At 65.6% G+C, this 55,075-nt stretch carries 54 protein-coding genes (2 of these 54 cut by a window edge); 26 read left to right on the top strand and 28 right to left on the bottom strand.

Features of this window, described 5'->3' with window-relative positions:
- Positions 1-417: the 3' portion of a hypothetical protein gene (locus LNV23_RS06025; protein WP_263562147.1), read on the top strand. 57 nt of this gene lie to the left of the window's left edge; the window shows 417 of its 474 coding nt (coding positions 58-474); its start codon lies off the left edge, out of view; it ends in the stop codon at positions 415-417.
- Here LNV23_RS06025 and LNV23_RS06030 read toward each other — a convergent pair.
- The gene (locus tag LNV23_RS06030) at positions 414-1,109 is read right to left on the bottom strand and encodes a general secretion pathway protein GspB (RefSeq protein WP_263562148.1); all 696 of its coding nucleotides are present in this window, start codon (positions 1,107-1,109) and stop codon (positions 414-416) included. The genes LNV23_RS06025 and LNV23_RS06030 overlap by 4 nt on opposite strands.
- 71 nt (positions 1,110-1,180) lie before the next feature.
- Positions 1,181-2,869, bottom strand: coding sequence for an ExeA family protein (locus LNV23_RS06035; RefSeq protein WP_263562149.1), 1,689 nt, complete (start codon positions 2,867-2,869; stop codon positions 1,181-1,183).
- Between the two features lie 219 nt (positions 2,870-3,088).
- Here LNV23_RS06035 and LNV23_RS06040 point away from each other — a divergent pair, with 219 nt between their 5' ends.
- Positions 3,089-4,711, top strand: a complete 1,623-nt coding sequence (locus tag LNV23_RS06040; protein WP_263562150.1) for a thioredoxin family protein — start codon at positions 3,089-3,091, stop codon at positions 4,709-4,711.
- A 96-nt stretch (positions 4,712-4,807) separates the two neighbouring features.
- On the opposite strand, the gene LNV23_RS06045 is transcribed toward LNV23_RS06040, so the two are convergent.
- The 8 genes from LNV23_RS06045 to LNV23_RS06080 all read right to left on the bottom strand — a co-directional run bounded on the left by LNV23_RS06045 (position 4,808) and on the right by LNV23_RS06080 (position 13,055).
- On the bottom strand, positions 4,808-5,347 hold the full coding sequence (locus LNV23_RS06045; RefSeq protein ID WP_263562151.1) for a hypothetical protein: 540 nt from the start codon (positions 5,345-5,347) through the stop codon (positions 4,808-4,810).
- Positions 5,344-7,587 (bottom strand): serine/threonine-protein kinase, encoded by a 2,244-nt coding sequence (locus LNV23_RS06050; protein WP_263562152.1) that lies wholly within the window; start codon positions 7,585-7,587, stop codon positions 5,344-5,346. The genes LNV23_RS06045 and LNV23_RS06050 overlap by 4 nt, the downstream gene beginning before the upstream one ends.
- Before the next feature lie 217 nt (positions 7,588-7,804).
- The gene (locus tag LNV23_RS06055) at positions 7,805-8,359 is read right to left on the bottom strand and encodes a hypothetical protein (protein ID WP_263562153.1); all 555 of its coding nucleotides are present in this window, start codon (positions 8,357-8,359) and stop codon (positions 7,805-7,807) included.
- Positions 8,356-9,171: a DUF6502 family protein gene (locus LNV23_RS06060; protein WP_263562154.1), complete on the bottom strand. Its 816-nt coding sequence runs from the start codon at positions 9,169-9,171 to the stop codon at positions 8,356-8,358. Before LNV23_RS06060 ends, LNV23_RS06055 begins: the two co-directional genes overlap by 4 nt.
- 55 nt (positions 9,172-9,226) lie before the next feature.
- Positions 9,227-11,182 (bottom strand): TonB-dependent siderophore receptor, encoded by a 1,956-nt coding sequence (locus LNV23_RS06065; RefSeq protein WP_263562155.1) that lies wholly within the window; start codon positions 11,180-11,182, stop codon positions 9,227-9,229.
- 82 nt (positions 11,183-11,264) lie between these two features.
- Positions 11,265-11,879, bottom strand: a complete 615-nt coding sequence (locus tag LNV23_RS06070; RefSeq protein WP_263562156.1) for an NUDIX hydrolase — start codon at positions 11,877-11,879, stop codon at positions 11,265-11,267.
- 127 nt (positions 11,880-12,006) lie between these two features.
- On the bottom strand, positions 12,007-12,615 hold the full coding sequence (gene gstA, locus LNV23_RS06075; protein ID WP_263562157.1) for a glutathione transferase GstA: 609 nt from the start codon (positions 12,613-12,615) through the stop codon (positions 12,007-12,009).
- A gap of 104 nt (positions 12,616-12,719) precedes the next feature.
- A complete protein-coding gene (locus LNV23_RS06080) occupies positions 12,720-13,055 on the bottom strand; it encodes a PspC domain-containing protein (protein ID WP_263562158.1) in 336 nt (111 codons plus the stop codon).
- A 238-nt stretch (positions 13,056-13,293) separates the two neighbouring features.
- On the opposite strand from LNV23_RS06080, the gene LNV23_RS06085 reads away from it, so the two are divergent.
- The 3 genes from LNV23_RS06085 to LNV23_RS06095 are packed head-to-tail and all read left to right on the top strand — an operon-like array spanning position 13,294 to position 16,810.
- Complete coding sequence (locus LNV23_RS06085) at positions 13,294-14,799, top strand: alpha/beta hydrolase (RefSeq protein ID WP_263562159.1); 1,506 nt, start codon at positions 13,294-13,296, stop codon at positions 14,797-14,799.
- On the top strand, positions 14,796-15,605 hold the full coding sequence (locus tag LNV23_RS06090) for an ABC transporter ATP-binding protein (RefSeq protein ID WP_263562160.1): 810 nt from the start codon (positions 14,796-14,798) through the stop codon (positions 15,603-15,605). The genes LNV23_RS06085 and LNV23_RS06090 overlap by 4 nt, the downstream gene beginning before the upstream one ends.
- Positions 15,602-16,810 carry an ABC transporter permease gene (locus tag LNV23_RS06095; RefSeq protein ID WP_263562161.1) on the top strand — a complete coding sequence of 403 codons (1,209 nt, stop codon included), beginning with the start codon at positions 15,602-15,604 and terminating at the stop codon, positions 16,808-16,810. Before LNV23_RS06090 ends, LNV23_RS06095 begins: the two co-directional genes overlap by 4 nt.
- Positions 16,811-17,084: 274 nt before the next feature.
- Here the strand turns inward: LNV23_RS06095 and LNV23_RS06100 are convergent, their stop codons facing one another.
- Complete coding sequence (locus LNV23_RS06100) at positions 17,085-17,387, bottom strand: DUF4902 domain-containing protein (RefSeq protein WP_263562162.1); 303 nt, start codon at positions 17,385-17,387, stop codon at positions 17,085-17,087.
- Between the two features lie 214 nt (positions 17,388-17,601).
- Here LNV23_RS06100 and LNV23_RS06105 point away from each other — a divergent pair, with 214 nt between their 5' ends.
- The 5 genes from LNV23_RS06105 to LNV23_RS06125 all read left to right on the top strand — a co-directional run bounded on the left by LNV23_RS06105 (position 17,602) and on the right by LNV23_RS06125 (position 22,520).
- Positions 17,602-18,339, top strand: a complete 738-nt coding sequence (locus LNV23_RS06105) for a helix-turn-helix transcriptional regulator (RefSeq protein WP_263562163.1) — start codon at positions 17,602-17,604, stop codon at positions 18,337-18,339.
- Between the two features lie 148 nt (positions 18,340-18,487).
- A complete protein-coding gene (locus LNV23_RS06110; RefSeq protein WP_263562164.1) occupies positions 18,488-18,682 on the top strand; it encodes a CCRG-2 family RiPP in 195 nt (64 codons plus the stop codon).
- A 76-nt stretch (positions 18,683-18,758) separates the two neighbouring features.
- Positions 18,759-20,009, top strand: a complete 1,251-nt coding sequence (locus LNV23_RS06115; RefSeq protein ID WP_263562165.1) for an HlyD family secretion protein — start codon at positions 18,759-18,761, stop codon at positions 20,007-20,009.
- Complete coding sequence (locus tag LNV23_RS06120; protein WP_263562166.1) at positions 20,002-22,182, top strand: peptidase domain-containing ABC transporter; 2,181 nt, start codon at positions 20,002-20,004, stop codon at positions 22,180-22,182. The genes LNV23_RS06115 and LNV23_RS06120 overlap by 8 nt, the downstream gene beginning before the upstream one ends.
- Before the next feature lie 101 nt (positions 22,183-22,283).
- Entirely contained in the window at positions 22,284-22,520 is a 237-nt protein-coding gene (locus LNV23_RS06125) for a DUF2061 domain-containing protein (protein WP_263515903.1), read from the top strand.
- Here the strand turns inward: LNV23_RS06125 and LNV23_RS06130 are convergent.
- Positions 22,507-23,526, bottom strand: a complete 1,020-nt coding sequence (locus LNV23_RS06130; RefSeq protein ID WP_263562167.1) for a Bug family tripartite tricarboxylate transporter substrate binding protein — start codon at positions 23,524-23,526, stop codon at positions 22,507-22,509. The two genes, LNV23_RS06125 and LNV23_RS06130, sit on opposite strands and share 14 nt — an antisense overlap.
- A 67-nt stretch (positions 23,527-23,593) precedes the next feature.
- The gene (locus LNV23_RS06135; protein ID WP_171828501.1) at positions 23,594-23,860 is read right to left on the bottom strand and encodes a YkgJ family cysteine cluster protein; all 267 of its coding nucleotides are present in this window, start codon (positions 23,858-23,860) and stop codon (positions 23,594-23,596) included.
- Positions 23,861-24,021: 161 nt separating this feature from the next.
- Here LNV23_RS06135 and mnmG point away from each other — a divergent pair, with 161 nt between their 5' ends.
- The 5 genes from mnmG (at position 24,022) to LNV23_RS06160 (ending at position 28,888) form a co-directional block, all read left to right on the top strand.
- Entirely contained in the window at positions 24,022-25,992 is a 1,971-nt protein-coding gene (gene mnmG, locus LNV23_RS06140; RefSeq protein WP_263562168.1) for a tRNA uridine-5-carboxymethylaminomethyl(34) synthesis enzyme MnmG, read from the top strand.
- On the top strand, positions 25,989-26,543 hold the full coding sequence (locus LNV23_RS06145; RefSeq protein WP_263562169.1) for a cysteine hydrolase family protein: 555 nt from the start codon (positions 25,989-25,991) through the stop codon (positions 26,541-26,543). The genes mnmG and LNV23_RS06145 overlap by 4 nt, the downstream gene beginning before the upstream one ends.
- Positions 26,540-27,220: a 16S rRNA (guanine(527)-N(7))-methyltransferase RsmG gene (gene rsmG / locus LNV23_RS06150; RefSeq protein ID WP_263562170.1), complete on the top strand. Its 681-nt coding sequence runs from the start codon at positions 26,540-26,542 to the stop codon at positions 27,218-27,220. The genes LNV23_RS06145 and rsmG overlap by 4 nt, the downstream gene beginning before the upstream one ends.
- Positions 27,221-27,312: 92 nt before the next feature.
- Positions 27,313-28,083: a ParA family protein gene (locus LNV23_RS06155; RefSeq protein WP_263562171.1), complete on the top strand. Its 771-nt coding sequence runs from the start codon at positions 27,313-27,315 to the stop codon at positions 28,081-28,083.
- 16 nt (positions 28,084-28,099) lie between these two features.
- Complete coding sequence (locus LNV23_RS06160; RefSeq protein WP_263562172.1) at positions 28,100-28,888, top strand: GNAT family N-acetyltransferase; 789 nt, start codon at positions 28,100-28,102, stop codon at positions 28,886-28,888.
- Positions 28,889-28,904: 16 nt separating this feature from the next.
- On the opposite strand, the gene LNV23_RS06165 is transcribed toward LNV23_RS06160, so the two are convergent.
- Both LNV23_RS06165 and argC read right to left on the bottom strand, forming a co-directional pair.
- The gene (locus tag LNV23_RS06165) at positions 28,905-29,357 is read right to left on the bottom strand and encodes a GNAT family N-acetyltransferase (protein ID WP_263562173.1); all 453 of its coding nucleotides are present in this window, start codon (positions 29,355-29,357) and stop codon (positions 28,905-28,907) included.
- Positions 29,354-30,298 carry an N-acetyl-gamma-glutamyl-phosphate reductase gene (gene argC / locus LNV23_RS06170; RefSeq protein WP_263562174.1) on the bottom strand — a complete coding sequence of 315 codons (945 nt, stop codon included), beginning with the start codon at positions 30,296-30,298 and terminating at the stop codon, positions 29,354-29,356. The genes LNV23_RS06165 and argC overlap by 4 nt, the downstream gene beginning before the upstream one ends.
- A gap of 51 nt (positions 30,299-30,349) precedes the next feature.
- Between argC and LNV23_RS06175 the strand changes: the two genes are divergently transcribed.
- Both LNV23_RS06175 and LNV23_RS06180 read left to right on the top strand, forming a co-directional pair.
- The gene (locus LNV23_RS06175) at positions 30,350-30,895 is read left to right on the top strand and encodes an RBBP9/YdeN family alpha/beta hydrolase (RefSeq protein WP_263562175.1); all 546 of its coding nucleotides are present in this window, start codon (positions 30,350-30,352) and stop codon (positions 30,893-30,895) included.
- A gap of 15 nt (positions 30,896-30,910) precedes the next feature.
- Complete coding sequence (locus tag LNV23_RS06180; protein ID WP_263515913.1) at positions 30,911-31,822, top strand: ParB/RepB/Spo0J family partition protein; 912 nt, start codon at positions 30,911-30,913, stop codon at positions 31,820-31,822.
- Positions 31,823-31,842: 20 nt separating this feature from the next.
- On the opposite strand, the gene LNV23_RS06185 is transcribed toward LNV23_RS06180, so the two are convergent.
- A complete protein-coding gene (locus LNV23_RS06185) occupies positions 31,843-32,040 on the bottom strand; it encodes a hypothetical protein (protein ID WP_263562176.1) in 198 nt (65 codons plus the stop codon).
- 69 nt (positions 32,041-32,109) lie between these two features.
- Between LNV23_RS06185 and LNV23_RS06190 the strand changes: the two genes are divergently transcribed.
- The 4 genes from LNV23_RS06190 to LNV23_RS06205 all read left to right on the top strand — a co-directional run bounded on the left by LNV23_RS06190 (position 32,110) and on the right by LNV23_RS06205 (position 38,137).
- The gene (locus LNV23_RS06190; protein WP_263562177.1) at positions 32,110-34,032 is read left to right on the top strand and encodes a PrkA family serine protein kinase; all 1,923 of its coding nucleotides are present in this window, start codon (positions 32,110-32,112) and stop codon (positions 34,030-34,032) included.
- 34 nt (positions 34,033-34,066) lie between these two features.
- On the top strand, positions 34,067-35,347 hold the full coding sequence (locus LNV23_RS06195; RefSeq protein ID WP_263562178.1) for a YeaH/YhbH family protein: 1,281 nt from the start codon (positions 34,067-34,069) through the stop codon (positions 35,345-35,347).
- A complete protein-coding gene (locus tag LNV23_RS06200) occupies positions 35,344-36,942 on the top strand; it encodes a SpoVR family protein (protein ID WP_411910542.1) in 1,599 nt (532 codons plus the stop codon). The genes LNV23_RS06195 and LNV23_RS06200 overlap by 4 nt, the downstream gene beginning before the upstream one ends.
- 112 nt (positions 36,943-37,054) lie before the next feature.
- Complete coding sequence (locus LNV23_RS06205) at positions 37,055-38,137, top strand: hypothetical protein (protein WP_263562179.1); 1,083 nt, start codon at positions 37,055-37,057, stop codon at positions 38,135-38,137.
- Positions 38,138-38,167: 30 nt separating this feature from the next.
- Here LNV23_RS06205 and LNV23_RS06210 read toward each other — a convergent pair whose 3' ends face one another.
- Positions 38,168-39,571 (bottom strand): FAD-binding oxidoreductase, encoded by a 1,404-nt coding sequence (locus LNV23_RS06210; protein ID WP_411910543.1) that lies wholly within the window; start codon positions 39,569-39,571, stop codon positions 38,168-38,170.
- A gap of 288 nt (positions 39,572-39,859) precedes the next feature.
- Between LNV23_RS06210 and LNV23_RS06215 the strand changes: the two genes are divergently transcribed.
- From LNV23_RS06215 to LNV23_RS06225, 3 genes are all read left to right on the top strand, one after another.
- Complete coding sequence (locus tag LNV23_RS06215; RefSeq protein ID WP_263562180.1) at positions 39,860-41,374, top strand: OmpP1/FadL family transporter; 1,515 nt, start codon at positions 39,860-39,862, stop codon at positions 41,372-41,374.
- A 155-nt stretch (positions 41,375-41,529) separates the two neighbouring features.
- The gene (locus LNV23_RS06220; RefSeq protein WP_263562181.1) at positions 41,530-41,766 is read left to right on the top strand and encodes a hypothetical protein; all 237 of its coding nucleotides are present in this window, start codon (positions 41,530-41,532) and stop codon (positions 41,764-41,766) included.
- 71 nt (positions 41,767-41,837) lie between these two features.
- Positions 41,838-42,419 carry a cob(I)yrinic acid a,c-diamide adenosyltransferase gene (locus LNV23_RS06225; RefSeq protein WP_263562182.1) on the top strand — a complete coding sequence of 194 codons (582 nt, stop codon included), beginning with the start codon at positions 41,838-41,840 and terminating at the stop codon, positions 42,417-42,419.
- Between the two features lie 13 nt (positions 42,420-42,432).
- Here the strand turns inward: LNV23_RS06225 and LNV23_RS06230 are convergent, their stop codons facing one another.
- Positions 42,433-43,473, bottom strand: a complete 1,041-nt coding sequence (locus tag LNV23_RS06230) for a helix-turn-helix transcriptional regulator (protein WP_263562183.1) — start codon at positions 43,471-43,473, stop codon at positions 42,433-42,435.
- Positions 43,474-43,517: 44 nt separating this feature from the next.
- On the opposite strand from LNV23_RS06230, the gene LNV23_RS06235 reads away from it, so the two are divergent.
- Positions 43,518-44,636, top strand: coding sequence for a hypothetical protein (locus LNV23_RS06235; RefSeq protein WP_263562184.1), 1,119 nt, complete (start codon positions 43,518-43,520; stop codon positions 44,634-44,636).
- A 9-nt stretch (positions 44,637-44,645) separates the two neighbouring features.
- On the opposite strand, the gene LNV23_RS06240 is transcribed toward LNV23_RS06235, so the two are convergent.
- From LNV23_RS06240 to LNV23_RS06265, 6 genes are all read right to left on the bottom strand, one after another.
- Positions 44,646-44,867, bottom strand: coding sequence for a hypothetical protein (locus LNV23_RS06240; RefSeq protein ID WP_263562185.1), 222 nt, complete (start codon positions 44,865-44,867; stop codon positions 44,646-44,648).
- Positions 44,868-44,890: 23 nt separating this feature from the next.
- Positions 44,891-45,346 (bottom strand): hypothetical protein, encoded by a 456-nt coding sequence (locus LNV23_RS06245; RefSeq protein WP_263562186.1) that lies wholly within the window; start codon positions 45,344-45,346, stop codon positions 44,891-44,893.
- Positions 45,347-45,357: 11 nt separating this feature from the next.
- Complete coding sequence (locus LNV23_RS06250; RefSeq protein ID WP_263562187.1) at positions 45,358-45,879, bottom strand: AbrB/MazE/SpoVT family DNA-binding domain-containing protein; 522 nt, start codon at positions 45,877-45,879, stop codon at positions 45,358-45,360.
- 219 nt (positions 45,880-46,098) lie between these two features.
- Positions 46,099-46,617, bottom strand: coding sequence for a GNAT family N-acetyltransferase (locus LNV23_RS06255; RefSeq protein WP_263515927.1), 519 nt, complete (start codon positions 46,615-46,617; stop codon positions 46,099-46,101).
- Positions 46,618-46,793: 176 nt separating this feature from the next.
- The gene (locus LNV23_RS06260) at positions 46,794-47,453 is read right to left on the bottom strand and encodes a 3'-5' exonuclease (RefSeq protein ID WP_263515928.1); all 660 of its coding nucleotides are present in this window, start codon (positions 47,451-47,453) and stop codon (positions 46,794-46,796) included.
- A gap of 57 nt (positions 47,454-47,510) precedes the next feature.
- Positions 47,511-47,825: a nucleotide pyrophosphohydrolase gene (locus LNV23_RS06265; RefSeq protein ID WP_263515929.1), complete on the bottom strand. Its 315-nt coding sequence runs from the start codon at positions 47,823-47,825 to the stop codon at positions 47,511-47,513.
- Positions 47,826-48,358: 533 nt separating this feature from the next.
- Here LNV23_RS06265 and LNV23_RS06270 point away from each other — a divergent pair.
- Positions 48,359-49,507 (top strand): SGNH/GDSL hydrolase family protein, encoded by a 1,149-nt coding sequence (locus tag LNV23_RS06270; RefSeq protein WP_263562188.1) that lies wholly within the window; start codon positions 48,359-48,361, stop codon positions 49,505-49,507.
- Positions 49,508-49,610: 103 nt separating this feature from the next.
- Here the strand turns inward: LNV23_RS06270 and queE are convergent, their stop codons facing one another.
- The 4 genes from queE to LNV23_RS06290 form a co-directional block, all read right to left on the bottom strand.
- Complete coding sequence (gene queE / locus LNV23_RS06275) at positions 49,611-50,246, bottom strand: 7-carboxy-7-deazaguanine synthase (RefSeq protein WP_263562189.1); 636 nt, start codon at positions 50,244-50,246, stop codon at positions 49,611-49,613.
- A gap of 34 nt (positions 50,247-50,280) precedes the next feature.
- A complete protein-coding gene (locus LNV23_RS06280) occupies positions 50,281-51,387 on the bottom strand; it encodes a 6-carboxytetrahydropterin synthase (RefSeq protein WP_263515932.1) in 1,107 nt (368 codons plus the stop codon).
- A gap of 252 nt (positions 51,388-51,639) precedes the next feature.
- The gene (locus tag LNV23_RS06285) at positions 51,640-53,319 is read right to left on the bottom strand and encodes a SulP family inorganic anion transporter (RefSeq protein WP_263562190.1); all 1,680 of its coding nucleotides are present in this window, start codon (positions 53,317-53,319) and stop codon (positions 51,640-51,642) included.
- Between the two features lie 36 nt (positions 53,320-53,355).
- Positions 53,356-55,075, bottom strand: partial view of a GGDEF domain-containing protein gene (locus LNV23_RS06290; protein WP_263562191.1) — the 3' portion only. The gene runs 371 nt beyond the window's last position; only the last 1,720 of its 2,091 coding nucleotides appear in the window; its start codon lies beyond the right edge, outside the window — the gene reads right to left on this strand; the stop codon is at positions 53,356-53,358.

Below are 55,075 nucleotides of genomic sequence, written 5' to 3' on the forward strand. Positions count from 1 at the left end.
CCTGCCGCCATCGCCCTCGCCAAATCAGGCCCGTGGTGCCAGCTGCTTCTGCACTCGGGAACCGCCTGGATCCACGAGGAATGCGAAGCGGGCTTCATCTCGATCGAAGCGCTCTTGGCCGACAAGCCGCTCTACCTGCTGGAGGGCGCCATCGATCAGGCCCGCAGCCAGCCAGGCGGCTCAGGTGCCATGCCTTCGGGCCTGCAAGCCACCGCTCGCAAGCACGGCCAGCAGCCTCTGTCGGCCCGCTTGCTGGGCCACCGCAGCGTGGGTGGGCACACCTGGCTGCACTTGGCCGCGAGCTGGGTCAATGACTGCGAACGCAGTCCGTCACCGCAGGAGGTGTTCGAGCTTTGGTTGCCTTTGCGTGATGCCAGCGGGCGGCCGCAGGTCTGGTTCCATGCGCGTGGCTGCTAAAGCGCCTGCCGGTAACGCTGCCCTCTGAAGCGCAGCACCAGCTCGCGCGGGTGGATGTGTTCGAGCACATGGTCAGGGCCGAGCTTGGCGCCTTCGCGCAGGACCTCGCCGTTGGCGATCACAAACCGGCTGGCCGGGTCTTCGGAGTAGACGGAACCGCTGATCGCCAGTTTGGGCAGTTCGCGGCGAATGCTTTCGGGCAGCTCGGCCAGGCGCGGGATGGGCGCCGCCTCCACTGCGGCCGTGCCCGCGGGAGCAGCAGCAGCGGCCGGCGGCTTGGCCGGAACGATAGGCGGCGGGGCGATGAGCGGCACTGTAGAAACCGCCGCTGGAGCGGGCGACGACGCCAACGCTGCGGGTGCGGCAGAGATCGCAGCTTGAGGCGGCACTTGAGGCAGCGGCCTTGGTATCGCTTCGGCACGGCCCTGCGGCGCCGCGGACTCGACTTGCCGCAACGGTGGCATAAGGGGCGGCTCCGCCGGGCTTCTGGCCCACCAGCTGCCCGCGCCCACGCCAGCCAACACCAACAAGACGCCGCCACCGGCCCAGGGCCACCAGCGGTGTGGGCTGACAGCAGCACCAGCCGCTGCAGCACCGCCCGCGGATGACTGGGCGTGCAAGCCCGGCACGTGGCCGCGCTCACGTTCGCGGTCGGCTTCGGCACGGCGCAAGGCGTCGAGGATGTAGGACATGGCGGCTCGGTTGATCGGTCTGTTTTTCGGTCGGTCGGTCTGTCTGTCTGTCGGGCTGTCGCCAGCTTCGTTCAGCGCGCCGGGTCCAGGCGCGGTTCGCTCACGCCGGCGGCCCGGTTGAGCTGCATCAGCGTGATCGGGCCAATGCGGCCGTCCGGCTGCAGGCCTTGGCTGGCCTGGAAGGCCTGGATGCGTGGGCTCAGCTCGGCCCAGCTGGGCGACGCTGCAGAGCTGGCCGGGACGGCGCTACCGGCCAAAGGGTCCAGATGGCCGGCCAGCCACTCGCGCAGCGGCCCGGCATTGACGGCGCGTTCGGCATAGCCCGGCGGTGCACGCCAGAAGGTGCTGAACTCACCGCGCCAGACGGTGGCCAACTCCGCCAGCGCCAGCCGACGCGGCCGGCCTTCCACCCACAGCGTCAGCTCCTGCCCGTCCAGCCCCACCAGCGCAGCCAGGGCCGGTGGCTGGCCACGGCGTTGCAGGGTCAAGAGCACGGGCCGGTCCATCAAGCGGATCAGGGACAGGCTGCCGCTCACGCTGCGGTAGCACTGCAGGCCTTGCAGCAAGGCCGCGTCGCAAGGTTTCGCCTCAGTCGGCGCCAGCTGCAGGCCCCAGCGCTGGGCCAGCGCGACCCAAGCGGCGGCGTCCGAGGCGGTCCAGTCGGCCAGCTGCAGCGGCTCGGCAGCGGGTGTCGCGGGCGGCTGCACGCTGCTGGCGACTGAGGCTGGCGGCACAGCAGGCACAGCCGCTGAACTCGCTGCCGTTGCGGCGCTGGAGGCAGCAGGTGTCGCCGTGGCCACCGCAGCGGCGGCGGCGCCGGGCTTTCCGCGGCTTGCCTGCGATTGCATCTGCAGCGCCCAGCTCAGTCCTGCGCCGACCACCGCCACCGCTGTCAGCACGGCCAAGCCGCTACCCACCCGGCGCAGCCCGCGCCCTGGGGCCGCCGGTGGCGCGTCGAACACCTCGGCCGCGGCCTGACGCACGATGGCCGGCGTGACCATGGCCTGGCTGCCCGCATAAGCACCCAGCAGCGCGCGATCGCAGAGCAGGTTGATGCGCCTCGGCACACCGCGGGTCAGGCGGTGGACCCAGCGCAGGGCGGCGCGGTTCAGGGGCAGCGGGCCGCTGAGGCCGGCCACCTTCATGCGGTGCTGGATGTATTGCGCCGTTTCGGCCTCGGACAGGGCGCCCAGATGGAAGCGCGCAATCACGCGCTGCGCCAGTTGCTCCAGCTCCGGCCGGGCCAGCATGCCGCGCAGCTCGGGCTGGCCGATCAGGACCACCTGCAGCAGCTTGCGCGTGGCGGTCTCGAGATTGGTCAGCAGGCGCAGCTGCTCCAGCACATCGGCCGAGAGGTTCTGCGCCTCGTCGATGATCAAGACATTGTTGCGGCCGGCCGCATGCTGGGCCAGCAAAAAGGCATTGAGCGGGTCGAGGTAGTCCTTGACCGTCTGCGCGCCCGCAGGCACCGGCACATGAAACTCGTCGCAAATGGCCTGCAGCAGCTCGCTGACGGTGAGCTTGGGGTTGAAGATGTAAGCGACGTTGCAATTCTTGGGAATCTGCTCCAGAAAGCAGCGGCAGACCGTGGTCTTGCCGGCGCCGATTTCTCCGGTGAGCAGCACGAAGCCGCCGCCGCCGTCCAAGCCATAGAGCAAATGGGCCAGGGCCTCGCGGTGGCGCTCGCTCATGAACAGGTAATGCGGATCCGGCGCGATCGAAAACGGTGCTTGCTTCAAGCCGAAATAGGACGCGTACATGGGGCGGCAGGATAACCGCTGGCCCGGCTGGCGCTGCGGGTCGCCAGCAAACCCGGCTTGGCGGCTTGCGGTGCGATAGGCGCATGGCATCCACCACAAAGCGCCTAAGCTCAGGAGCGCCCCGCATAGGCAAGACTTGGCCAGTCGCCCCACAATCCCCCATCTTCATTTCCGCTGCCTTGGACCCCGCCGGTCCGAGGCGGCGCACCGAGCGAGACCATGAACCAGCCTTTTTCCGCCCGCCACGCCGCCCTGCTGCGCCCGACCACCCTGGCCCGCGCCGCGGCGCTGAGCCTGGCCCTGATGAGCGCCGGTGGCGCGAGCACCTGGCTGCCCACGGCCCAGGCAGCCGCCAGCGCCACGGCCAGCGTGGCCTGGCAGCCGGCGGCCGGCGATGCCGACATCGAGCGCGCCTTTGCCCAGGCCCGCGCCGAGAAGAAGCCGGTGCTGCTGTACTGGGGCGCCAAATGGTGCCCGCCTTGCAACCAGCTGAAGGCCACCCTGTTCAACCGCGTGGATTTCATCGAGCAGACGCGCGCCATCGTGCCGGTGCACATCGACGGCGACCTGCCTGGCGCGCAAAAGCTGGGCACGCGCTTCAAGGTGCGCGGCTACCCGACCATGATTCTGTTCAACCCCGAGGGCCAGGAGCTGACCCGCCTGCCGGGCGAGATCGATGCGCCCCAGGTCATCAAAGTGCTGCAGCTGGGCCTGGCCGGTGGACGCCCGGTCAAGAGCGTGCTGGCCGATGCGAAGGCTGGCAAGAAGCTGAACGCCAACGAATGGCGCCTGCTGAGCTTCTACTCCTGGGAAACCGACGAGCAACAGCTGGTGCCGCCGGCCGAGCTGCCGGGCCTGCTGGCCCAGCTGGCCGGTGCCGCGCAAGGCGTGGACGGCGAGGCCGGCACGCGCCTGTGGCTGAAGGCCGTCTCGGCCAATGACAGCGGCAAGGCGCTGAAGGTGGACGCCGCCCTGCGCGAGCGCGTGAGCAAGGTGCTGGAGAGCCCCGAGCAAAGCCGCGCCCTGATGGACGTGATCACCAACGGCGCGCCCGACATCGTCAAGACCCTGGCGCCGACCGCTGGCCCGGAACGCAGCGCCCTGCTGGCCCAGCTCGATACCGTGCTCAAGCGCCTGGAGGGCGACGCCAGCCTGTCGCGCGGCGACCGCCTGCAGTCCCTGCTGGCGCGCGTGCAGCTGGCCCGCCTCGATGTGGCGCCGACCGAGCTGCACCCCAAGCTCAGCCCGGCTCTGCTCAAGGAAGTGAAGGACCACGCCGCCCGCGCCGACCGCGAAATCACCGATGGCTACGAGCGCCAGGCCGTGATCACCTCGGCCGCCTACCTGCTGGGCCAGGCCGGCCAGTGGAAGGACAGCGACGATCTGCTCAAGGCCAGCCTGAGCAAGAGCCACTCGCCCTACTACCTGATGAGCTCGCTGGGCGGCAATGCCAAGAAGCAGGGCCGCAAGGACGAAGCGCTGAAGTGGTTTGAGGAGGCCTTCAACAAGAGCGAAGGCCCGGCCACCCGCTTGCAGTGGGGCTCCGGCTATTTCGCCGCCCTGACCGAGCTGGCGCCGCAGGACGCCGCCCGTATCGAGAAGACCGCCGCCCAGCTCTTCAGCGAAGCGGCCCAGGACAAGGGCAGCTTCTACGAGCGCAGCGCCCGCTCGCTGCAGAAGGTGGGCAGCTCGCTGGCCAAGTGGAACGACAAGGGCCAGCATGACGCCGTGCTGGGCCGCCTGAAAACCCAGCTGGACGGCATCTGCGCCAAGGTCGACACGGCCGACAAGCAGCGCGAGACCTGCGAAGCCTTGGTGAAGGCGCCGGGCAAGAAGGCCTGAGAGAAGGCGAGCCCGCCTGTGGCTGGGCTCGGGCAGGACGGAGCTGCGATGCGCGGGTGCAGTCAGGCGCCCCGGCCACGGGCCGGGGCCTGTCGATCAACGCGGTTGCTCGACGATGACTTCCGGGTCCAACGTGAAGGTGGCCTGGCGTGCGCCGATCTTGACCGTCAGCAACACGCTGACTTCGTATGCGCACTCGGTGTTTGACACCGAGGTGAGCAGGGGCTGGCTGCTCAGAAACTGGATCGCTCCGTCTTCATTGGAGGTCAGGAACTGCGTGCCGGCGAAGACGATAGGCGTGACGCTGTTCTCGCCGTCTTTCACCGTGGAGGTGGTGAAGGGAAAAACGGCAGGCGGCGTGCCGCGCAGCAGCGCGGCCTGGACCACGGCCGAGATCAGCTCGACTTGGTATTCGGCGGAGCTGCCATTGCTATTGGCCAGGACCTGAACGTTCAAGTTCTGAGCGGACTGCATGACATAGGCACCCGCACGCGCGCCTGAATTGCAGAACAGGCTTTGCAGGCTGCTCTCGTTACTCAAGTCAAACCACAGCTCGCGCCCTTGCTGTTCGACATGGAAGTTCAACTTCAGGCGTGCTGCGGCTTGGGCTGCGGGGATGTTCTCGATCGGGCTCATGATGATTGCTTCTCCTTGGGGCTCCACTGGTGGTAGCGCGAATCACGTCGCAGCGCGGCCAGATCGGCCTCCTGCTCGATGAAATGCGCCGGGTAACCCTGGGTTCGCGCCTGCAGCAGGCGGATCAGGGCCTGCTCACGGTCGCCGCTGAGTTCGGCCGCGACGGCTGTGCGGAACAAGACATCTGGCGCGTTCGGCGCCAGAGCCAGGGCTTTCTGCGACCAGAGGCGCGCGCGCCCCGGGTCATTGATGCGGGCGGCATACAAGGCAGCCCGGCTGAATTGGGCGCTGTCCTGGGCATGGCGGTCCAGCAAGGGCAGCAACTGCTCCAAAGCATGGCGGTAGGCGCGTTTGGCGTCCTCGCCGCGCCCCGGCAGCACACGCAAGGTGTCGGCCAGATTGGCCCACATGCGGTAGTCGTTGGGCCGGCCCTTCTCGGCCGACAGGGCCCGCTCAAAGGCCACGGCCGCTTCCGCATAGCGCGCGCGGCCAAAGAGCACATTGCCCAGATTGGTGTAGAGCTGGCTGCTGGGCCGTAGACCCAAGCCTTGCTGCAAGACCGTCTGAGCCTCTTCCAGACGGTTGGAGCGGACCAAGACGGCACTCAGATTGGCATAGCCGGACACGGCATGGGGCACGGCCGCGATCACACGCCGGAACACCGCCTCGGCCTCGGCCAAGGCATTCTGTTCATAGAGCAGCTGACCCATGCCGTTCAAGAGCAGGGCCTGGTCGGGATGGAAAGACAAGCCGCGTTCGAGCAAGGCCCGCGCAGGCCCCGCCCGCCCGCGCGCCAACTCCAGCATGGCGTAGCCATGCAGGGCCAGGTCGGACTGCCCGTCCAGCTGCAAGGCCTGCTCGAAAGCCGCGGCGGAAGCGTCCGCCCGCCCTTGCAGGCGCAAGACCTGGGCTTGTGCGATGTGCGACAGCGCCAGCTGGTCTTCAAAAGCCAGCGCTTGCTGGGCGCTGGCATCGGCTCGCTGCAGCCAGGCTTCGTCACGCGATTCCTGGCTGTACTTGCTGGCGTAGACCAGGGCCAGCAAGGCCTGGGTGCGGGCGTTCTTGGGCTGATCGCTCGCCACCGATTCGAGCTGGGCGGCGATGCGGTCGAGCGCCACGCCCTCTTCTTCGAGATTGCGGTACAGCTGCTCGGCCTGCGCCAGACGCACCGGCCAGGGCGCTTGGCTCAGCGCTTCGCCCTGCCAGCGCCAAGCCGCCAGGCCAAACAAGCTCAGCAAGAGGCCGGTGGCGAGCAGCATGCGCAGGCGGGTGGCTCGCGCAGGTCGCATGGAGCCTGGCAGGCTCAGCCAAGGCCTGGCCGCAGCGCGCGGTACCGGCAACAAGGCCCTGCCCTGACTCTGGGCCAGAAGCGCCCCCAGGGCCTGGCTGACCTCGACCATGCTGGCCGGCCGCAGCGCGGGATGGCGGCTGACCATGCGCTGCACCAGGGCAGCCAGTGGCGCCAGTCCGGCCGGCAGCTTGGGCAGGGCAAGTATCAGTTCGCTGCCGTGCAGCTTGTGGTGGGCCAGGGCCAGGGGGTCGGGCTGCTGGAAGGCACGCTGGCCGCTGAGCATCTCGCCCAACACCAGGCCCAGGGCATAGATGTCGCTCGCCACACTGGCCGGCCGGCCCAGCATTTGCTCGGGCGCCATATACGCCAGGGTGCCGGACACCTGGGGCTTGCCTGTAGGGTTGTTGGCGATGCTGCCCGGGCCCAGGGTGGCCATGCGGTCGATCAGGCGGGCGACGCCGAAGTCGAGGATGCGCAGCTGGCCGCTTTCATCCACCATCAGATTGCCGGGTTTGATGTCGCCGTGGGCGATGTTCAGCTGGTGGGCCTCGGCCAGGGCCTCGCTGGCCTGCAGCGCCCATTGCACGGCCTGCTCGACCGGCAGCGGGCCGGCGGCCAGCACCCGGCTCAGGCTGCGGCCCTGGACCCGCTCCATGACGATATGGCCAGCGCCCTGGTCGACGAAGACGTCGTAGACGGTGACAAAGGCGCGGTGGCTGACGCGGGCGGCCAAGCGCGCTTCCTGCACCCAGGCTTCGGCATCACCGCCCGCGCCGACCTGCAGGTTCAGGCGCTTGAGGGCAACGCTGCGTTGCAGGCGGCTGTCCCAGGCCGCAAAAACGGAGCCGTAGCCGCCCTCGCCGAGCAGCTCGCCCAATTCGTAACGGGCAAAGTCCACGCGCCCGCTGCTGGGCACGCGAACGACCGGCCGCAGCGCATTGGGCGTCATAGGCGCCGTGGCTGCATCCGCCAAATTGTCAGCCCCATCGACCATGCGCTGCGCGTCCTCAAAGCTTCGAGTGATGTTTCAGATTGAAACAGGTCGCCCCGAACTAACGCGACAGTTGCGGGGTGTCCGCGTCATTCTCAGCGGCGGCAGGCCGCCAGCCGCTCAGGGTTTGCACCGGACGCCCCCAGTTTGAAACAAGGCGCCGGCCGGGCCGGCCTCAGCAGGGCGCGAGGGGCAGATCGCCCGAGCCGACTTTTTGCAGCGTCAGTGGGCCCAGCAAGACGCGTTTGTCTACATCGAGCAGCAGCAAACGAAGCTGCGGCTGGCCGTCACTGCCCTGGCTCGTCACCTCGGCCAGCGCCGTGCCGGCCTGGGTTTGCGTGCCTTGCAAAAAGCCGCCGACAAAAGCGCTGCCACCGGACTTGAGCTGACTCCACTCGCCCTCGAAGCTGCGTCGCGGGCAACCGCCGCTGACACGCACCTGGTTGCCCTCGAAGACCACCAGGTAGTCCGGTGCTGTCGCCGCGCTCGCGTACTGCACGCGCAAGGTGCCGGGGTGGTTCTCGCCGATGGCCACGCTGTTGCCACAGTCGAGCCGACCCTTGGTCCAGCTGGCGGCGCAGACCGGCTGGGTCTGTGCCTGGGCGAGCTTGAGATAGTCTTCCTGGGCGCCGGTGCCGACCGTGCCGGGACCGCAGGCGGCCAGGCTCGCCAACGCCATGGCCGCCAAAGCACGCTTGAGGAAGCATGAAGGATCGATGGGCTGGTTCACGAGGATTCTTCCTTTTCCGAATAGAAGTACACGCCGAAGCGCACCCGGTGCTGGCGCGCCGCAGGCGCGGCTTCGACGGCATCAAGGTCAAAACGTGTTTGGGTTTCGCGCATCACTTGATCAAAGGCCAGCTTCCAGGCCTGAGCCGCCACCGCCTGCAAGTGCTGCACCGAGGCTTCGCTGAGTTCGTCGGAGTAGACCGAGCGCTCGAGGAAGCTCTGCTCGCCGAGCAGGTTGGCGCTGCCGGCGGCCAGGTGGTCGCGCAGATTGAGCGCAAAGGCCTCGGCCATCTCCTCGAAGCCGAGGCGGGGCGCGAAGCCGTCGACCACCAGATGCACGCCCTCGGCGTCTTCGCGGGCCACGCCCAGGCGCTGCATCTCGTCGAGCACGGCGCGGGGGCGCACGTCCCGGCTGACCTCGGCCACCAACTGGTCAAAGCCGCCACCCTCGGCCTGGCGAGGCAAGGCGCGGGCCTGGCCGTCCGGGCCACGAAACGGAGCGGCGCTCATCCAGCGCGCCACGATCTGGCCGACCAGATTGAGCGGCTCCGACATCCCGGCCCCCTCCTCGGCGGCCCGCCCCAAGGTGCGCACATCACGCCGGTGCACACCCGAGAGCAGGCTGACGGCACTGTCGGTCTGCGGCATGGCCTGCGCCGCCAGCTCGGTCTTGGCGACCGACAGGAACACCGGCTTCAGTGCCTGAGCGAACTCCGGATAGCCCACGCCCTGCTTGACCAGCAGGCGCGCCAGCGGCTGCATGACTCGCAGCACGCAGCGCAGGGCAAGAGAGGCTTTGGTGTTTTGGCTCATGGCTCGGGAAATCGCGTGGGACATTGTTCCACACGCCCGCAGCCCCAAACGCAAATTACCAGCGGCTGCTGAGGTTCACGGCCAGCAATCGCCCTTGTCGCTCGGCATAGCTGCCGCTGCCGCGCAGCTCCAGGCTGCGGTGATTCAGGGCATTGCTGAGCAAGAGGCGCAGGGTGCTGGGCTGACCGCCCAGCTGCAGGGGCCAGCGCAAACCCAGGTCCAGCTCGCTGAGGGCGGGCAGCTCGACCTGGTTGTCACGCGTGGCCGGCATGCGGCCGGTGTGGGAGAAGCCGGCGTCCAAGCTCAAACCGCCCAGCTCGGCAGGGCGGTAGACCGCGTTGAGCTTGAGGATGCGCTCGGCTTGGCCGACCGGGCGCGAGCCCACCCGGCCCAGGGCCACGCCCTCGCCGCGCACGCGCGGCTGCATCAGCACCGCGCCAGCCACCAGCTGCCACTCGGGCGCCGGCCGGCCGTTCAGCGAGAGCTCGATGCCGCGGTGGCGCACATCGCCCAGCTCGGTGTAGAGCTGCTGGGCGTCGAGGTTGTAGTAGGGCTTGCGCACATCGAACACGCCGGCCACCAGCTTCAGCCGCGGGCTCATCTGCCAGCGCAAGCCGGCGTCCATCTGCGTGGTCAGGATGGCCGGCAGGGCCTGGTTGCGGTTGCTGGCGTTGCCGGGCGCGACACCGCTTTCCTCCAGGCCGCGGGTCAGGCCGGCGTAGGCCGCCAGCTCGGGGCTGAAGTGCCAGGCTGCGCTGAGGTTGTAGAGCCAGGGCGTGGCTTCGGTTTCGGTCAGCGGCAGGCCGGGGCGGTCGACACGCTTGCGGTAGTCGCTGTGCTGCAGGCCGGCATTGAACTCCAGTTGCTGATTCCAGCGCAGCTCATAGGACAGGCCCAGCCAGTGCTGCTTGACCTCGTCCAGGCTTTGCGCGCCGAAGGCAAAGGTGGGCTGCGGCGGCTGGAAGGGCTGGAGCTGGCTCATGCTGCCGTAGTCCAGGCTTTGCGAACCGCCGGTGCGGCGGTCGCGGGCGCGGCCGGCCAGCTGCAGATGCAGGCGCTGCGCCCAAGGCGCCGGGGCAAAGGCCCAGCTCAGGCGCAGCTCGCCGCTGTTGGAAGCCACGCGGCTGGCTGGGTCGGCAATCACCAGGCGCTGGGCCTGGCCTTGGGCGTCCATGCCCAGCAGCAGATTGCTGAAGCTGGCGCGGTCGTCGTTTTCGGAGTGGAAGAGGCCCGCGCGCAGCTGCCAGGCCGGGTCAAAGGCATGGCGCAGAGTGGCGCCGTAGTTGCGGCCGACGCCGCTGTAAGCCGCCCAGTCCGGGCCCTTGAAGACCCGCGCCTCGCCCAGCGGCGGCAGGCTGGGGGTGGCGCTGGAGACCTGCGGGCCCATGCGGTCATAGGGCGTGTCGATGGCCGAGGCGAAGACCATGGCCTCGGTGTGCACATCAGGCCGCCACCAGAGCGCCAGGCTGCCGGTGGTGAACTCGCCATCGGTGCCGTTGCCGTATTCGACATGGGCTTTGGAGAAGCCACCGGTCACGGCCCAGCGGCCGTCAGCGCTCAGCGGGTGGCTGAAGTCCAGGTCGATATAACGGCCGCGCCACTGGTCCAGGCCCAACACCAGCTGCGCGCTGGGCTCGGCGTCCGGGCGGCGCAGGCTGAGGTCGACGATGCCGGTGGGCGCGGGGAAGACAAAGCCCTGGGCCGAGAGGCCGACGCGCACATTGCTGGACTGGCGCAGGCGCGCGCTCAAGCCCCAGACTTGGTCGAAGTAGAGGCCGTCGATGCGCACATTGCCGGCCGCCGTGGGCGAGAAACCGCGCACGCTGCTGCTGGTGTAGAGGCCGATGGTCTCGCGACCGATGCTGGTGCCGAAGGCATCGCTGGCGGCTTGCACCGCGGCGTCATTGGCCCGCGCGGACAAGGGGACCAGAGACAAAGCCGCCATCATCATCAGGCTGGCGGCCAGCGGGGTCAGAGGCAGGGCGGGAGCGGCAAAAGAGCGATCGGTCATGGGGCGCAGCGGAGTAGCAGGAAAAGCTGCGCAGTGTAGGTGGCAGGTCTGCCGCAGGCGAAAGCCATGGCGGCCCGCCCGCTCAGGCCAGGCCCAGCGCCGCCAGCTTGCGCGCCACCATTTGAAAACGCAGATCGGGCGCCTCGGCCCAGGCGCGCACCGGCTGCCAGACGGCGGCATGAACCTCGGCCAGCTGCGGGCTCAGCGGCGCGCGGCTGTCGGCCAGCAGCAGGTAGGCGTAATCGTGGTGCCAGTGCGCGCCTTCCTGCTTTCGCGGGTTGGCGGGGATGGCATGGCTGTCGATGTCCAAAGGAAGGGCCAGGCCGCTCGCGGCATCGAGGTACTCGGGGTGCGGCTGCAGGGCCTCGACGCCGGTTTCCTCGCGAGCTTCGCGCAGAGCCGAAGTCAGCAGCGGGTCGGCGGCCTCGCTGGCTTCGAAATGTCCGCCCGGCTGAAGCCAACGCTGCAGCGCCTTGTGATGGATCAGCAGGAGCTGGCGGCAGGCGGGGTCCAGCACGATGGCGCTGGTGGTGATATGGCCGCGCATCTGAGCGCGGTTGAAGGCATCGCCGTCGGGATCTTGCAGCTGGTCCTGCAAGGCTTGCAGCCGCGCGCTTTCTTCCGGAAAGCGCTGGCTCAGATAGGCCTGCAGGATCTGGCAGGCCTGAGCGTGAACGTTGGAGCGGGAGGTCGACATAAGGCCATTGTCTGATCCCTGACTTGAAAGAGTGAATAAGTGAACGGGTGAATAAGTGAAGGGGCTGCGCCCCCATTCACCATTCACCATTCACCATTCACCATTCACCATTCACCTGTTCACCTGTTTACTTCAGCAAGCCTTCGGCCTTCATCGCTTCCTGCACGGCCGGGCGGGCCGCCACGCGGGCACGGAAAGCCACCAGGTGTTCGAAGCCGCTGACGTCCACACCGACGTACTGGCCCCAGTTGCTGACCACGAACAGGTAGGCATCAGCCACCGTGAACTGATCGCCCATCAGGTATTGCTTGCCTTCCAGCTGGGCGTTGACCCAGGTGAAGCGCGCCATCAGCGCAGCGCGGGCGAGCGGCTTGTAGTCTTCCGGGGTGGCCGGGTTGAACAGGGGCGAGAAGCCCTTGTGCAGCTCGGAGGTGATGTAGTTCAGCCATTCCTGCAGGCGGTAGCGCGCCATGCTGCCGGCAGCCGGGGCAAGATGGGAGGCGGGCGCCAGATCGGCGATGTACTGGACGATGGCCGGGCCTTCGGTCAGGCGCTCGCCGTTGTCCAGCTCCAGCACGGGCACCGAGCCCTTGGAGTTGATGGCGTAGAAATCGCTGCCGTCCTGGAGCTTCTTGGTCTTGGTGCTGGCCAGCATCAAGTCAAAACTCAGGCCCGCCTCGCGCAGGGCGATGTGGGGGGACAGGGAGCAGGCGCCGGGGCTGTAATAGAGCTTCATGGTTCAGGGTTCCTTGCAAGAACTCGCCGGTCGACATGCCGGCAAAGCCCGAACCATACGCCGCTTTGCCGAGTCTTGCAGGAGGGCCCTGAACTGTGCCGGGCTCAGTCCTGTGGCACGAAAATCCAGAGCAGCAGGTAGACGAACAATCCAGTACCCACGCACAGCACCAGCAGGGTGAAGAGCAGGCGCCAGACCCAGGAATCCAGGCCGGTGATCCGGGCCAGGCCACCGCAGACGCCACCCAGCCAGCGGTCGTCACGGCTGCGGCGCAGCTCGTTCAGGCCGTTGGCGGCCGGCGCAAAGCCCGCGCTGGTAGAGGCGCCTGGCGCTGCCTCTCCGCTCAGCAGCCGGGCCTTGGCCTGGGCGAACTCAGCATCACTGAGCACACCGCGCTGGTGCAGCTCGGCCAGTTTGTGGAGTTCTTCGGCGACGGACATCTGGGTTCCTCCTTCTGAGTGGCGGGGCTGTCATTGCCCCAGGCCTCAATCTAACGCCATTGGCGGGCTGAGTCCGTGCGCTGCGACAAACTGCAGGCGCGGGTGCCTGAACGGCCGACCCGCATTCCCCGCAGCTTGTCGCCGCGTTCCGCCATTCGCCGCAGGCAGGGGGCTGAGCATTGCAGGCGCTGCCCATAATCCGCCCCCATACAAGCACCCAAGTCTGGAGACGACGCTTATGTGGAAACGATCTGGAAGCGCCCTGCTGCTGGGCGGCCTGGCCCTGCTGCTGGGCACGGGCCTGGCGGCGGCCGCGAGCGAAGGCGGCACAAGCAAGCCGGGCAGCGGCCCCACCCACGCTTGCCGCATCGAAGGCATGCCCAATGAGATGCAATGCGGCAGCGTCATGCGGCCGCTGGACCCGACCAAGCCGCAGGGAACGCAGATCGAGATCCACTACTTGTTGGTGCCCGCCATGGCCCGCAACAAGCAGCCCGACCCGGTGCTGCTGCTGGCCGGCGGCCCCGGCCAAAGCGCCATCTCGCTGGCGCCGCGCATGCTGAGCGTGCTCAAGCGTCTGAACAACCGCCGCGACCTGGTCTTCATCGACCAGCGCGGCACCGGCAAATCGGCACCGCTGCAATGCGCCGACGACAGCAAGCTGCCGATCGCCGAAGGCCTGGACCCGCAAGCCCAGGAGCGCCGCCTGCGCGACTGCCAGGAGGCCCTGAGCCGCCTGCCCCACGGCGATCTGTGCCTGTACACCACGACCATCGCCATGCAGGACTTCGAGGCCGTGCGTGAGCAGCTGGGCGCGCCGCAGTGGAACCTCTACGGCGCCTCTTACGGCACGCGTGCGGCGCTGGAATACATGCGCCAGTTCCCGAGCAAGGTGCGCCGATCCCTGATCGACGGCGTGGCCCCGCCGGACATGGTGCTGCCCGCCAGCTTCTCGACCGACAACCAGGCCGCACTGGATGCCGCCTTCAGCGCCTGCGAGAAAGAGCCGGCCTGCCAGGCCCGCCACCCGCAGCTGCGCGCCCAGTGGCAAGCGCTGCTGGCCAGCGTGCCGCGCCAGATCTCGGTGCGCCAGCCCATGACCGGCAAGCCGGAGCAGTTCACGCTGACCCGCAGCCAGCTGCTGCGCGCCGTGCGTGGCCCGCTCTACATGCCGGCCCTGGCCGCCGCCCTGCCCTCCGCCATCGGTGACGCGGCCGAGGGCCGCTTCGACGGCCTGATGGGCCTGACCAGCACCATGACCTCCAACAAGAGCACCCGCCTGGCCATGGGCATGCATTTCTCGGTGGTCTGCGCCGAAGACCTGCCCCGCCTGCCGCAAGCGAGCGACAAGCCGGGCGCCGACTACGGCAACAGCGACGCCCTGCTCTACAGCGCCGCCTGCAAGACCTGGCCCCGCGGCGAGGTGCCCGAGGCCTTCTACCAAGTGCCCAAGGCAGCCATGCCCGTGCTGGTGCTCAGCGGTGGCGCCGACCCCGTAACCCCGCCCCGCCACGGCGAGCGGGTGACAAAAGCCCTGGGCGACAAGGCCCAGCACATCGTCGTGCCCGAGGCCGGCCACGGCGTGGCCACCATCGGCTGCATGCGCGATGTGATGTTCCGCTTCTTCGACGCCAAGACCGACGCCGCCGCCCTGCCCCAGGACGCCGCCTGCGCCACCCGCATCCCGCGCCCGCTGGCCTTTGTGCCGGTGCAAGACGCTTCTGCCACCAAGGTGCAGCCATGATCGAAATCAAGAACGTCAGCAAGAGCTTCGTCAGCGCCAGCGGCGGCTCCATCTTCACGAAGGGCAAGAAGCAGACCGTGCAAGCGGTGCGCGATGTCAGCCTGCACGCGCCGAACGGCCGCATCACCGGCCTGCTGGGCGCCAACGGTGCCGGCAAGACCACCACCTTGCGCATGCTGGGCGGCTTGTTCGAGCCCGACCACGGCCAGATCAGCGTGGACGGCATCCAGGTCAGCCAGGCGCCGCGCCAGGCCCTGGCGCGCATGGGCATCCTGGGCGATGCACATGGCCTCTACCCGCGCCTGAGCGCCCGCGAGAACATCATCTACTTCGGCCGCCTGCAAGGCATGGAAGCCGATGCGGCCAATGCCCGCGCCGAGGAGCTGGCGCGCCTGCTGGACATGCGCCACATCCTGGACCGCCGCAGCGATGGCTTCAGCCAGGGCGAGCGCATGAAGACCGCCCTGGCCCGCGCCCTGGTGCATGACCCGGCCAATATCGTGCTGGACGAACCAACCAACGGCCTCGATGTGCTGGCCACCCGGGCGCTGCGCGAGGCCCTGCGCCATCTGCGCTCGCCCGAGGGCGGCGGCAAGTGCATCGTCTTTTCCACCCACATCATGCCGGAGGTGGAACAGCTCTGTGAGCATGTGGTGGTGGTGGCGCAAGGCCGCAGCGTGGCCGAAGGCTCGGTGCCCGAGCTGCTGGCCCTGGCCGGCGAGAAACACTTCGAGGACGCCTTTGTGAAGCTGGCCTTCACTCAGCAGCAGCAACAGCAGCAACAACAACAAGAGGTGGCGGCATGAGCGCGAGCATCACCAACAACAACAGCGGCAGCTCCAGTCTGCTGAGGAACTTCTGGATCGTCTTGCGCAAGGAGGTGGTCGACGCCTTGCGCGACCGCCGCACTTTGCTGCGCCTGTCCATCCCCGCCGTGCTGATGGGTCCTCTGCTGCTGCTGGCGCTCTCGGGCCTGATCTCCTCGCTGGAAGGCCAGGCCGACAAGCGCGAGGTGCAGGTGGTGGGCATCGAGCATGCGCCCAGCCTGCGCAACTACCTCGAGCGCCAGACCTACGCCCTCAAAACGGCCCCGGCCGACTATGAGGTGCGACTGCGTGCTGGCACTTTGCTTGAGCCGGTGCTGGTGATCGGCAAGAACTTCGAGGCCGAACTGCAGGCCGGCGACAAGCCGACGGTGGAGCTGGTCAGCGACAGCGCCAACCAACGCGCCAGCGCCGGCGTCGGCCGGCTGGAACGCCTGGTCAACGGCTTTGGCCAGGAACGCGCCGCCATCAGCCTGGCCCTGCGCGGCGTCTCGGGCGAATTGCTGCAGCCCGTGGCCATCGAGGAGCGCGACTTGGCCAGCGTGCAGGCCCGCGCCGCCCGCATCACCGGCATCATCCCCATGTTCATCATCATGGCCGTGCTCTACGGCGCCCTGACGGCCGCCCTGGACAGCACGGCCGGCGAGCGTGAACGCGGATCGCTGGAGCCCCTGCTGATGAACCCGGTGCAGCACATCGCCCTGGTCTTGGGCAAATGGGGTGCGGTGGCACTGCTGGGCATGGCCGTGGCCCTGATCGCCAGCCTGAGCTTCGTCCCGGCGCAATGGCTGCTGCAGAGCGACAGCCTGCAAGCCATGTTCCAGTTCGGCAGCTACGAGGTGATGGCCTTCCTGCTGCTGCAGTTGCCACTGGCCGTGGGCATCAGCGCCGTGCTGATGGCGCTGGCGATCCGCTCCAAGACCTTCAAGGAAGCGCAGGCAGGCAGCACCATGGTGATGACGGCCGTGAGCCTGATGCCCATGGTCACCCTGCTCAACCCGGGCGGCGAAGCGCCCTGGTACCTGTGGGTGCCCGGCCTGGCGCAGAACACCTTGATGATGCTGGTACTCAAGGGTGAGACCTTGAGCCTGGCCCAGGTCTTGCCCAGTGTGCTGGTAGGCTTGATCCTGATGGCCGGCGGTCTGCTCTTCGTCGCCCGCTCGATGCGCGGCGCCGTCTCCAAGTAAATCAGCGCGGCTTGCCCTACCGCAACATCAAGCCCAGGCTCGCCTGGGCTTTTTCTTGGGCGCTACGGGCTTGGGTCGGCAATCGGCACGGAGCCGTCGTTCGCGAAGAAGTTTCAGCACGCAGAGCTCGCGGAGGACCGCAGAGGACGCTGAGACCAAAAATCTTGCTCCTCTCTCTGCGGCCTCTGCGGTGCTCCGCGCACTCTGCGTTCGAACTGAAACCTCAGCCAACGACGGCTCAGTGCCGAATCCTGTCCTTACTAGGCTTGGTCGCTCAGTGGTAGCCAAGGGCCCGCTGAACCTCATACTGCCAGGGCAAGGTATGCACGATCTCGTTGAGGCGGCGAGCGGACTCCAATGGCGCCAACACCTCGCCACGTGCATTGAGGAATTGCAGGTTGGTGACCAGGGCCATGGGGTCCACCATGGCGACCACCCCGGCCGACATGCTGACCCAGTCCCAGGCCACGCCGGCCAAGGCCTCACCGTCGTCCCCTTGCCACAGGGTTTGCCCCATGGCGGGTAGCCCGCCTTCACCGTTGATCAGAACCTGGGTGCTGAGATGCGCAAACTGCAATCGCGGCGCCTCGTGGGCATCACAAAGTACACGGGGCCATGCATACACAATCCAGGCTGGGGTCATAGATGGGGAGGTCTTGAAACCGTCGAAAGCGGGAATTCAGTAACTGTTTGTGCAGTGTGCAGATGAGGCCCGCAAACGAACAGCTGTAAACCTTGTCAGGGGTATAACCGAGTTGACCGCAAGCTCGCGGTTTATTGCAATGCGCGCCATGGATGTAAGCAATTCAATGCTGCAAGGGGGGTACCAGGCCGTGCTGGAGGCACGCAGCCGCGAGGAATTTCGCCATGAGGTGATCCGCTTCGCGCAGGGCCTGGGTTTCTCCACGGTGTCTGCCACCGTGGTGCTGGACCACACCGTCGGCGAGTCAGAGTTCGAGACGGTGGATAACACGCCGGAGTCCTTTGCCTCGACCTATTCGGACCGCAGCAGCTGGCGCCATGACCCTGTGGTTCAACACTGCAAGCGCCAGAGCGTGCCCATCGTCTGGAACCAGAACACCTATCTGGCCAGCGGCCAAGCCAGCATGTGGGAAGAGCAGGCCCGCTTTGGCTACCGCACCGGCATCGCCCTGGCCCTGCATCTGCCTGAGGGCCGGCACTTCATGCTGGGCATGGACCGCGCCGAGCCCCTGCCCAAGCATCCGGGCGAACTGACGCGCCTGGTGGCGGATTTGCAGCTGTTTGCCGTCTATGCCCAAGACGCGGCCTGGCGCGTGGTGATGCCGCGCGAACCTGAACCGAACAGCAACCCGACACGTTTGACCCCGCGCGAGCTGGAATGCCTGCGCTGGACCATGGACGGCAAGACCGCCTGGGAGGTCGGCGGCATCCTGAGCATCACCGAACGCACGGCAGTGCTGCATCTGAACAACGCTATGCACAAGCTCGGCTGCACCACCAAACACCAGGCGGTGTTGAAGGCGCTGCGCATGGGCTTGATTCGCTAACGGAAAACCCGCAGGCCTGGCGCCGCGAGCCTGACATACGCTCTGGGCTTGGCGCAACTGTAAGAGTTGACACTGTCCGAGCCATATCCAACTTGCTCAAATCCGGAACAAGCACTCGTTGGAGTGTGTTCAACGAACGGATTCCATCATGAAACTGCAAAACACCTCCTCTTCTTCTGAACTGAACACCACTGTCCCGGCGCCGGTGGAGCTGAGCTTGGAGCAGCTGCAATCGGTGTCCGGCGGCGGCACGCCCAAGGGCGGCTGGGGCCCGGTCCCTGACGCCACCGAGGCACCATCATCGGAACCCCCAGTCCCAGGCACCCCCAAAGGCGGCTGGTAATCCTCTGCTCCCAGTCATCACCCGCTCCCTGAGCGGGCTCTGACGGAGAAGGCAAGCACCGGTCTTCACCCAACACATGCTGTTTCGCCGCGAGGCCTTGCAAGGCCAGCAGCACAGCGGTTTGGGCAGGGTGCAAGTCCTGCCACCGCTGTCTCTCACACTGCTCACGGCCGTTGCCGTGGGCAGTGTTGCTTTGGTCGTTTCCTTTCTGTGCACAGCGGAATACACCCGCAAGGCGCGGGTCAGCGGCTATCTGGTGCCGGACCGTGGCGTGCTGCGCATCCAGGCGCCGCAATCGGCCACGGTGCTGAGCCGCGAGGTCGGCGAAGGCCAGGCGGTCAAGGCCGGCGATGTGCTGTTCGTGCTGGCCCTGGACAGCGCCAGCCAGACCATCGAAGGCATCGCCCAGACCCTGCAAAGCCGTCAGCTGAGCTTGCAAGGCACGGCCAGCCAGCAGCTGGCCCTGGTGCGCACCCAGCTGCAAACCCTGACGCAAAAGCGCGCCGGTCTGCTGCGCGAACAAGCCCAGCTGCAGGTCGAGCGCCAGCTGCACGGCGAACGCCTGGCCCTGGCGCGCGAATCGCTGGAGCGACAGGAAAACCTGGCCCGCAACAACTTCATCTCGCCCGCCCAGCTGCAGAGCAAGCGCGAGGAATTGCTCGGCCTGCAGTCGCAAGCCCAAGCCCTGGCCCGCCAAGGCGAGGCCCTGCAGCGCGATCTGCAGGCGGCCGAGGCGCAGATGCGCGAGCTGCCCCTGCGCAGCGAGGTGCTGCAGGCCGAAATCGCGCGTGACCTGGCCGAGCTGAAGGAAAAAGGCCTGGAGACCGAAGGCCGGCGCCGCCTGGTGCTGCGCGCGCCTAGCGACGGTGTCGTCTCCACCTTGCTGGCCGAAGCCGGCCAAAGCATTCAGGGCGGCGCGGCCTTGGCCCAGCTGCTGCCGGCACGAACCCAGATGCAGGCCCAGCTGTTCGCGCCTTCGAGCGCAGTCGGTTTCTTGCAGGCACAGCAGGCCGTGCAGCTGCGCTACCAGGCCTTTCCGTATCAAAAATTCGGCCAGCAAAGTGGGCGCGTGCTTCAGGTCTCGCGCACGCCCCTGGCCACGGCCGAGTTGGCCACCCTCAACCTGCCGGCCGCGCTCAGCCAGGGCGCAGGCAGCGAGCCGCTCTACCGCATCACCGTCAGCCTGGACCACCAAACCGTCAGCGCCTACGGACAGCCCCAAGCCCTGGCCGCCGGCATGCAGCTCGATGCCGATGTCATGCTGGAGCGGCGCCGCCTGATCGAGTGGATTTTCGAACCCCTGCTGAGCCTGGCCCAACGTGTCTGATTCCGCGCCCGCCCCCGACGCCGCCCCCGGCCTGCTGTCGCGCCTGCATCTGAGCTGGCGGCGCCGTGGCCGCGTGCCGGTGATTCTGCAGACGGAAGCGGCCGAATGTGGCCTGGCCTGCCTGGCCATGGTGGCCAGCGCGCACGGCCTGCATCTGGACTTGCCGGAGCTGCGTCGCCGTTTTTCGCTCTCGCTCAAGGGCGCGACCATGGCCGACCTGCTGCGCATGGCCGCGCCCCTGGGCCTGGCCGGGCGCGGCCTGCGCGCCGAGCCCGAACATCTGGCGCGGCTGGAGCTGCCGGCCATCCTGCACTGGGATTTCAACCATTTCGTGGTCCTGGTCGAGGTGCGCGGCCAGCAGGCCCTGATCCACGACCCGGGCCATGGCCGGCGGCAGATCCCCCTAGCCGAGCTGTCGCGCCACTTCACCGGCGTGGCCCTGGAACTGCGCCCCGGGCCGGACTTCACACCCCAGGCCCCGGCGCCGCGACTGCGCTGGCGCCAGCTGTTTGGTCGCATCAGCGGGCTCAAACGCTCGCTGGGCCAGATCCTGCTGCTGGCCCTGGCGCTGGAGCTGCTGGCCCTGCTCTCGCCTTTTTTGCTGCAATGGGTGGTGGACGGGGTGCTGGTCAGCGCCGATCGCGACCTGCTGGTCACCCTGGGCCTGGGCTTTGGCCTGCTGGTGCTGCTGCAAACGGCCATCAGTGCCCTGCGCTCCTGGGCGGTGCTGGTGCTCTCGGCCTCGCTCAATCTGCAGTGGCTGACCCAGGTCTTCGGCCACCTGCTGCGCCTGCCTCTGGCCTGGTTCGAGAAGCGCCATCTGGGCGACATCTGGTCGCGCTTTTCCAGCGTGCAGCAGATCCAGCGCACCCTCTCCACCCGCTTCGCCGAAGCCCTGCTGGACGGGGCCATGGTGCTGCTGACTCTGGCCATGATGGCCGTTTACTCACCGCGGCTGAGCGCCGTGGCGCTGACGGCCGTGCTGGGCTATGGCCTGCTGCGCTGGGCTTTCTTCGGGCAGCTGCGCGAGGCCAGCGAAGAGGCGCTGGTGTTCGAGGCCAAACAGAACAGCCATTTCCTCGAATCGCTGCGTGGCGCCCAGGCCATCAAGCTCTACAACGCCGAGGCCGAACGCAGCGCCGCCTTTGCCAATCTGGTGGTCGAGCAGATGAACGCCAGCATCGCCACCCGCCGTTTGGACCTGGGCATGGCCGTGGGCCAGCGCCTGCTGTTCGGCCTGGAGCGCGTGGCCATCGTCTGGTTGGGCGCCTTGCTAGTGCTGGACCGTGAGCTGTCGGTCGGCATGCTGTTCGCCTTTCTGGCCTACAAGGAGCAGTTCAGCACCCGCGTGGCCGGCCTGATCGACAAGGGCGTGGAGCTGAGCATGCTGCGCCTGCAGGGCGAGCGCCTGGCCGACATCGTGCTGAGCGCGGCCGAGCCGGCCGACCTGAGCGCAGGGCCCAAAGTGAGTGCCGGCTCTCCGGAAGCGCTCGAACTGGTGGACCTGAGCTTTGCCTACGCGGAAGGCGAAGCACCGGTGATCCAGGGCTGCAGCCTGCGCATCGAGCCCGGTGAGGCCGTGGCCATCGTCGGCCCCTCGGGCTGTGGCAAGACCACCTTGCTGAAGCTGATGCTGGGCATCCACAGCCCGCAGCAGGGCGAGATCCGCGTCGGAGACCGGCCGCTGGCCCAGCTGGGTCTGGCTGCCTGGCGCGCCCGCATCGGCACGGTCATGCAGGACGACCAGCTGTTCGCCGGCAGCATTGCCGACAACATCAGCTTCTTTGACCCCGAGGCCGACGCGGCCTGGGTGCAGGAATGCGCGCGCATCGCCTGCGTGCACGAGGACATCAGCGCCCTGCCCATGGGTTATCAAAGTCTGGTCGGCGACATGGGCAGCAGCCTCTCGGGCGGGCAGCGGCAGCGCGTGCTGCTGGCGCGCGCGCTCTACAAACGGCCGCAATACCTGTTCCTGGACGAGGCCACCAGCGCGCTTGATGTCGAGAAAGAGCGCCAGCTCAACGCCTCGCTGCGTGCGCTCAACCTGAGCCGCATCGTCATCGCCCACCGGCCGGAGACCATCGCCTCGGCCCAGCGCATCATCGCCTTGCAAGACGGGCGCGTGGCGCAGGATCTGCGCAGCGTGCCGCCGACCAGCAACCAAGCCGGTTGAGCACGGGCTATTGCCGCCATCTAGATTGCCAAATGGACGGCGAGCGGCCGCGCTTTTAGCATTCGCCTATTGAAATCAAAGCATCAATAGGCGAGCACATCATGGCCAAAACCGCGAGCTTCGGCGTCCTCCATCTGGGCACCTCCTTCGGCGTCACCTACGCCCTGACCGGCAATGTGGCCGTGGCCGGCGCGGTGACCTTTGTAGAACCAGCCGTCAACACGGTGATGCATCACTTCTTCGAGAAGTACTGGGGCCACCCGCGATTGAAAGCCTGGCTCGCCCAGCGCCGCAGCACTGGCGCTGCGGCGACGCCGGCCCACATCAATCCGGCTTGACCTTGGCCCGGTTCAGCACCGGCTTCCAGCGCTGCTGCTCCTGGGCAATGAAGGCGGCGAACTGAGCCGGCGTGTTGCCCACTGCCTCGGCCGAATCGGCGCTCAAGCGCTCGGCAGAAGCGCTGCTTCGGATGGCCTTGGCCGATTCTGTGGCCAGGCGGTCGAGATGGGCCGGGGCCAGATTGGCCGGCGCGAGCAGGCCATACCACTGCGTCATCTCGAAGCCCGGAAAGCCCTGCTCCGCCACGGTCGGCACATCGGGCAGCTGCGGCAAGCGGGCCTTGGAGCCGGTGGCCAGGCAGCGCAGCTTGCCGGCCTTGATGAACTGCAGCACGGCCGGTGCGCCGACCGAAGCCGCATCGAGGCGGCCGGCCAGCAAATCGGTCAGCTGCGGGCCGGTACCTCGGTAGGGCACATGGACGATGAAGAGCTCGGCCGCCATCTTCAAATACTCCATGGCCAGATGGCCTGCGCTGCCATTGCCGGCCGAGCCGTAGTTGAGCTGACCGGGCTTGCTGCGTGCCAAGGCCACAAACTCCTTGAGGTTGCGCGCCGGCACATCGGGGTGGACCACGTAGAGGCTGGGCACCTTGGCCAGCAGCGTCACGGGCTTGAAGTCCTTGACCGGGTCGTAGGGCAGTTTGTCGTAGATGAAGGGGTTGACGGCCAAGGTGCCGATATGGCCCAGCACCAGGGTGTGCTGGTCATCGGCGCGGGCCACCTCGGCCATGGCGATATTGCCGCTGCCGCCGGGCTTGTTTTCCACGTAGACGGTCTGGCCCAGGGTCTTGCCCAGCTCGAAGGCGGTGGCGCGAGCGACGATCTCCGAGCTGCCACCGGGCGCAAAGGGCACGACCAGGCGCACGGAACGGCTGGGCCAAGCCGCCTCGGCCCAGGCCGGCAAGCCCAAGCCGGCGGCTGCGCCAGCCAGGCCGGTCTGCAACAGAAACTGGCGGCGGGCCCGCGAGTCGGGGGCGGCGTGAAGATCGTTCAGGTCCTGGCTCATGGCTCTTGTCTCCGGTGGATGTTTTTTGGGGAACCGTGTCATCGAGCCAGTCTAGGTCGTGGGCCTGTCAAGGCGCTGTCGCCTGCTCCATCCAGCCCAGCCAACGCATGGCCTGCTCGCGCGATTCGCCGCACATCTGCTCGCTGGGCTGCAGCGAGCCACAGACCGCGGGGCGATCCGGGTGACCGAAGATCTGGCAACGGTCTTGCGCATCGAGCTGGATGCAGCGCACGCCCGCCGGCTTGCTGACCCCGTTGATGACGGGCATGCCCGGGATGGGCGAGCTGATCGAAGGCGCAATGCAGCAGGCAGCGCAATGGGGACGGCAATTCATCGCGATATTGTCGGCGCAGGGATGACCGGCGGCCGTGACTTATCCACAGCCGATCCGTAAAATCACGGGTTTGCCCGCGCCAGCTTTGGCGACGTGGGAACTGGCCCAAAGCGAGCGCTTGCGGGGGCCGCCTAGACAGCAGCGAGAGAGCAGCAAACCCCATGCAATACCCCAAGGAATTCGATGTCATCGTGGTCGGTGGCGGACATGCCGGCACCGAAGCGGCGCTGGCCGCCGCCCGCATGGGCTGCGCCACCCTGCTGCTCACCCACAATATCGAGACCCTGGGGCAGATGAGCTGCAACCCCTCGATCGGCGGCATCGGCAAAGGCCATCTGGTCAAAGAGGTGGACGCGTTGGGCGGCGCCATGGCCGCGGCCACCGACGAATCCGGCATCCAATTCCGCATCCTCAATGGCTCCAAGGGTCCGGCCGTGCGCGCCACACGCGCCCAAGCCGACCGGGTGCTCTACAAAGCCGCCATCCGCCACCGCCTGGAGAACCAGCCGAAGCTCTGGCTGTTCCAGCAAGCCGTGGATGACCTGCTGGTCGAGTCCGACGGCCAGGGCGAGCGCGTGGTGGGCGCCGTCACGCAGATGGGTTTGCAGTTCCGCGCCCGTGCCGTGGTGCTGACGGCCGGCACCTTCCTCGATGGCCGCATCCATGTCGGCCTGCAAAACTACAGCGCCGGCCGCGCCGGTGACCCGCCGGCCATCAGCCTCTCGGCCCGGCTGAAAGAGCTGAAGCTGCCGCAAGGCCGGCTGAAGACCGGCACGCCGCCGCGCATCGACGGCCGCAGCATTGATTTTTCCAAGTGCGAAGAGCAAGGCGGCGACCTCGATCCCGTGCCCGTGTTCAGCTTCCTCGGCGACGCCGCGCAGCACCCGCGCCAGCTGCCCTGCTGGATCACCCACACCTCGGAGGCGACGCACGCCATCATCCGCTCCGGCTTCGACCGCAGCCCCATGTTCACCGGCGTGATCGAAGGCGTGGGCCCGCGCTACTGCCCCAGCATCGAGGACAAGGTCAACCGCTTCGCCGACAAGGACAGCCACCAGATCTTTCTGGAACCCGAGGGCCTGACGACCCACGAGTACTACCCCAACGGCATCTCGACCTCCCTGCCCTTCGACATCCAGCTGGCAGCCGTGCGCTCGATCCCAGGCCTGGAGAACGCCCACATCATGCGGCCGGGCTATGCCATCGAGTACGACTACTTCGACCCGCGCGGCCTGAAGTCCAGCTTTGAAACCCGGGACATCGGCGGCCTGTTCTTCGCCGGCCAGATCAACGGCACCACCGGCTACGAGGAAGCCGCGGCCCAAGGCCTGTTCGCCGGCCTGAACGCCGCCCTGCAGGTGCGCGGCCAAGGCCCCTGGTTGCCGGGCCGCGACCAGGCTTATCTGGGGGTGCTGGTCGACGATCTGATCACCAAGGGCGTGACCGAGCCTTACCGCATGTTCACCAGCCGCGCCGAGTTCCGCCTGCAGCTGCGCGAAGACAACGCCGACATGCGCCTGACCGAAATCGGCCGCCAGCTGGGTCTGGTGGACGACCATCGCTGGGCGGCTTTCAACCGCAAGCGGGACGCCGTTTCACGTGAAACAGAGAAGCTGAAAGCGACCTGGGTGCACCCAGGCATCCTGCCGGCCGCCGATGCTGAGCGTCTGGTCGGCAAAGCGCTGGAGCGCGAATACAACTTCATCGACCTGCTGCGGCGCCCTGGCGTGGTCTACGACACCCTGGCCGAAGTGGCCGCCATCGCCCGCCCGGAAGCCGCTGTTTCACGTGAAACACTGACCGCCGACCTGGGCAAGACCATGGCCGATGCCGTCATCGAGCAGATCGAAACCAGCGTCAAGTATGCCGGCTACATCAACAAGCAAGTCGAAGATGTGGCCCGCGCGGCCAATCTGGAGAACCTGCGCCTGCCCGACGAGCTGGACTACAACGAGATCCAGGCCCTGTCCTTCGAGGTCCGCCAGAAGCTCAACACCCACCGGCCCGAGACCCTGGGCCAGGCTTCGCGCGTTTCGGGCGTCACGCCCGCCGCCATCTCCCTGCTGCTGGTGCACCTGAAAAAGAAACGCTTCAAGGGCTTCAGCGAGGCCCACGACAAGGTCGGCGCATGAGTCACAGCGAACCGGCGCTCGATCTGAAGCAAGCCGCCCTGCTGGTGATCGATGTGCAGTGCGGCGCCTTCGATGGCCGGCTCTGCCCGCCCATGCCGGACGGCGACGCCCTGCTGAGCGCCTGCCGCAGCGCCCTGGACTGGGCCCGCCAGCAGCGCGTGCCGGTGTTCTGGATCCAGCATTCCGAGCCCGGCGGACCGATGGACGGCCCCGGCTTCGACATCGACCCGCGACTGAACCCGGCCGCCGAAGAACCCCGCTTCACCAAGACCGTGCCCAATGCCTTCGAGGAAACGAGCCTGGCCCACGCCCTGCAGCAGGCCGGGCGCACCCAGCCCATCCTGATCGGCTTGCAATCCGATTGCTGCATTGAGGCGAGCGCCCGCGGCGCCGTGGCCCTGGGTCTGCAAGCCTGGCTGGTTCCCGACGCTCACCACACCTGGCCGGACCGCGGCTTGAGCGCCGAGGCCTTGCGCGACCAGGTCTCGCAAGCGCTGGCGCAAGCTGGCGTCCCCTTGATTCCCCTCACCCAGCTGACCCACCTCGCATGAGTTCCGACGCACCCGACACCTTGTTCGCCCCTTTGCGCGATGCCGCCCAGACCCTGGGCCTGAACCTCAGCGAGGCCCAGCTGCAGCAGCTGCTGGCCTACCTGGCCATGATCAGCAAGTGGAACAAGGTCTACAACCTGACCGCCGTACGCGAACCCCAGGCCATGCTGACCCAGCATTTGGTCGACAGCCTCAGCCTTCTGCCGGCCCTGCGACGCCACAGCCAGAGCAGTGGGCAGAGCAGCTTGCGCCTGATGGATGTGGGCAGCGGCGGTGGCCTGCCAGGCGTGGTGGTGGCCATCTGCGAACCGAACATCGATGTCACTTGCGTGGATGCCGTGGCCAAAAAAGCCAGCTTCATCAAGCAGGTGGCGGCCGAGCTGCGTCTGCCCAATCTGCATGGTGAGCATTCGCGCGTCGAGGCGCTGAACACCTCGCACTTCGACCTGATCACTTCGCGCGCCTTTGCCTCTCTGCTGGACTTCACGACCTTGACCCGCCAGCACCTCAAGCCCGGCGCCGATTCCGGGGCGATTTGGCTGGCCATGAAGGGCCAACATCCGAGCGATGAGCTGGCCGCCCTGCCCGCCGACTTGGATGTGTTTCACGTGGAACAACTGCAAGTGCCCGGCCTCAATGCGCAGCGATGCCTGATCTGGATTCGCCCCAAGGCCTGAAAATTTGTGCCGAGCGTGGCCACTTAGACGCCTCGCCACAAATGCACGCCCCATCTGCCGCTACCATCACGCCTGCTTAGAAAAACGAGACCATGGCCAAGATCTTCTGCGTTGCCAACCAAAAGGGCGGGGTCGGCAAGACCACCACCACCGTCAACCTCGCCGCCGGCCTGGCCAAGGTCGGCCAGCGCGTGTTGGTGGTGGACCTGGACCCGCAGGGCAATGCCACCATGGGCTCGGGCATCGACAAGCGCGCGCTGGAGCTCAGCGTCTACGACGTGCTGCTGGAATCGGCCTCGGTCAAGGAAGCCAAGCAGACCAGCGAAAAGGTCGGCTACGACGTGCTGGGCGCCAACCGTGAGTTGGCCGGCGCCGAAGTCGAGCTGGTTGATCTGGAGCGCCGCGAACGCCGCCTCAAGGGCGCACTCGCCGCCGCCAACGACGACTACGACTTCGTCTTGATCGACTGCCCACCTTCACTGTCGATGCTGACGCTGAACGGCCTGTGCTGCGCCCACGGCGTGGTCGTGCCCATGCAGTGCGAGTACTTCGCGCTGGAAGGCCTCTCGGACCTGGTCAACACCATCAAGCAAGTGCATGCCAATCTCAATGCCGACCTGCAGATCATTGGCCTGCTGCGCGTGATGTTCGACCCGCGCATCACCCTGCAGAACCAGGTCAGCGACCAGCTCAAGACACACTTCGGAGACAAGGTGTTCGACACCGTGATCCCGCGCAATGTGCGCCTGGCCGAAGCGCCCAGCTATGGCCTGCCCGGCGTGGTGTTTGACCCCGCCTCCAAGGGCGCCCAGGCTTTCATCGAGTTCGCACGTGAAATGGTGCGCCGCGTCGACAGCATGTGAAGTGAATGGGACGGCGATGAGCGAAGAGGCTGCGTTGCTGACTGGCGACTGGAACCTGGCTTGGCGGGCCGAGCAGGCCGGACTCAATGCCAGCGCCCCACCCCAGCAGCAACGCGTCGAGGGTTGGCTGATCCGCCTCTCACCCGGCAAGGCCAAACGCTCGCGCTGCATCAATGCGCTGGAAGCCGGCAGCCTGCCGCTCGATGACTTGCTGTCGCGCTGCCAGCACGCTTTCCAGGCCGCCGGCCTGCCTTTGATCGTCCGCCTCACGCCCTTCACCCAGCCGGCCGATCTGGATGCCACGCTGAGCGCCAAAGGCTGGGCCTGTTTCGATGCGGCCGATGTGATGGTCCGCGCCCATCTGGACGAACTGCCCGCCGCCCTGCCCTCAGGCCAAAGTCTGGAGCTATTGGATGCATCCTCGTACGCAAACTTGGTCGGGGCCTTGCGCGGATCCAGCGCCGTCGAGATCGAGGCCCATGCCCAACGCCTGCTCGCCTCGCCGGTGGTCTACCAAGGCCATACCTTGCGCGATGAGCAGGGTGAACTGCTGGCCTGTGGACAGCTGGCCTGCGAAGGGTCCATGGCGGGGCTGTATGACGTCTTCACGCCGCCTGCCAAGCGCGGACAGGGGCATGCCAGGGTCTTGTGCGCGGCCCTGCTGGAGCGATCCAGATCCCAGGGCGCGACCCAAGCCTATCTGCAGGTCGGCAGCGACAACGAAAGCGCTCAGCGCGCCTATCGGCACCTGGGCTTTACTGTCGCCTACCGCTACCACTACCGCTCGCCCGAACCGTCTGTTTGAGCGGTGTCAGCGAGATTCAATCGCGCGGCTTCCAGACCTTGAGCAAGGTGTGGCGCGTGAAGCCCGGCACGAAATCGTGCACATGGCTGATGCAGACATAACCGAGATGCTCGTAGAGCGCGGCCGTCTCGTCGGACAGGGTTTCGATCAAGGCGTCGACGCAGCCGCGACGCAAAGCCTGGGCCTCGATCTGGCGCAGGCAAGCACTGCCCAAGCCCTGCCCGCGTAAGTCCTCCCGGACCCACAGATAGTCGACGTAGAGCCTTTGGAACTCGGTGCGGCCGCTGGCGCCCACCAGCAGCTCGCCCTGTTCATCGAAGCGGACGCAGGCGATGTCCTGCGCATCACTGCCCTGGGTTTGCTGGCGGCCGAACAGGCGCACGCGCTCGCGCAAGGCATGCACGGCCGCCGGCGAGACCTCCTCATCCCGCCACCAGCGCTCGGCCTCACCGCGCGGCGCCGGGCTCACACCAGGCCCAGGCTCTCTTCCAAGCCCAGATGCACATTCATGGCCTGCACGGCGGCGCCGCTGGCGCCCTTTCCGAGGTTGTCCAGGCGAGCCATGACGAGGATCTGCGTCTCGGAGCCGAAGACAACCAGGTCCACCCGGTTCGTGTCATTGCAGCCCTGCACATCGAAGAAGCCCTCGGCCAGGGTGTCAGCATCGCGCAGCGGCATCACGCGGATGAAGCGCTCACCGTCGTAATGCGCGGCCAAAGCCTGCTGCACATGCTCGGCCTGGGTGCCGGCACGCAGCTGGCTCAGGTGCAGAGGCACGGTCACCGCCAGTCCCTTGTAGAAATTGCCAACGATGGGCATGAAGACCGGCGCGGTCTTGAGGCCGGTGTGGGCCATCATCTCGGGCAGGTGCTTGTGCGCGAGACCCAAGGCATAGGGGCGGGGCGAGAGCAGCTTGGCATTGCCGCCAGCCTCGTACTCGCCAATCATGCCCTTGCCGCCACCGGAATAACCGGTGATCGAGGTGGCCGAGACCAAGGCCTCGGGCGCCAGCAAACCGGCATCGACCAGAGGGCGCAAGGCCAGGATGAAAGCGCTGGCATGGCAACCCGGGTTGGCAATGCGCTTGGCGGTGCGGATGGCATCGCGCTGGCTCTTGCACAGCTCGGGCAGGCCGAAGGCCCAGCCGGGCACCGTGCGGTGCGCGGTGCTGGCATCGATCAGGCAGGTCTTGGGATTGCTGATCATGGCGGCGGCTTCACGTGAAGCGGCATCGGGCAGGCACAAGAAAGCCACATCGGCAGCGTTGAGCAGGCGCGCACGCTCGGCCGAGTCCTTGCGCTTGTCGCCATCAATGCGCAGCACTTCCACATCCTGACGCGCGGCCAGGTACTCATGGATGCGCAGACCCGTCGTGCCCTCTTGTCCATCCACAAAAACCGCGTACGTCATGACTTCTCCAGCACAATCAAATTCAAAGAAGTGAAAGCATAAGGCAAGCGAATGAAAGCAAGCACCGTCCTCCTGCTGCCTGGCTGGTTGAACTCCGGCCCCGGGCATTGGCAAAGCCTCTGGGAGGCGCAATTCGGCCACCTGCGGGTTGAACAATCCGACTGGGAGCGGCCGCTGCGTGGCGACTGGATGGCGCGCCTGGACGAGGTGCTGCAAGCCCAGGATGAACCGGTGGTCTTGGTGGCCCATTCCCTGGGCTGTCAGCTGGTGGCGAACTGGGCCTCGCATTCGCGCCACACGGCGCGCGTTCGCGGCGCCCTGCTGGTGGCACCACCCGACACCGAGGCACCAGAAACCCCGCCGCAGTTGCACAACTGGCGCCAGATCCAGCGCGGCCGCCTGCCCTTCCCGGCCATCGCCGTGATCAGCAGCGACGACCCTTTCTGTACGCCTGAGCGCGGCGCGCAGATGGCGGCGGACTGGGGTGCCAGCCTGGTGCTGGCCGGGCCGCGCGGGCACCTCAATGCCGATTCCGGCTTGGGCGACTGGCCCGAGGGTCAGGTCTTGCTGACCCAGCTGGTGGGCGCCGAGTCATAAGGGACAATGAGCCCCATGGTCACCAAGAAACCCAAAGGCCTCGGCCTCGGCCTCGAAGCGCTGCTCGGCCCCAAAGTCAACGAAGCGGAAGCCGCCGCCGCCCGCGAAGGCAGCCCCAGCCAACTGCGCCTGGAGCAGATGCAGGCCGGCAAATACCAGCCGCGCACGCGCATGGACGAAGGCTCGCTCTACGAGCTGGCCGAGAGCATCAAGGGCCAGGGCATCATGCAGCCCATCCTGGTACGCCCGATCGCCCCGCCCTCGCCGCTCAGCGATGTGCGCTATGAAATCATCGCCGGCGAACGCCGCTTCCGCGCCGCCAAGCTGGCCGGTCTGCGCGAGGTGCCGGTGCTGGTCAAGGCCGTACCGGACGAGGCCGCGGCCGCCATGGCCCTGATCGAAAACATCCAGCGCGAGGACCTGAACCCGCTGGAAGAAGCCCAGGGCCTGCAGCGCCTGGTCAACGAGTTCCACCTGACCCATGAGCAGGCCGCCCAAGCCGTGGGCCGTTCGCGCAGCGCCGCCAGCAATCTGCTGCGCCTGCTGCAGCTGGTCGAGCCGGTGCAGAACATGCTGATGGCCGGCGACATCGACATGGGCCATGCCCGCGCCCTGCTGCCGCTCGACGGCGCGCACCAGATCACCTGCGCCACCGAGATCGCCGCCAAAAAGCTCAGCGTGCGTGAAGCCGAGAAGCTGGTCTCGCGCCAAGGCGCCGGCCGCCAGACGCCGCTGCTGCGCGTCAAGGGCGACAAGAGCCGAGACCTGCTGCGCTTGGAAGAGGAGTTATCTGACCTGTTGACCGCGGTGGTCGAGGTGCGGGTCAAGAAGCGCACCAAGCGTGGTGAACAGGGTGAGCTGTCCATCCAATTCGCCTCTCTGGACGAGCTCAATGGACTGATTGAACGCCTGCGAAAAAACGACTGACGCAGAGGGCAAAAGCCGCGTCACACCAAAGTCTGCAGATCGGCGTAGCATCGCTCCATGCTTGGTTTCGGCGAGCGCTTTGAACTGCGGTGATTGCCGCGCTTTTTGACCCTTTGAAAGCCCTCCGCCGCGCCAAGCTGGAACCACTGCCACTGTTCCCGGAAAGCTCTGATGACGCCCCCAGCCACCGCCATGGCTTGTGAGCGCAAGGACTTCATCAGAACTTCCCAGGTGATGCGCTGACGAGCCGTGTCTGCGTGCTGCCCGGGACCTTACCGGAGGTCAGCATGGACGTGATCAGCAGCTTCACCAAGCGCTACGAGCGCACCCGCGTCGAAGAGCTTTCGCTCGAGGACTACCTCAACGAATGCAAGCGCAACCCCCTCGCCTACGCCACCGCGGCCGAGCGCATGCTCAAGGCCATAGGCGAGCCGGAAATGATCGACACGCGCAACGACGCGCGCCTGTCACGCCTGTTCGCCAACAAGACCATCAAGATCTACCCGGCCTTCGCCGAGTTCTACGGCCTCGAGGAGGCGATCGAGCAAGTGGTCAGCTACTTCCGCCACGCCGCACAGGGCCTGGAAGAGAAGAAGCAGATCCTCTACCTGCTGGGCCCGGTCGGCGGCGGCAAAAGCTCCATCGCCGAGCGGCTCAAGAGCCTGATGGAGCAGGTGCCTTTCTATGCCCTGGCCGGCTCGCCCGTGAACGAGTCACCGCTGGGCCTGTTCGATGTGGTCGAGGATGGCCCCTTGCTGGAGCAGGAGTACGGCATCCCTCGACGTTATCTGAACCGCATCCTCAGCCCCTGGGCGGTCAAGCGCCTCGACGAATTCGGTGGTGACATCCGCCGCTTCAAGGTGGTCAAGCGTTACCCCAGCGTGCTCAAGCAAGTGGGTGTGGCCAAAACCGAGCCGGGCGACGAGAACAACCAGGACATCTCCTCCCTGGTCGGCAAGGTCGACATCCGCAAGCTGGAAACCTATGCCCAGGACGACCCCGATGCCTACAGCTACTCGGGTGGCCTGTGCCTGGCCAACCAGGGCCTGCTGGAGTTTGTGGAAATGTTCAAGGCGCCGATCAAGGTGCTGCACCCCTTGCTGACCGCCACCCAGGAAGGCAACTACAAGGGCACGGAAGGCTTCGGCGCCATCCCCTTTGACGGCGTGGTGCTGGCGCACAGCAATGAGAGCGAGTGGAAGACCTTCCGCAACAACAAGAACAACGAAGCCTTCCTGGACCGCATTTACATCGTCAAGGTGCCTTACTGCCTGCGTGTCAGCGAAGAGGTCAAGATCTACGAAAAGCTGATCCGGGGCTCCTCCCTGGCCGAGGCCAAATGCGCGCCCGGCACGCTCAAGATCATGAGCCAATTCGCGGTGCTGACCCGGCTGAAAGAGCCCGAGAACTCCTCGCTCTATTCCAAGATGCAGGTCTACGACGGCGAAAGCCTCAAGGACACCGACCCGCGTGCCAAGAGTTTCCAGGAATACCGCGACTACGCCGGCGTCGACGAGGGCATGAGCGGCATCTCCACCCGCTTTGCCTACAAGATCCTGTCCAAGGTCTTCAATTTCGACAGCGCCGAGGTGGCGGCCAACCCGGTGCACCTGATGTATGTGCTGGAGCAGCAGATCGAGCGCGAGCAGTTCCCGGCCGAGGTCGAGCAAAAGTACGTCGGATTCATCAAGGAAGCGCTGGCGCCGCGCTATGCGGAGTTCATCGGCAAGGAGATCCAGACCGCTTATCTGGAGAGTTATTCCGAATACGGCCAGAACATCTTCGACCGCTACGTCACCTACGCCGACTACTGGATCCAGGACCAGGAGTACCGCGACACCGACACCGGCGAGGTCTTCGACCGCGTGGCCCTGAACGCCGAACTCGAGAAGATCGAGAAGCCCGCTGGCATCAGCAACCCGAAAGACTTCCGCAACGAGATCGTCAACTTCGTGCTGCGCGCGCGTGCCAACAACGCCGGCAAGAACCCGGCCTGGACCAGCTACGAGAAGCTGCGCACGGTGATCGAGAAGAAGATGTTCTCCAACACCGAGGAGCTGCTGCCGGTGATCAGCTTCAACGCCAAAGCCAGCGCCGACGAGGCCAAGAAGCACGAGAACTTCGTGCAGCGCATGGTCGACAAGGGCTACACAGCCAAACAGGTGCGGCTGCTGTGCGAGTGGTATTTGAGGGTCCGCAAGAGTTCTTGAAGGAAACGAAGGCGCCACGCAGGAGCAAGCACCCATGCTGCAGCAGATCATCGACCGACGGCTCTCTGGAAAGAACAAGTCCATCGGCAACCGTGAGCGCTTCCTGCAGCGCCACAAGACACAAATCCGCGAGGCGGTGCGCCGCGCGGTGGACGGCCGCGGCATCCGCGATCTGGAGCGCGGCGAGGATGTGCACATCCCCAAAAAAGACTTGAGTGAGCCCGTATTCGGACACGGTGAGGGCGGCGTGCGCGAGGTGGTGCGGCCGGGCAATACCGAGCATGTCAAAGGTGACCGTGTCGCCAAACCCAAGGGCGGCGGTCAGGGTCAAGGCGGCGGCCAGGCCAGCGATTCCGGCGAGGGCGAGGACGACTTCGTCTTCCACCTGAGCCGCGAAGAGTTCATGCAGGTGTTTTTCGAAGACCTGGCCCTGCCCAATCTCGAGCGCACCCAACTGGCCGAAACACCGGAGTGGAAGAGCCACCGGGCCGGCTTCACCAACGACGGCACACCGACCAACCTCCATGTGGTGCGCTCCATGCGCGGTGCTTTGAGCCGCCGCATCGCCCTGGGCACGGGCAAGCGCCGCGAACTTCACGAGCTGGAAGAGCGACTGGCCCTGCTCAAGCGCGAGAACCCGGCCGAGCTGGAAGTGCAGCGCATGCTCAAGGAAACCGAGGATCGCATCGCCTTCCTCAAGCAGCGCATCGCGGCGATTCCATTCCTCGACCCCATCGACCTGCGCTTTCGCAACCGCGTCCGCACACCAGTGCCGACCAGCCGGGCAGTGATGTTCTGCCTGATGGACGTGTCCGGCTCCATGGACGAAAGCCGCAAGGACCTGGCCAAGCGCTTCTTCATCCTGCTCTACCTCTTCTTGACGCGGCATTACGAGAAGATCGATGTGGTCTTCATCCGCCACCACACCCAGGCCCAGGAGGTGGACGAGCAGAACTTTTTCCACGCCACCGAGACCGGCGGCACCGTGGTCTCCAGCGCCCTGGTGCTGATGGAGGAAATCATCCGCGCGCGCTATCCCAGCAGCGAATGGAACATCTACGGCGCCCAGGCCAGCGATGGCGACAACTGGCACCATGACAGCGGCCGCTGCCGCGAACTGCTGGCGCAGCAGATCCTGCCGCTGTGCCGCTACTTTGCTTATGTGCAAGTGGCCGAGCAGGAACAGAACCTCTGGGACGAGTACAGCAAGCTCAGCGAAGAGGTGCGCCACTTCGCCATGCGCAAGGCCACCGAGGCTGCGCAGATCTACCCGGTCTTCCGTGAGCTCTTCAAGAAGGAAGGGGCACAGGCATGAGCCAGATCGAAAACCGCCGCCAGATCGGCATCGCCCCCTTGACCGATGAATACGGCGGCCGCCGCACCCGCGCCCCGCTGCGCGAGATGAAGCCCGCCGGCCCCCGCCCGGCCCAGCCCCTGCCCTCACCCAGCGACTGGACCTTTGAGCTGATCGACGAATACCACGACGTCATCCGCGCCACCGCCGAGCGCTACGGCCTGGACACCTACCCCAACCAGCTCGAGATCATCACCGCCGAGCAGATGATGGACGCGTATGCCTCGGTGGGCATGCCGGTCAATTACCGGCACTGGAGCTATGGCAAAGAGTTCATCGCCACCGAGCGCAATTACAAGCGCGGCCAGATGGGCCTGGCCTACGAGATCGTCATCAACTCCGACCCCTGCATCGCTTACCTGATGGAAGAGAACTCCATGGCCATGCAGGCCCTGGTGATCGCCCACGCCAGCTACGGCCACAACAGCTTTTTCAAAGGCAATTACCTGTTCCGCATGTGGACCGACGCGTCCAGCATCATCGACTACCTGGTCTATGCCAAGAACTTCGTCGCCGACTGCGAGCAGCGCCACGGCCTGGCCCAGGTCGAACAGGTGCTGGACTCCTGCCATGCGTTGATGTCCTACGGTGTCGACCGCTACCGCCGCCCGGCCAAGCTGTCCCTGGCCCAGGAACGCAGCCGCCTGGCCGACCGCGAGGCCCATGCCCAGCTGCAGATCAACGAGCTCTGGCGCACCCTGCCCAAGCGGGCAGACAAGGCCGATGAGGCCGCCGAAGCCCGGCGCTTTCCAGACGAGCCGCAGGAGAACCTCCTCTACTTCATCGAAAAGAACGCGCCCCTGCTGGAACCCTGGCAACGCGAGATCGTGCGCATCGTGCGCAAGATCGCCCAGTACTTCTACCCGCAGCGCCAGACCCAGGTGATGAACGAAGGCTGGGCCACCTTCTGGCACCACCGCCTGCTGAACCAGATGTACGACGACGGCTATCTGAGCGACGGCATGATGATCGAATGGCTGAAGTCGCACACCAATGTGGTGGCGCAGCAGCCCATGGCGAATCTGAACCCCTATGCCCTGGGTTTTGCCATGTACACCGACATCAAGCGCATCTGCGAAAAGCCCACCGAGGAAGACCGGCGCTGGTTCCCCGACATCGCCGGCAGCGACTGGCTGCCCACGCTGGACCACGCCATGCGCAACTTCAAGGACGAGAGCTTCATCGGCCAGTACCTGAGCCCGCATCTGATGCGCGAGTTCCGGCTGTTTTCCATCCTCGACGATGAAAAGCAGTCCGAGTACGAGATCTCGGCCATCCACGACGAAAGCGGCTACCAGCATGTGCGCGAGGCCTTGTCGCGCCAGTACGACCTCAGCACCCGCGAACCCAATATCCAGGTCTGGAACGTCAATCTTCGAGGTGACCGCTCCCTGACCCTGCGTCACACCCAGCACATGGACCGGCCCCTGCACGACAGCGCACAAGAGGTGCTCAAGCATGTGGCCCGGCTTTGGGGCTTTGGCGTGCAACTGGAGAGCGCCAATGACAAGGGCGACATCACGCGTCGTTGGAGCGTGCCGCCGCCCACGCACTGAGCCATCCGGCTCAGGCCGGCAGGCGTCAGCCGCACAAACGCCCTACTTGTGGGGGACAGCTTCCAGGCCACATCCGCCCTAGCATCTCAAGCCTCAAGACTTGGAGGCTGAGATGAAGCTGCACGACACGAACTCAAAGCACCGCCCGGCTTTCGCGCAGCGGCCCATCGCCACAGCAGCCACCTGCTTGCTGATCAGCATCGCCTCGCTGGGCCTCAGCGCTTGCGGGGGTGGCGGGGGCAGCGATTCTTCCGTAGTCACCCCGGTGCCAGTGCCCGAGCCGGTCAAGCTGATCGCCCCGCCGACCAAGGCCGCCGCCCTGACCCAGAGTGGCGAAGCTGCCCAAGACAGCGTCAAGGCCACCACGGCCGCTGCCGCCGACCTGGTGCGCCGGAGCAATGACCCCAGCAGCGTGTTCCTGCCTTTTGGCGAGCTGATGGGCGGGCGTCAGACCAGCCCCAAGCCCAGCAGCGCCGACAGCGATCGGCGCAAGATCCTGGCCGAGACTGTCAGCTGCAGCAGCCTGGGCATCACCACCATACGCAACTGCACCGGGTCCATCGTCATGGACACCAATGTCATCAGCACGGCAAACTCATTGCCGGCGGGCAGCTTCATCAGCATTCGCTTCGACAAGATCGCCGGCTTGATCGACGGCCAGAGCTTCACCCTCGATGGCAGCATGCGCATCGACTTCCTGACCGCCATCAGCAATCTCGACCATCCGGGCAACAACATCAAGCTCCAGCTGGGTTTCGACAAATTCGTCGGGACCGGCGGCGGCGAATCCTTCGGCCCGGTCACCGCCATCGCCTTGCTCGAAGTCGACGCCCTTGGCCAGAGCAGCCTCACCATGAACGGTGTGCAGTACTTCGAGCTGAGCCAGGTCAGCGGCAGCGACAGCAGCAACTTCAGCTTGGGCCGCAGCAAGCTACGCGCCGCCCATTGGAGCGACAGCAAGAGCTATGTCGACTACCAGTTCAGCAACTGGCAAAACAGCAACGGCCGGCCTGTACAAGGCTCGAGCGCCACGTTGATGGCCGGTCAGGACAAGGCGTGGATCACGGTCGAATCCAGCAGCAGCAGCCAAGTCAGCTACCGCGTGCAGCTGAGCAGCGGCGGTGCCGCCAAGAACTACCAGGTTCTGGCCAGCTACAGCGGCAGCACGGTCAGCTACAGCGTCAAGACCTTGTGATCCCGCGCGACCTGCGGGCTGGACAAGCCCTCAAGCCGCGAAGATCTTGCCCGGGTTCATGATCTGAGCCGGGTCCAGCGCCGCCTTGATGCTGCGCATCAGGGCCACCGCGCCCGGCCCGGCCTCGTCGAGCAGAAAGCCCTGCTTGTGCAGGCCGATGCCATGCTCGCCCGTGCAGGTGCCGCCCAGGCGCAGGGCTCGGGCCACCATCTGCGCGCTCAGGCGCTCGGCCAGCTCGCGCTCCACGGGCTGTTGCGGATCGATCAGATAGCCCATATGGAAATTGCCGTCGCCAACATGGCCGACGATGAAATAAGGCAGATCGGTGGCCTCCACCTCGCGCACCGATTCATTGATGCTCTCGGCCAGGCGTGAGATGGGCACGCAGGTGTCGGTGGTCACGCAGCGGCAGCCCGGCCGGGTCTGTAGCGCTGACAAATAAGCGTGGTGGCGCGCCGTCCACAGCCGCGTGCGGGCCTCGGGCGTACTGGCCCATTCAAAGGCCTCACCGCCCTGATCCGCAGCCAGCGCCTGCACGCTTTGCGCCTGCTCGGCCACGCTGGCCGCCGAGCCATGGAACTCCATCAGCAACATCGCCGATTCGCGCAGACCCAGATGGTCGTGGGCATTGACGGCACGCACGGCGTGGGCATCGAGCAGCTCGCAGCGGGCGATAGGGATGCCCATTTGGATAATGGCAATGGTGGTCTGCACCGCGGCGTCGATGCTGGGGAAAAAACAGATGGCGGCCGACACCGCCTCGGGCAGTGGGTAGAGACGCAGGGTCAGCTCGGTGATCACACCCAGCGTGCCCTCGCTGCCCACGAACAAACGGGTCAGGTCGTAGCCCGCGCTGCTCTTGCGTGCGCGGCTGCCGGTGCGGATCTGCTCGCCGCTGGCCGTCAGCACGGTCAGGCCCAGCACGTTCTCGCGCATGGTGCCGTAGCGCACCGCATTCGTGCCGCTGGCGCGTGTGGCGGCCATGCCGCCCAGCGAGGCATCGGCCCCGGGGTCGATGGGGAAGAACAGGCCGCTGTGGCGAATCTCCTGGTTCAACTGCTGTCGGGTCACGCCGGCCTGCACCGTGACCGTCAGGTCCTCGGGATGCAGTTGCAGGATGGCCTTCATGCCGCTCAGGTCCAGGCTGATGCCTCCCTGCACCGCCAACAGATGGCCTTCCAATGAGGTGCCGGTACCGTAGGGGATGACGGGTACGCCATGCTGCTGAGCCAGTTGCAGGACGAAGGCCACCTCCTCATTGCTCTGGGCAAACACCACCGCGTCGGGCGGTGCCACGTCAAAAGGGGATTCGTCACGGCCGTGCAGCTCCCGCTGCGCCAGAGCGGTGCTGCAGCGGGCACCAAAACGCTCCTGCAGGGCCGTCAGCATCTCCGCAGGCAGCACCTCAAGCTGATTGCTTGGCTCAGACATCATTCGTTCAAGGGCTTGCTGCTTGATCCAAGCGTTAGCGGATTGCCGCTGCCATTGCCACCGCAGCCCGTCACAGTCAGAAACACCGAATCGAGGATAAACCCAGGGTTGATACGGAAGGGCTTACCCGAAGTTGTCCGTTTTTGCATGAAGATGTCTCCAAGGTGACTACCGACGCTGGGCAGATCGCTCTAATTCACCATCCGCACGGGCGAGAAATGACGCCCCAGGCTATCATCAAAATGGTAAAAAGCCCGAAAAATGGCTCACCACTACAACACTGGAGACATCATGAAATTCAAGCTTTCCGCCTTGGGTCTGGCCGTCGTCGGCAGCCTGTGCGCACAAGCCGCCATGGCTTCGGGCTACCACTTCGGTTCCCAATCGGCCGCTGCCCAGGGCACGGCCAATGCCAATACCGCCGAGGCCTCTGACGCCTCCGTGCTCTTCTACAACCCCGCAGGCATGACACGCCTGGATGGCACCCATGCCTCCGGCGTCCTGAACGTGGTCGTGCCGCGCGGCACCTACACCGACCAAGGCAGCGTCACCAGCTTTGGCCTGCCGATCAAGAACGGCAACAACGGCGGGACCTTCGTCAAAGCGACAGCCGTCCCCCATGCCTACCTGACCCACAAGCTGGATGCCAACACCTCGGTGGGCTTCGCCTTCTTCGTGCCTTTTGGTTCCAAGAGCACCTATGACGAAAGCTGGTCGGGCCGCTACAACGCCATCGCGACCGAGCTGAAGACCATCGCGCTGAACCCCTCGATCGCCTACAAGGTCAACGAGAAGCTGAGCCTTGGCGCCGGCGTGACCGCGCAGCACATCGAAGGCGTGCTGGCCAAGGCCGCCGACTTCGGTTCCGGCGCCATGGGCCTGCTCGTCGAACAACAAGTGGCAGCCGCCATGGCAGCTCAGCCCGGCGTGCCTGCCGCCATGATCCGCGCAGCCGTCCTGAACCGCCTCGGCGGCCTGATCCAGAACGTCTCCGGCAACCCGACCTACTCGGGCCGCGTCGACGTGGAAGGCAAGGACTGGGGCGTGGGCTTCAACCTGGGACTGATGTACAGCCCCAACGAAGACACACGCTTTGGCATCGCCTACCGCTCCAAGATCAGTCACACCCTGAAGGGCGATGCCAAGTGGACGGTCGCCACACCGGCCGGCAATCTGGCCACCCTGCTCAACACCGCCCTGCCCGGCACGAATGCCGGCACCACGGTGCAGCAGCGTCTGGTCGGCCTCTACACCGACAGCGCCGCCAGCCTGAAGGTGGACACACCGGAATCGCTGTCGCTGTCCTTCTTCAAGCAGCAGGACAAGCTGGCTGTGATGGCCGATGTCACCCTGACCCGCCACTCGCGTTTCCAGGAACTGCGCATCGACTTCGCCAACAACCTGCCCGACTCGTTGACGCCTGAGCGCTGGGTCAAGACCGTGCGCGGCTCCTTCGGCCTGAACTACCAGTGGAGCGACACCGTCAAGCTGCGCGGTGGTGTTGCCTTCGATCAAAGCCCGGTCAGCGAAAGCAACCGCACACCGTCAATTCCGGACAATGACCGCACCTGGATCTCGGCCGGTATGAACTGGAAGCTGGACGCCAAGAACTCGATCGATTTCGCTGCCAGCCTGATCCACGTGGCCAGCAGCCAGATCAATATGTATGACAACGGCGCCCAAGTGAACGCCGCCGGCGCGCCGACCTGCAACGCGGCCGGCAACACCTCCAGCTGCGCCACCATCAAGGGTCGTTTCAAGCTGAGCTCGGGTCTCCTGGGTGTGCAGTACAACCGCCAGTTCTGAAGCGCCTCACTGAGTTCAGTGCAACAAGCCACCGGCCAAAAGCCGGTGGCTTTTTTCTTGGCCAAATCTGAGCCAGGTCATGGACGGCAAGCCACTCGAGTGCCACCATTGCTGCATCGGCGAATTGCCGAAACGCGATGGAGGCTTTGAACATCATGGCTGATCTTTCGACCTTGCTGATCCTGCTGGCCTTGTTGCTGGCCCTGCTTGGCGCCTTGCGGCTGGACTTGTTGCGACTGGCCTTCAAGAACTTGCTGGACACGCTGACACCCAAGCAGCATTCCATATTGGGAGACTCTGGATTGAAAGTCAGCGCACGCTCCGAAACCCATCGCCAAGCCCAGACCCCGGCCCAAAAGCCTGCCTTCCACCGCAGCGGTCGTCGCCACTGAAAGCCCCAGGCCATTGAATCTGGGGCAAGATGCCGGCCTCTTCACTGCAAGCGCCGGTTCCGGCAAGCCCCATGGCCAATCGACTTTCAAACATTGCCACCCGCACCGGCGACGACGGCAGCACCGGCCTGGGTGACGGCAGCCGCGTGCCCAAGAACCATCTGCGCGTGCAGGCCATGGGCGATGTGGACGAGCTGAACTCCAACCTTGGCGTGCTGCTGGCCGAGCCCCTGACCGAGGACGTGCGCGAGCTGCTGGTGACCATCCAGCATGAGCTGTTCAACCTCGGTGGCGAGTTGTGCATGCCGGGCTATGAGCTGCTGAAAGACGCTGCCGTGCTGCGCCTGGACGAGGCCCTGGCCCACTACAACGCCTCCCTGCCCCGGCTGAAGGAATTCATCCTGCCGGCCGGCACGCGCAGCGCCGCCATCGCCCATGTCTGCCGCACCGTGGCCCGCCGTGCCGAGCGTGCCGTGGTCACCCTGGCCGCCTCGGAGACCCTCAATGCGGCGCCACGCCAGTACTTGAACCGGCTGTCAGACCTGCTGTTTGTGCTGGCACGGGTGCTCAACCGCGCCAACCTGGACGGCCTGGGCGGCGACGACGTCTACTGGCACAGCGAACGTCTGGCCCGCCTCGACACCCAAGACTGAAGGACAAAGCAGCTCAGTCGGACAGCGCCGCTGCCGCCGCTCGCAGGCGCTTGGCATAGGCTGTACGCAGGGCCGCAGGTCCCTGCACCTCGACCTGCCCGGCATGACGCAGCAGGTCCATCAGAAGCTCGGTGGCGTCCGCATAGGGCAGCTCCAGGCGCCAGCGGCCATCGGCCAGCCATTCGCTGCGCTGAGCCGGATGCCACTCCTCCTTGCTCACCCAAGCTGCGGCCTCAGCACTGAACACCAGCTGGGCTTGCTGCACCTGGGCTGCGGCGAAGATCCCGTAGCCCTGATCGAGCTCCGCTTCCAGATGCTTCAGCGGCACGGCCTTGGCGCGCTCCACCAGCAGTTCGACACCGTCCATGGCATCGAGTGCAAAGCGGCGAAGGCCCTCGCTTTCATGACACCAGGCATCGAGATACCAGGTGTTGCGGTAGTGAACCAGGCGTTGCGGTGACACCTGGCGGCGACGCAGCTGACCTCCCTGCCCGCGACTGCGGTAGCCGATGCTCAAGCGCTGGCGTTTGACGACCGCGCTGCCCACCGTCTCGAAGCAGGCCGACACCACACGCCGCCTGGCCGTGCTGATCAGCTTGATGCGCTGGGTCAGGGCTGCGGCTTCGGCTGCATCGACACCGAGCATGCCGGTCAGCTTGTCAAACATGGGCTGAAGATGGCGGCTCAGAATGCCCTCTTCATCGAGACTGGACAGCATCTGATGCATGGTCAGCAAGGCATGCAGCTCCTTCTCACTGAACCAGACCCCGGGCAGCTCATGCTGGCGACCGCGCCACTGCTGGCCGAAACGGTAGCCATTGGCCGCTGGGTCATATTCAATCGGTGCGTCCATGCGCTCGCGCAGATATTGGATGTCCCGCTTCAAGGTGGCCGGTGACACCTCCAGGGCCTCGAGCAGACTGGCAAAGCTGACGCACTCGCGGCTGCGAATCAGCAGCTCGATCTTGTAAAAACGCTCGGTTCTGTCCACCGCATGCTCCGCATTGAAGTACTGGCTCACGCTATGAGCCAGCTGGCCCAGACACTGTGCCACAAGGTCGCTCCAACATCGTGGTGACCGGCAACCGGAGCATCCTCATGGCACAGATCGCAAACACTTCAGCATCAGCAGTCACGACACAAGCGGCCGCAGCTTCCAAGCAGCAAGACCTGGCCTTCGAGGCCCAGGCCGCCTCGGCGCTGCCGCTGCCGGCCCATCTGGTGCACGGCCAGACCTTGGGCTGGGACTATGCCCACCATGGCCTGACCCCGCCGGTGGCCCTGCTCTATGCCAACTCACCGGTACGCCAAGGCTGGCTGGCTGGTGCCGCCACGTTTGGGCAACGTACCTTGCCGGCCCACGCCCACACACAGCGCTACCTGGCTTTGCGCAGCCACGCCTGGACACGAGGCCGCAGCTTTGAACTGGTGCAGCTGACGCCCAACTTCCTGCAACAGATCGACGCCGACTTCTGCCCGATCCTCCGTCTGCGCCTGAACGATCAGCCCGGCAGTGAGCAGCAACGATCGATTGACCGGGTGCGTGACGATGCCGGCTATGCCGCAGGCAACTTGGTCACCCTGAGTCGATCCGCCAACCAGGCCAAGGCCGCCCACAACTGGGCCAGCGCCACCGCCCTGGCGCACAGCCTGCAACAAGGCCCGATCCACAGCACAGCAAGCCTGAACGCCGAGCAATGGACACGGGTCGCCACCCTGTGCAGCTTCGTCACCGCCCTGCCCCACGAGGAGGCCGCCCGCATCCCCCTGCACGTGCTGCCGCCCAACCGCCTGCGCCTGTTCAACCCCATCCAGGCCTTGCAGGCCCTGGTGACCCGGCAGCTGGCGACGCCGGGCTGGAGCCAACGCCTGGCACGCATCGAAGCCCTGCTGCCAGGCGACAAGCTGCGCGGCGATTTCAATCGCTTTGTCCTGGCCCTGGCACCCCGCGTGCTGGCCGCCCAGCATCTGAACCGCGAAGAAGAGATCCGTTGGGCACTCGAAGATGCCTGGACCGACCCGCTTTTGCAGCGCCGCTGGATCTTGTTTGCCCTGCAACTGAGCCCAAACCAGGCCGAAGCCCTGGTGCAACGTGCGGCCGCCAAAAAGCTGAGCGCCCAGCAGGTACAAAGCCACTGCAAGGACAGCGCCACCGAAGGCTGGGGGCTGGAACACCAAGGCTTCTGCACGGCCGCCATCCGGCCGCAGCTGCACTGAGCGTAGCGCTCAGCCCGGCAAGCCGACTGTCAAGCGTTCAAGCTCACCACTTTGATCCTGCAAGGCGACGTGATAGCCGCGCTCGCCGAACCAACTGGCCCATTGCCGGGCCAGACTTTTGCTGGTCAACCAGGGCCCAGACCGGTCCAGGCGCACACGATTGGCATGGCGCTCGTAGAAGACGACACGCCACATGCCGGTGGTGGTGGATGCTTGATCGAATCGATTCATGGTGAACCGAGGAGCCTAGCAGACTAACTCGTTACATCCTGTCCAGGTGCTGACAGGCTGGCGAGAAACTCATCGCTGCTGAGGCTGCGAACAGCATCCGGCTGACGCCTGAGCCAGGCGCGCTGGCAACGGCCACGCTCCTTCGGGCAATCACTGACCCAAGTACTGGCCCGCGCCTGCTCGGACAAGGCCAGCTGCAAGCTCGGCGATGCCGCGCGCGGCCGCCGCCCCGTAACCAGAGGCTGCACCACCTCGGCATAAGGCAGAAAGTCAGCCAGCAGTTCCTGCTGCTGCGCACCACTGAGCTGCAAGCCCGGAAAACTCAGGGCCGAGATCAGGGACTGCGCCGTCTCGGCGCTGACCAAGGGCAGACAGTCAGCACCTTGCCAGGCCTGACGCAAAGCCTGCGACTTGGCATCGCTGCACAGCAAGGCCTGAAGCAACACGGGCAAGTCCAGGGCCACCCGGCGGACAGACACCGGCCTCGCCTTCATCGCCCAGCCGCCTTGCCACTGCTGCGGCCGAAGACTTGGCGGGCATTCAGGGCTGCGCTGCCTCTGGCCTTGCTTGCTGATGCTTTGCGGCCACTCGACGGTTTTGCAAACGCCTTGCTGACAGTCTTCTTCGCCGCGGCGGGCTTGGCCTTGGCTTCACTCAATGGTTTTGCGGCCGTTTTCGTGGGCGCCTTTGCGCGTGCTTTTGCGGGTGCTTTTACAAGCGCGCTTTTTCGCGACACCGCTTTCTCTTTTGCCGCCGGTTTCGCGACCGCCGTTTTTTTGGCCGCAGGGGCGAGCTTGTTCCCGGCCCAGCTCAAGGCGGTCTCAATGGTTTTGGCGTCGATTTCCAGCTCGGCCAACTTGGCCCGGAGGGCATCGCCTCGTTGGATCCGTACGGGCGTGAGGATGATTTGTCCGGCCTGGGTGTGCACTTCGAAGTACTGCACCGGCCCCAAGGGCTCGGTCACGCTTTTTGGCAAGGTCAATTGGTTCTTGGAAGTCAGCTTGGCCAGCACTTGTCGTCAATTCAGAAAGTAAGGGGCCATTACTTTACCCCGTCCTTGCACGCAATCTGATCCATGATCAAAGAAGAAAACTGAATCGAACTCATCAACGGATAGTCATCGTTAATAACAAGTTACTTACATTCTATTTATGCGAAAAAAAACCAGCGACCCGAAGGCGGCTGGTTGTTCCGGAGCCTGCTGTCGCGCGCCGCTGCGGCGCGCTCACCATCAGACCAAAGAGCGGTGCAGGCGAATCTCTTCCAGACGCACGCCGCTGACCTCAGTGGTCTTGGCGCTGCCGAGCTCGCGCTTGAAACCGGCCAGGTCAAAGAAACGCAGGGCGCGCTCATTGCGCAGATAGCTCCACAGCGTGACCTTGGTGCAGCCCTCTTCCTGCAAGCCGTCGCGTGCAGCGTCCCAGAGTGCCAGGCCGACACCCTTGTCCCAATGGATGGGGTTGGCATACATGGCCCAGATCTCGCCAGTGCTGGACGGTGTGCCCTTGTCGCGCGAGCGATCGAAGCCGACGAAGCCCATCAACTCGTTGTCGATATGGGCCACCACCACCTGGGGCTCGCAGAGATCGATGGCTTCGCGCCAGAAGGCCTGGCGCTTCTGCACGGACAAGGCATCCAACACGGAATCGGGCAGCAAGCCCTTGTAGGCGTCTTGCCAAGCCGCGACATGGATTTCTGCAATGCCCTTGGCATCACGCAGCGTGGCGGGGCGAACCTGAATACTCGACATACAAGGAAGAACTCAAAAGGAAACCAAGAACGAACCACTCCCGAAGTTCCGAACCTATGGCCAAGAGCCTGAGACAGGCCGTGGCGACAAGTGCTCAGGCGCGGGAACACGAAACGGAAGGGCGGTATTTTGCTTGCCAATGCGGCCGGGTCTGGCGCTTGACAGCGCGATTTTTTCTAGGCTGAAAGCGGGGCACTCGCTGCTTGATGCTCGCGTGCATGGCTTTGCACCGCTCGCTGCAAGGCCGTCTTGCTGCAACGCTGCAGGCGGCTCAGGAGGCCATGGTCGGGTCTGCAAGCGCCCAGATCGGCAGCAAAACGATCGGCAAGGTCGGCCTGTATGCGAAGCAGCAGATGAGCCGTGCTCATGGCGTCGGCCAAAGCCCGGTGCGCGCGCCCGGTGTCCGGCAGCTGGAAATGCCGTACCAAGCTGCCGAGTTTGCAGTTGGGCGCCTCGGGATAGAGGCGGCGGGCCAAAAGCACGGTACAGACGAATTCATGGGCTGGATCAGGTACGCAGTCGGCCATGGCCATCTCTGCCTGCCAGAAGCCGCGATCAAACGATGCGTTATGCGCCACCAAGGGGCAGCCATGGGTGAAACGAGCCAGCTCCTGCATGACCTCCGCGGCCGGCGGCGCTTCGGCCAGCATGGCGTTGCTGATGCCTGTCAGTTGCTCGATGAAGGGCGGGACCCAGACGCCGCTGTGCATCAAGCTTTGAAAGCTGTCGACGATGCGGCCGTCACGAACCAGCACCGCAGCAATCTCGGTCGCGCGCCCGCCGCTGCTCGGCCCCAGGCCGGAAGTTTCAAAGTCGATGACGGCAATCGTCTGCATGGCGTGGCGGCTGCCGTCGCAGCGGAAACAAAAAAGAAAAGCCAGAAGGTCAAGACCTCAAGCAACAGGGTGCTTGATCGCATTCAAGGCCAGCTTGCGCTCCACGGCCACCGCCATATCGACACCGGTGTGATCGGCGATCTGCAGCAGGTAGAGCATGACATCCGCAATTTCTTCACCCAGGTGTTGATGCTTGATCGGGTCCTCAGCAATGCGCTGCGATTCCTCGGGCGTCATCCACTGAAAAATCTCGACCAGTTCAGCAGCCTCCACCACCATGGCCATGGCGAGGTTCTTGGGGGTTTGGTAAGGCTGCCAAGCACGTTCGGCAGCAAAACTGCGTAAGCGCTTTTGCAGGTCTGGGATGTCCATGGGGAGCAAGTGTGGCATGGCCCAGCTATGCCCGGAGCCGGCTGTGCACATTCCAAGAAATCTCGGCCGCTCTCTTATTCATAGCAATTTCAATATTTCAAATTGGTAGTCTTAGTAGAGGGGCTACTTTTCTGTGGACAAGTAACATTTCACTTTTGATATCAAAGACTTAACTCACTTCAAACCATGTGGGTACGACCCTGCTCTTTCCAGACACGAAGCGATAACAAGTCGGGCCAAGCGATCTCAGCTGTGGATAAGCCATGGTTTGTCCTTTTTTTATCCACAAGCTTGTACCTTGACAGCCCTGAGCAGGACTGCGTACAAGTTCTCGTCAGCCGCTCCCATGTCCCGCGTGTGACAAGTTCTTGGAGGAATCACTCTAAATTCTGTGTTTCTGGCCCAAATCAGGCCTTGTTCTGGGGCAAACACGCAGGCTCAGGGACCATCTTGGTGCCTAGAGTTCGCCTCAGCCCCAAGATGGGCCGCCCAAGTCGGGCCCCTGTCGCCACTCTTCAAACAAAGGTTGTTCCATGCAGCAGTTTCAAAAACTCCTCGTCCCACTGGCCGTCGGCCTGGCCCTGACAGCCTGCGGCGGTAGTGGCGACTCCATCCCTGACGCTCCGGCGCCGGCCAAGATCACGGCCGTCAAGGTTTTTGGTGACAGCCTGGCCGACTCGGGCACCTTCGGTTTCCGTTTCACCGTGCAAGGCGCTGAAACGCAGATCTATCCGGAGCGAATTGCTGCCGGCTTCGGTACCACGCTTTGCAATTTCTACGCCTTCACCGGCACGACCTTCACCACCAACAGCAAGCCCGGCTGCGGCAACTACGCCATCGGCGGCGGTGTCATCAACCAGGCCAATGGTTCGGACCCGCGCGGCATCGTTTTGCAGATGATCACAGCCTCCCTGTCCGGCCCTTACAAGGCTTCGGACCTGGCCTTGATCGACGGCGGTGGCAATGACGCGGCCGACCTGGTCGGCGCCTATCTGAAAGCCCCCACCGACAAGGCCGCGGCCTACGCCGCGCTGCTCGGCACGGTGCTGAGCGCCAGCCAGGTCACCACCATCATGAGCGGCGGCGCCGCGGGCATGGCCACCGGTGGTGCGACCTATATGGAAGCCCTGGCCGACAAGTTTGCCGATGGCATCCAGAGCTATGTGCTCGACAAGGGCGCACAGCAGGTGGTGATCCTGAACGTGCCCAGCATCACAGTGACACCGCGCTTCCAGCGCGTGCTGGACGGCATCGCTCTGGCCAGCGGCGGCGGCACGGCCGGTGCCACAGCGCGCGCCCAATCCGAGGCACTGTTCAAGAGCTGGATCTCGGCTTTCAACAAGCGCCTGGACACCCGTTTTGCCGGTCAGGCTCGCGTGGCCGTGGCCGACTTCTACAGCGCCCTCAACGACCAAGCTGCCAACCCGGCCCAGTACGGCCTGAGCAATGTCAAGAACACGGCCTGCCCGCAGACCGGCACCGGTGCCGATGGCTTGCCGACCTACACCTTCCCGACTTGCACAGCAGGCGCGCTCTCGGCAACGATCCCGGCTGGTGCCACCGGTGGCGCCAACTGGTGGAAGACCTATGCCTTCTCGGACGGTTTCCACCCCACGCCTTATGGTCACCAGCTGATTGCCGAACTGATCGGCCGCAGCCTGGCTGCCAAGGGCTGGAAGTGAAGTAAAAAAACCAGCGGCGGGGCGCTTCAGCCCCGCAGGCGCTGTACAGAAAAAAGGGAGCCCTGGGCTCCCTTTTTTTCATGCCTTCCAGGCCATTGCTGAATCACTCGATGCCGATGACCTTGTGCATCTGCACCGACATGCGCCACTGCGGGTGTTGCATGCAGTAGTCCACCACCTCGCGGGTGTGCTGGGTCTTGAGCACGCTGTCCAGCGGCTGCAGGAAGAAATGCTGGAAGTCCAGCCCGGCAAAACGTTCGGGCCGCGCCAGCGGCTGGGGATAGACCAGCTTCAGCTCATGGCCGCGGGTCAGTACCAGTTCGGCATCGGCCTTGGGGCTGACGCAAATCCAGTCCAGGCCTTCCGGCGCCGGCTGGGTGCCGTTGGTCTCGACAGCGATCTCGAAACCGCGCGCGTGCAGAGCCTCGATCAGGGGCGTATCCACCTGCAGCAGGGGCTCACCCCCGGTGCAGACGACATAAGGCCTTCCAGGCCGGTCTGCGGGCCAGCGCGAGGCAATGGCATCGGCCAGGGCCTCGGCCGTGGCGAATTTGCCGCCGCCCTGGCCATCGGTGCCCACGAAATCGGTGTCGCAGAAGTTGCAGACAGCGCGGGCGCGGTCTTCCTCGCGACCGCTCCAGAGGTTGCAGCCAGCAAAGCGGCAGAACACGGAGGCCCGGCCCGCCTGTGCGCCCTCGCCTTGCAAGGTGTAGAAAATTTCTTTGACGGCGTAAGTCATGCGTGTGTGCTGGTTTGTTCTCGTCGGGGTACGTTCAAACCGGGATCAGGTCCACCGCGGTGGCCACACTGACGATGGCGCCGCAACCGCGGGTCTCGTACATGTCCACGCGGTCCAGCTGAGGCAGGCCGACGCGAGCCTTGCCCAGCACCCAGGCTGCCAGGCTGGCGGTGTCGCCATCGGGCAGATCGGCAATCTCGTAAAGCGGCCGGTGGTCGATGGCCTTGAAGATGGGGTCGAACAAGGTCTTCACATCGCCAAAGTCCACGGTCCAGCCCATCACTGCATCGAGCTCGGCGCTCAGGTGCAGGCGCAAGGTGTAGGTGTGGCCGTGGATGGCACGCAGCGGGCTGTCGGCCGGCGCGGCCTTGAGCTGGATGGCGCTGTCCAGGGTCAGCTCCTTCCAGATGCGGTAGTTCTGGCCGTCGAAATTGGCACCGCAAGAGCCGGTTTCGTAGACGGTCAGCCAGCTCAGCTCGGGCAGCAGCGGCTTCATGCGCGCCCACAACCACGCCGAGATCACCTCGCTGGTCGGGTTGCTCAGGCCCTCGATCTCGTTCAGGCAGTGGTAGTTCAGCTCGGCATGGAAGGGTGCCCAGACTTCGTCCAGATGGTCGTAATCGATGCTGATGTCGCGCTCACCCAGGTCCTGATTGGCATGGACGATCACCTCGAAGCCATGGCCATGCATGCGGCCGCATTTGTGGCCCATCGGCACATTGGGCAGCTTGTGGGCCGCTTGAAAACGGTAACGGCGCCAGACATGGGCCATGCCGTTGACGTCCAGATCGACCCCGCTGTGCTGGGTGCTCTGGATGCCCACTTGCTGAATGCCGGGCACACCGAACTCATGTTCCAGGCGCTGGCGGATCCAGCGGGCGATGTTCTCGTCGGTTGGCTGTTCGATGGTCTGGTTCAGCAGCGCATGGTCCAGCGGCGCCACGCAGGCTTCCAGCCGGCGCCGCAGTTCTTCCACTTCAGCGCCAGGAAACGGTGCCCAGCCCGCAGGCAGTTGAGCCCGGATGGTGGCGAAATAGCTGTGCCCGTGCAGGCCGCGGCTGCGGTGGCCCGAGGGCAATGCCGGGATCTGGCAAGCCGACTCAAAGCCACAGGAGGCGGAGTACAGGGTGTCGGTGTTCATCAAAAACTTCGCCTTGCAATATCAATAAGGATTTAGAACTTTAAGAATGGTAGTCGTAGTAAGGGTGAACCCTGGCTGTGGACAAGCGCAATTTTCTCAGTCCTGACAAGTGTTTGGCAGCTTCCAAAGCTTGTGGAGGCCTGGCCCTGAACTTTCGGCTCGACCGATAACAACTTGGCGGATCGCCGCCGGCCTGTGGACAAGCATCGACTTGTTCAAGTTTCGTCCACAGCCTTGTCCACAGGCTGGCGCTCAAGTCCCTGTTTCACCAGCCACCATGCCCTGGTGGTGGCTGAGAAAGACCTGACCCTCGAACCACTGCTGCCAATCGGCGGCACGCAGACGGTCCAGAACCGGCCCCTTGACCTCACTCAGATCCAGGCGCAAGCCCTGACGTTTCAAGTGCGCGTGCAGTTCGCGCAAGGCCTCCAGGCCGCTGAAGTCGATGCTGTTGACCGGCGACATCAGCAGCACGACCCGGTGTACCTCCTGCCGCTCCTGGTTCAGCAAACCTTGCACCACATCGCTGAGACTGCGGGCATTGGTGAACAAGAGGCTTTCATCGATGCGCAGGCCCAGCACCCCGGGCTGACACTCGACCGCATGACGGCCGACATTGCGGTAATGCTCGGTGCCCGGAACCCGGCCGATCAAGGCCACATGGGGCTGGGCCGTGCGTTGCAGCAGCAAGGCGATGGAACCCAGCACCCCGAGCGCCAGCGCAGCCGTCACGCTCCAGCACAGCACGATGGCGCTCACGCCAGCCATCAGCAGGGCTTCCGGCCGCGCATAGCGCCAGGCCTCGACAAAGGGCTGAAACTTCAGGCCTGAGAGCACGGCCACCAGAATCGTTGCTGCCAGCACGGACTTGGGAAGCCAGGCCAGGGGGCCGGCCAGCAGCAGCATGGCCAAGCCCATGAACAGCGCGACGAACACGCCACTGGCGCGGCTGCGGCTGCCTGCCTCGTGAAGCAGCACGCTGCGCGAGAAGCTGCCCGCTACCGGCATGCCGCCGCTCAGGGCGGCACACAAATTGGCCGCCGCCAGGCCGCGCAGCTCAGCGCCGGCCTGCACCTTCTCGCCGCGGCGGCGCGCGAGCGCCTCTGCCACGACCAGGCTGGACACATAGGCGATCAAGGCGATCAGCAAGGCACTGGGCGCCAACTGCCACCAGAGCTCGCCGTTCAGCCGTGGCAGGCTGAAGTGCAGATCCATCGGTGGCAAGGTGCCCACCAGGGCGACGCCGCGCGAGACACCGTCCAAGGCCCAGGCCAGTCCCATGGCCGCCAGCAGCAGGGCCATGGGCACCAGGCGGGCGCTGCCGTTCGGCAGCCAGCGCCGGCCGGCCAGCAAGGTGGCACAGGCCAGCAGGCCAAAGCCCGCGCTCAAGCCATGCCAGGCAAAGCCGCTTGCCCGCATGGATGCCCACATCCCCGGTAGCTCGAAGCCTTGGGCCGGGCTGCCCAGCAGCACGGGCAACTGGCTCATGGCGATGGTCAGGGTGGCGCCGGTCTCGAAACCGTGGAGCACCGGCACTGACAGCAAGGAGGCGAGGGCGTCCAGGCGCAGGGCCGATGCCAGCAAGAGAATCAGGCCGACCTCGGCTGCCAGCACCAGGGCCGCTTCCGAGGGGCTGACGCCGGCCGGCAGGCCGCTCAGGGCCTGGGCAATCATCAAGGCCAGCACCGCCACCGGCCCGACGCCGAGCACCGGGCTAGAGCCCCAGAACGCGTAGGCCAACAGAGGCAGGAGGCTGGCATAGAGGCCGATCTGCGGCGGCAGGCCGGCCAGCATGGCATAGGCCAAGCTTTGGGGAATCAGCAGCACGCTGACCAGCAGGGCGGCCAGCAGATCGCTGCGCATGCCATCGCGGCGGTAGGTCTTCAGCGTCAGCAGCCGCTGCGCGATCCATGGCTTCGAGGCAAGCTTCATCGTCCGCATTGTCTCAGCCGTACCGGTGACGCCGGTTCAGGCGCTGCTCGGTCCCAGGATCTGTTTGAGGCTGACCCGCTCGGAAGAACAGGCGGCATCAAAGTCGGCCGCTATGGCGGCCAAGGCTTCGGCATTGGGCGCATGAACCGTCTCGATGCCCATGGCTCGATTGCGGCCACGCGACTTGGCGCTGTAGAGCGCCATATCGGCCCAGTTGACGGCCTGCTCCCAGTGCAGCAAAAGCTGGCTCGGTGGCAGGGGAAAACGGGCAAAACCCAGGGATACGGTGATGCGCAGCGGCCCGTCGGTGGTCTGTACTGGCGTGCCGGCCACACTGTGCAGGATGCGCTCGGCCAGCGCGCACAGCTGTTCGGCGCTGACGTCGGCGGCAAACACCAGAAATTCCTCACCCCCCCAGCGCACCACCAGATCGTTCTGGCGCACCGCATGCGAAAGCCGGCGTGCCACTTCACAGATCACGACATCGCCGATGCCATGGCCATGTTCGTCGTTGACATGCTTGAAATGGTCGATGTCCACCATCAGCAGGGCACCGTTGAAGGCGGGCTGGGCTTGCTGGTTCATGACCGCCAGAAAGTGCCGGCGGTTGGCCAGGTCGGTCAGCGGGTCGCGTTCGCTCTGGGCGCGCAGCAAGACTTCATTGGCCTTGAGCCGCTTGTTGGCCAGGTGTACTCGGCGCACCATCACTGCAGCGAGCAGCAGGGACAGGCCCAGCAGGGCCGCCACTGCATAGCCGACCTGGCTGGCCAGCTGGCGGTTGCTGAGCTGGCGGTCGACCAAGGCTTGCTTGCTGACCAGCAGGGCCAGGTCCCGTTGCTTGCGCTCGCTGTCGTACTTGAGCTTGAGCTGCTGCAGCGAGCTTTCGCGATGGCGTGCGGTCAGCTGGTCATTGAGCTTGCGTTCGGCGTGATAGGCCAGGATGGCCTCGCGCGTCTGGCCGGCCGCGGCCCAGGCTTCGCCCTGCTCGCGCAATTCCACGGACTGTTCGACCAGCTCGGTATGCCCTTGGTTCAGCTCACGCAGCCGCGCCAGTTCCTGGCGCGCGCGCTCGAATTGGTGCAGCTGGATGCGCGCCACGGCCAAGTTGTTGCGCAGGGCGCGTTCGATTCGTGCATCGGGTTGGTGCGCCAGCCAGTCCAATGCCGGCCCGGCCGCCTGCAGGGCGCGCAGGGGCTGCTTCTGCTGCATATAGAAATCAATCAAGCCGATGTGCATCTGCGCCAGCAACAGGCGATTGCCGGTGGCCCGGGCAATTTGCAGGCCTTCATCGAGGGCCTGGCGCTGCGCCCGCAGATCGCTGTTGCGGGCAGCCATGGTGGCCTCGATGACCTTGATCTGTCCCAGGGTCTGCGCATCCCCCTGCGCCGTCTGCAGGGCCAGAGTCAGCCAGCGCCGGCTTTGCTCGGTCTGGCTCAGCGACTGGTGTACCTGGGCCAAGCTGGCCATGCTCAAGGCGCTGCGTTCCGAGTCAATGCCGGCCTGCGCCAAGTCCAGGGAGCGGCGCAGGTGCACCTCGGCCAGCGAATGCGCACCTTCGGCCGCGCGCTGGCGCGCCAGCAGACGCAGCGCCGACCAGCTGCTGCGGTAGTCGCAGTGGCCTTGTTGTATGACCGCTTTCAAGCCTTCCTCGGGGCAGTTCGCCTCCAGGATCAGCCAGGCCTGGCTCGCCCAGTCGGCGGCGGCTTGCAGCCTGCCCTGGCGTGCCGCCTGCTCGGCGCGGAGCAAGAGGCTCAGA

Source organism: Kinneretia sp. DJ1R-11, from assembly GCF_025717595.1.
Lineage (GTDB): Bacteria > Pseudomonadota > Gammaproteobacteria > Burkholderiales > Burkholderiaceae_C > Paucibacter_A.

Excerpts from the sequence above, each read along its gene's own strand:
- LNV23_RS06030 (WP_263562148.1), bottom strand. The coding sequence starts at position 1,109 with ATGTCCTACATCCTCGACGCCTTGCGCCGTGCCGAAGCCGACCGCGAA.
- LNV23_RS06035 (WP_263562149.1), bottom strand. The coding sequence starts at position 2,869 with ATGTACGCGTCCTATTTCGGCTTGAAGCAAGCACCGTTTTCGATCGCG.
- LNV23_RS06040 (WP_263562150.1), top strand. The coding sequence starts at position 3,089 with ATGAACCAGCCTTTTTCCGCCCGCCACGCCGCCCTGCTGCGCCCGACC.
- LNV23_RS06045 (WP_263562151.1), bottom strand. The coding sequence starts at position 5,347 with ATGAGCCCGATCGAGAACATCCCCGCAGCCCAAGCCGCAGCACGCCTG.
- LNV23_RS06050 (WP_263562152.1), bottom strand. The coding sequence starts at position 7,587 with ATGACGCCCAATGCGCTGCGGCCGGTCGTTCGCGTGCCCAGCAGCGGG.
- LNV23_RS06060 (WP_263562154.1), bottom strand. The coding sequence starts at position 9,171 with ATGAGCCAAAACACCAAAGCCTCTCTTGCCCTGCGCTGCGTGCTGCGA.
- LNV23_RS06065 (WP_263562155.1), bottom strand. The coding sequence starts at position 11,182 with ATGACCGATCGCTCTTTTGCCGCTCCCGCCCTGCCTCTGACCCCGCTG.
- LNV23_RS06070 (WP_263562156.1), bottom strand. The coding sequence starts at position 11,879 with ATGTCGACCTCCCGCTCCAACGTTCACGCTCAGGCCTGCCAGATCCTG.
- gstA (WP_263562157.1), bottom strand. The coding sequence starts at position 12,615 with ATGAAGCTCTATTACAGCCCCGGCGCCTGCTCCCTGTCCCCCCACATC.
- LNV23_RS06080 (WP_263562158.1), bottom strand. The coding sequence starts at position 13,055 with ATGTCCGTCGCCGAAGAACTCCACAAACTGGCCGAGCTGCACCAGCGC.
- LNV23_RS06085 (WP_263562159.1), top strand. The coding sequence starts at position 13,294 with ATGTGGAAACGATCTGGAAGCGCCCTGCTGCTGGGCGGCCTGGCCCTG.
- LNV23_RS06090 (WP_263562160.1), top strand. The coding sequence starts at position 14,796 with ATGATCGAAATCAAGAACGTCAGCAAGAGCTTCGTCAGCGCCAGCGGC.
- LNV23_RS06095 (WP_263562161.1), top strand. The coding sequence starts at position 15,602 with ATGAGCGCGAGCATCACCAACAACAACAGCGGCAGCTCCAGTCTGCTG.
- LNV23_RS06105 (WP_263562163.1), top strand. The coding sequence starts at position 17,602 with ATGGATGTAAGCAATTCAATGCTGCAAGGGGGGTACCAGGCCGTGCTG.
- LNV23_RS06110 (WP_263562164.1), top strand. The coding sequence starts at position 18,488 with ATGAAACTGCAAAACACCTCCTCTTCTTCTGAACTGAACACCACTGTC.
- LNV23_RS06115 (WP_263562165.1), top strand. The coding sequence starts at position 18,759 with ATGCTGTTTCGCCGCGAGGCCTTGCAAGGCCAGCAGCACAGCGGTTTG.
- LNV23_RS06125 (WP_263515903.1), top strand. The coding sequence starts at position 22,284 with ATGGCCAAAACCGCGAGCTTCGGCGTCCTCCATCTGGGCACCTCCTTC.
- LNV23_RS06130 (WP_263562167.1), bottom strand. The coding sequence starts at position 23,526 with ATGAGCCAGGACCTGAACGATCTTCACGCCGCCCCCGACTCGCGGGCC.
- LNV23_RS06135 (WP_171828501.1), bottom strand. The coding sequence starts at position 23,860 with ATGAATTGCCGTCCCCATTGCGCTGCCTGCTGCATTGCGCCTTCGATC.
- mnmG (WP_263562168.1), top strand. The coding sequence starts at position 24,022 with ATGCAATACCCCAAGGAATTCGATGTCATCGTGGTCGGTGGCGGACAT.
- LNV23_RS06145 (WP_263562169.1), top strand. The coding sequence starts at position 25,989 with ATGAGTCACAGCGAACCGGCGCTCGATCTGAAGCAAGCCGCCCTGCTG.
- rsmG (WP_263562170.1), top strand. The coding sequence starts at position 26,540 with ATGAGTTCCGACGCACCCGACACCTTGTTCGCCCCTTTGCGCGATGCC.
- LNV23_RS06155 (WP_263562171.1), top strand. The coding sequence starts at position 27,313 with ATGGCCAAGATCTTCTGCGTTGCCAACCAAAAGGGCGGGGTCGGCAAG.
- LNV23_RS06160 (WP_263562172.1), top strand. The coding sequence starts at position 28,100 with ATGAGCGAAGAGGCTGCGTTGCTGACTGGCGACTGGAACCTGGCTTGG.
- argC (WP_263562174.1), bottom strand. The coding sequence starts at position 30,298 with ATGACGTACGCGGTTTTTGTGGATGGACAAGAGGGCACGACGGGTCTG.
- LNV23_RS06175 (WP_263562175.1), top strand. The coding sequence starts at position 30,350 with ATGAAAGCAAGCACCGTCCTCCTGCTGCCTGGCTGGTTGAACTCCGGC.
- LNV23_RS06180 (WP_263515913.1), top strand. The coding sequence starts at position 30,911 with ATGGTCACCAAGAAACCCAAAGGCCTCGGCCTCGGCCTCGAAGCGCTG.
- LNV23_RS06185 (WP_263562176.1), bottom strand. The coding sequence starts at position 32,040 with ATGAAGTCCTTGCGCTCACAAGCCATGGCGGTGGCTGGGGGCGTCATC.
- LNV23_RS06190 (WP_263562177.1), top strand. The coding sequence starts at position 32,110 with ATGGACGTGATCAGCAGCTTCACCAAGCGCTACGAGCGCACCCGCGTC.
- LNV23_RS06195 (WP_263562178.1), top strand. The coding sequence starts at position 34,067 with ATGCTGCAGCAGATCATCGACCGACGGCTCTCTGGAAAGAACAAGTCC.
- LNV23_RS06200 (WP_411910542.1), top strand. The coding sequence starts at position 35,344 with ATGAGCCAGATCGAAAACCGCCGCCAGATCGGCATCGCCCCCTTGACC.
- LNV23_RS06205 (WP_263562179.1), top strand. The coding sequence starts at position 37,055 with ATGAAGCTGCACGACACGAACTCAAAGCACCGCCCGGCTTTCGCGCAG.
- LNV23_RS06210 (WP_411910543.1), bottom strand. The coding sequence starts at position 39,571 with ATGATGTCTGAGCCAAGCAATCAGCTTGAGGTGCTGCCTGCGGAGATG.
- LNV23_RS06215 (WP_263562180.1), top strand. The coding sequence starts at position 39,860 with ATGAAATTCAAGCTTTCCGCCTTGGGTCTGGCCGTCGTCGGCAGCCTG.
- LNV23_RS06220 (WP_263562181.1), top strand. The coding sequence starts at position 41,530 with ATGGCTGATCTTTCGACCTTGCTGATCCTGCTGGCCTTGTTGCTGGCC.
- LNV23_RS06225 (WP_263562182.1), top strand. The coding sequence starts at position 41,838 with ATGGCCAATCGACTTTCAAACATTGCCACCCGCACCGGCGACGACGGC.
- LNV23_RS06235 (WP_263562184.1), top strand. The coding sequence starts at position 43,518 with ATGGCACAGATCGCAAACACTTCAGCATCAGCAGTCACGACACAAGCG.
- LNV23_RS06240 (WP_263562185.1), bottom strand. The coding sequence starts at position 44,867 with ATGAATCGATTCGATCAAGCATCCACCACCACCGGCATGTGGCGTGTC.
- LNV23_RS06255 (WP_263515927.1), bottom strand. The coding sequence starts at position 46,617 with ATGTCGAGTATTCAGGTTCGCCCCGCCACGCTGCGTGATGCCAAGGGC.
- LNV23_RS06260 (WP_263515928.1), bottom strand. The coding sequence starts at position 47,453 with ATGCAGACGATTGCCGTCATCGACTTTGAAACTTCCGGCCTGGGGCCG.
- LNV23_RS06265 (WP_263515929.1), bottom strand. The coding sequence starts at position 47,825 with ATGGACATCCCAGACCTGCAAAAGCGCTTACGCAGTTTTGCTGCCGAA.
- LNV23_RS06270 (WP_263562188.1), top strand. The coding sequence starts at position 48,359 with ATGCAGCAGTTTCAAAAACTCCTCGTCCCACTGGCCGTCGGCCTGGCC.
- queE (WP_263562189.1), bottom strand. The coding sequence starts at position 50,246 with ATGACTTACGCCGTCAAAGAAATTTTCTACACCTTGCAAGGCGAGGGC.
- LNV23_RS06280 (WP_263515932.1), bottom strand. The coding sequence starts at position 51,387 with ATGAACACCGACACCCTGTACTCCGCCTCCTGTGGCTTTGAGTCGGCT.
- LNV23_RS06285 (WP_263562190.1), bottom strand. The coding sequence starts at position 53,319 with ATGAAGCTTGCCTCGAAGCCATGGATCGCGCAGCGGCTGCTGACGCTG.